Genomic DNA, 57,671 nt, shown 5'->3' on the forward strand with positions numbered 1-57,671 from the left:
TCAGCAGTTACATTTATTGTAGCTGTAACTTCAGTCCTGATAAGACCTTCACAACCATCAATGGTTTGAGAAGCAAAGTAAGGCGTTCCGCTTACAAGCGCTTCAGTAGCCAGTAATGGAGTTCCTCCGGTAGCGGCAGCATACCACTTGATAGAGGCATCATTTGGCATCAGGTCAGCAACTGTAGCTGTATTACAAAATACCTGAGCAGTATTATCAACAACAGGAGCCGGTGTTACAAGTACTGTAGCTGTTACGGTACCTCTCAGTAAACCTTCACATCCGTTTACGGTTTGAGAAGCATAATAAGTAGTTCCGCTTACAAGGGCATCTGTAGAAACTAATGCTGTACCACCGGTAGCAACATTGTACCATTTGATCTCAGCTCCATTTGGCAATAAGTCAGCAATAGTGGCATTGTTACAGAATACCTGAGCAGCATTTGATATAGCCGGAGCGGCAACAACATTTAAAGTAACAGTAACGGCACCTCTTGAAAGGCCTTCGCAACCACCAACGGTTTGAGAAGCATAATAAGTAGTTCCATTTACAAGAACTGTAGTTGAAGTTAGTGCTGTACCACCTGTAGCAGCAGCATACCATTTGATTGAAGCATCATTTGGCATAAGATCAGCCACTGTACCTGCGTTACAGAATGTTTGGTTAGCATTAACGATAGTTGGTGCAGCAACAACAGTTATGTTGGCTGTTCTTGCAGTTCGGTTAATACTCTCACAACTTCCAATAGTTTGTGATGCGTAATAAGTAGTACCGTTAACAAGAGCGGTTGTAGAAGCTAAAGCCGTACCACCTGTTGCGGCAGCATACCATTTAATTGCTGTTCCTGTAGCAACAAGATCGGCCACTGTACCTGCGTTACAGAAATCCTGAGTAGCAGCAGGAACTGTCGGAGCTACAATTACATTTATAGATACGTCAACAGTTGCTATTGTAGAGCAGGCTGTAGTTGAATTCGAAGCCGTTAATGTATAAGTTGTTGTTGTACTTGGGTTAAATGTCCATCCTGTAGTAGCATTACCTGAAACGCCTGTTGATGGTGCCCATGAATAAGCAGTGTAATCAGCTGCACCGGAAGTTATGGTAACAGCAGATGTAGGCTGGCCCGGACATGTTGTTGCAGCATTTGTACTTAGCGTAAAAGCAGCAGGAGTATTTACAGTAGCAACTACCGGGGTCCTTGTTGAGTAACATGGAGCGGTATAATTCCAGTTATAGAAAAAGTAGTATCCGGGATCAGTGCTACCATTTAAGTAAGCAGAATTTATTGTTGCAACATTGGATACTGCGATAGGATATGGTATTCCTGAATTTTCACGTACCATTGCCGGAGCGCCGGCTAAGGCTACTATCCTGTATCCGTTTCCTGCAGGTATATTCCAGCCCAGATTGACAGTAAATTTTGTAGGATTTGTTGAATTACCGGCAGGAACAGCGACAGTAACTGTTTGTATTTGGGTATCAGTACTGTTTCTAAGTTCTACAGTAAGGTTACCCGCATTTGTTCCGGTAAGCAATACGTCTACTGAATTAAGTACAAAAGCATAGCTTACATCAAATATAAGACCATATCCGGTACCGGCAGGAGTAGTGTTGCTTACAGCCGTTGTTGTTCTTACGCCACCTGATTGTGGTGAACCTGTTATTTCTGACTACATCTGTTACAGGTGTTCCATTAAAAAGGAAAGCGGTTGGCAACGTAACGGGATAAGAATTGGTGTCGTAAGTTGTTCCACAATCCAGACAGGAAATTAAAACTGTTCCTCCTGTAATTTCGGTATATGTACCTGTTGACTGTGAAAAAGTGTAGAGCGATGTTTGTGCATTACCAGTCGTGACGACGAGAAGCAGAAGCATCACCAGTAGCGAAGTAAATTTTTTCATACAAATAAAATTATGTGTTTAATAGTTTTATAAAAATATGAATTAAACACTATCTAATTATTAATTATTTGTAGTTTGAAAAAAAATTTAACAAGTTTATTTCTAGTTGGTTTTTTTTGAGTTATTTTAAAAAATAATGAAATAAATAAAACAAAAAAGCCTTCGCGTTAGCGAAGGCTTCTGTAAGCAATCAAAATAATATTATTGGAAATCAGCAGGTGTTACACCTTCATTGATTTTAACTTCGCTAACTGTTAGGTTAAGCTCGATACCAACATTCATAATAATGTTGTGAGGTACCTTAATACCTTTTACATCTTTATAATCACCGTAGTAAGTGAAGATTGTAGTTTTTTGACCCGGAGCGATTTCCTGATCACGAGACTCAGCAACTTTATAACCTGATTTTACATCATAGTAATATGTTGTGTCACCTTTTTTAACTGCATATGCATCTGAACCGTTAATCGCTTCGATTCCTGTTACTGCTGCATCTTTGCTGTTAGCCATGGTAAGTTCTTCAAAAGGAACAGCGCTTGCTTTAAGTTCAGCAAGTTCTTCGCCTTTAACTTCTTCTTTTTGACCCTGGCCCATTCTGTAAGCACCTTTTTCGTTTACTACCTGTTTCATCATAGAGTTGCCCATAACTGTAAGCTCTACAGCTTGTTTGTTATCTGAAGTAACTTTTGAAGTAAGAACTACAGGAGCTCCCTGTACCGTAGCGTTAGATTTAGTGTAGATGCTTTTAACTCCTTTAGCGGCTTTTTCTCCACCGATAGATTTAATATAGTTATCTAAAACTGTTTTAGCAGTTACACCTGCAGGAACAGCTTTTTTAGCAACAGGTTTTTCTGTTGGGTTACCATATTTGTCAAAATAGAATATTGGCATTTTGCGGCTTTCAAGACCCGGAAGTACATCAGCAGCTTTACCTACAATTATGATACGTGCATTGTCTACAGAGAAGAATCTGTTAGCAGCTCTTCTGATGTCTTCAGCAGTTACAGCGTTTATGTTTTTGATGTAGTTTTCGTAGAAATCTGCAGGAAGACCCTGAGTTTGTGTAGTAAGTGCATAACGGGCAACAGTTCCCGGTTTTTCCATGTTCATTACAAAGCTTCCTACATATTTCGCTTTAGCGTTTTTAAGGTCTTCTTCAGAAACAAGGTCAGTTCTTATTTTCTTAAGCTCATTAAAGATCTCTACAACAGCACTGTCAGTAACTGTGTTTCTCACAGATGTTGATGAAGAGAAATCACTTACATATTTGCCTCCGCGAATTGAAGAATAAGCACCATAAGTCCATCCGTGAGCTTCACGCAGGTTAAGGAATAATCTTCCTTCTCCACCACCACCAAGAATTTGGTTAGCAAGTAGCGTAGCAAAATAATCTTTATCAGTCATTTTAAGGTTAGAAACATTCACAACCGAAATTTCAGACTGAACCGCATTTGGTACATCTACAAAGTTAATCTGAGTGTACTGAACGTCTTTAGGGTCGCTGTAAGATACGTTTGGAGCGATAGCAGGTTTCCAAGAACCGAAAAGTTTTTCAACTTGTTTTTTTACATCTTTAACTTTTACATCACCTACAACTACTAGGTATGCGTTGCCGGGAACAAAGTAAGAGTTATAGTTCATCTGAACGTCAGAAAGGGTAACGTTATTTAATGTCTCTTCACTTAGATACTCACCTGCCGGGTGATTTTTACCAAATACAAGAACACCGCCAACTCTGCCTGCGATAGCAGATGCACTTTTTTCGTCAGATTTAAGACCTTCAATAATTTGTGCTTTTTGTTTGTCGAACTCTTCCTGAGTGAATACAGGGTTTAGAGCACCGTCAGCCATAAGTTCTAAAATTCTGTTAGAATATTTAGAAAGTCCGCTTCCGTGAGCCGATTGCGATCCGAAGCCAATGCTGGCACCTAAGAAATCTACTTCTTCGTTAAAAGCATCTTTAGGCATTTTTTTAGTTCCGCTACCCATAAGGGCTGCAGTCATGTCAGAAACACCTTTTTTTGCACCTTCTGCATACGGAGCGTTATCCATAGTAAGGGTGTAAGATACTGTAGGAAGTTTGTGGTTTTCTACAACAAGAACTTTAAGTCCGTTTTTAAGAGAGAAAGTTTCCGGTTTGCCTACGTTAACTTTAGGAGCTGGTCCCGGTTTAGGCTGTGGTATAACTTGTCCATGCATATTGAATGATAACAATACGCCGGCTAGGATATATATAACTTTTTTCATGATTTTTTTCAATGCTTAGTTTTGTGCTTTGTCTTTAGCGCCTACGTAGTCTAACGTTAAACGTTGGTTAGGGTTAAGGTATTTTTTAGCAACTTCTCTGATGTCTTCTCTGGTAATTGAACGATAGATTTCAATTTCAGTATTGATTAGGTTTACATCACCATATAAAAGGTAGAAAGAAGCAAGGTTTTCTGCAATACCTTCAACATTAGAGTTGCTGCTTACATAGTTGCTCTCAATTTCGTTTTGAAGTTTCTGGAACTCTCTTTCTGAGATAAGTTCTGTCTGAAGTTTCACGATTTCTGCATCAGCTTCTTTCATTACATCAGCAGCTGTAAAGCCCTGCATTGGAATTCCGTAAACTATATATAGTCCGTAATCTTCCTGGCTGTAGTTGAAAGCACCTATCTGAAGCGCCATTTTTTTCTCATCAACAATCTTTTTGTACATCCTTGAGCTTTTTCCGCCTGTAAGGATTGAAGAGATCATATCAAGAACTTTAGCGTCTTTTGTTTTCATTGATGGAGTTCTGTAAGCAGTAACCACCATTGGAAGCTGTACGTTAGGATCTTCGTAAGTAGCCTTGAAAGCCTGAGTGATAGGCTGCTCTTCGAATTTCTGGCGAGTAACAGGTGTTCCTTTTGGAACTTTGCTAAAGTATTGGTCTACCCATTTTTTTGCCTGTGCTGGATCAAAATCTCCGGCAATAACAAGCACTGCGTTGTTAGGGATGTAGAATTTTTTGTTGAAAGCCTGGAACTCTTCAAGTGTTGCAGCGTCCAGGTGATCCATTGAACCGATAGTTGCCCAACGGTACGGGTGCACTTTAAACATGTTCCTTTTAACTTCTGCAATAAGATTTCCGTAAGGCTGGTTGTCTATACGAAGCCTTTTTTCTTCTTTAACAACTTCGTTTTGAGTGTCAACTCCTATCTGGTTGATAACAGGGTGAAGCATTCTTTCAGCCTCCATCCATATAGCAAGCTCAAGATTGTTAGAAGGGAAAACCTCATAGTAATATGTTCTGTCGTCAGAAGTGTTGGCGTTATTGTTACCGCCGTTAGCAGTAACTATCTTAAACCAATCACCGCGTTTGATGTTTTCTGTTCCTTCAAACAGTAAGTGTTCAAAAAAGTGTGCAAAACCTGTTCTTTCAGGGTTTTCGTCTTTAGAACCTACGTGATACATTACCGAAGTAACGATAACCGGAGCCGATTTATCCTGGTGAAGGATAACATGAAGGCCGTTGTCTAAATTGTATTCTTCGAATGCCACTTTTTGAGCTGAAGCAACTCCGCCAAGCATAAGAAGTGAACCCAAAGCCATTAAAGATTTTTTCATAAAAATTAATAATTATTTTGATATTGCTAATTGGTGTGCAAGTTCGAGATTTTGTTACAATATTTTTACTTTTTTTTAAGAATTTGGATTCATAAGGCATATTCTCCGATTTTTTCGTATAAAATATCACACGTGTGTTGGCTGATAAATAATAAGTTGTATATTTGCAACCTTAAAAAAATTAATTAAACCATATTGTTATGTACGCAATCGTAGAGATAGCAGGGCAGCAATTCAAAGTTAGCAAAGACCTTAAGGTTTATGTTCACCGTCTTGATGCTAAAGAAGGAGATGCAATATCTTTTGCAAAAGTTCTTCTTTTAGATGATAACGGAAACGTAACTATAGGCGCCCCGGCTATAGAAGGTGCTTCAGTAGAAGCTAAAGTGTTACAACACTTAAAAGGTGAAAAAGTAATCGTTTTCAAAAAGAAAAGAAGAAAAGGTTACAAAAAGAAAAACGGTCACCGTCAATCTTTAACGCAAATCCAAATTTCTGGTATCACAGGAGCTGGTGCAGCACCAAAGAAAAAAGCGGCAGCTAAAAAAGCGGAAGCTACAGAGGAATAATTAACATTTAAAAACAAAACATCATGGCTCACAAGAAAGGTGTCGGTAGTTCCAAGAACGGTAGGGAATCAGAATCGAAACGTCTAGGCGTTAAGATTTATGGTGGACAGGCTGCTATTGCAGGTAACATTATCGTAAGACAAAGAGGTTCTAAGCACAATGCTGGTGAAAACGTTTACATGGGTAAAGATCATACTCTTCATGCAAAAGTTGCCGGTGTAGTGAAATTCCAGAAGAAAGGTGACAACAAATCTTTCGTTTCTGTAGTTCCATTCGAAGCTTAAGAAATAAAACTCTATCATATAAAAACCCATTCTGCAAGGAGTGGGTTTTTTGTTTTATTGATATTTCCGATAAAAACCCATTCTGCAAGGAGTGGGTTTTTTGTTTTATTGATATTTCCGATTCTTTTTTAATTACAGGTAGATATGACAAAGCAATCTCATCGGGTCGCTGCGCTTTGATGCATTACGCCTGAAATGGCGGATTAAAACTGTGACTGTGATTGGAAATTAGTATTTAAGTATCTCTAAAAAATCTTCACGCTCTATTTCCCGTGCGCCAAGACTCTCCAGATGCTCATTGTATACCTGGCAGTCTAAAAGGCGGTAATTAGCTATGTAAAGCTGCTTTGTCAATGCTATAAAAGCGATTTTGCTGGCATTACTCACTTTAGAAAACATACTTTCACCACAAAAAATATGGCCAAGGTCCACACCATATAGGCCACCTACAAGTTCATCTCCCTGCCATACTTCAACCGATTTGGCTACACCCAATTCATTTAAGTTGCAATAGGCTTCAACCATATCGGTAGTTATCCACGTGCCTGGTTGTCCGTCTCTTTTAATGTTGCGGCAGTTAGATATCACTTCCCTGAATGCGGTATTGAAGGTTACCCTGAAAATTCCACGGTTAATTATGTTTCGCATACTCTTCGAAATTTTTAGTTCGTCAGGAAACAAAACCATTCTCTCAGGGGGACTCCACCATAAAATAGGCTCGTCGTCTTCAAACCAGGGAAATATACCGCTACGGTAAGCTAATAGCAGTCGCTGAGGCGAAAGATCGCCACCTATGGCAACAATGCCTTCAGGAGATGCTTGTTCTGCTGATGGGAAGTATAATTCGCTTGTCAGGAAGTACATTTTCTATTTTTCTGCAAATGTAATATTTATAACTGCTATCACTGGTTAAACTCACACAAATAAGCTATTTTGTGATTTAGCATTATCTAAATGTTAAATGTAGGAATAGTTCAATAAAGGGTAGTGTTATTATTATAATTTTGCACCCGAATACAAGCAAAATAGTTTTTAACGACGATTTATTATAGCATAGATGCTTGAGCATCAAAGCATAGTTTGTGTTTAGCTAAATTTATACGGAGATCTGGTGGTTCGGATCTCCGTTTTTAATTTTCGCTTACTTGTAAGTAATTTTTTATAACAAAAATTATCCTTGGAGCATATTTTTCTGTAATCCTTTTCTCATATAGGTTTTGTAGTTTTACCACGAAATATAAACTACTATAATTTATGGCTATTTGCTATAGATACATTACTTCATAAGTAATAAAACATGGTTTGTGTTTTAGCTAATTTTATGCGGAGATCTGGTGGTTCGGATCTCCGTTTTTTGTTTATAAACAATAGAGATGAAATAAAAAACCCGAAGCATTGCTTCGGGTTTTTGTGATTTTATTAAAATGGTAAGTCGTCGTGTTCTTCTTCCTTAAAACCTGTTGCCGGTTCAAAGCGATCGTTTTGTGCGGGAGGTGCCTGCTGATAACCTTGTTGTGGTGCCTGGTTGTATCCCTGAGGAGCTTGTTGGTATCCTTGCGGAGCACCATAACCCTGAGGTTGTCCATAGCCTTGTGGAGCTTCAGCTCCGGCTTTTTCTATTCTCCAGCCCTGTATAGAGTTAAAGTATTTTGTTTCTCCCTGAGGGTTTACCCATTCTCTTCCTCTAAGGTTTATGGAAACTTTTACAGGTTCGCCTACAGTGTAGTTGTTAAGCAGGTCACATTTGTCCTGAGTAAACTCGATCATAATGTGCTGTGGGTACTGCTCATCGGTAGTAACTACTATTTCTCTTTTTCTAAAACCATTAGCACCAAAAGCTTTGGTTTCGTCAATCATCTTAATTCTTCCTGAAACTTCCATAATGTTTGTTGTTATTTTCTGCCTTGCAGCAGCTATCGTTATTAATTAAATTTATTTGGCAAGCAGCACTTTCCATGCTGTGGCTACCTGGTTGTTGTCAAGGTATTCCTTGGCTTTCAGGAACTTTTTGCTTTCATCATCGGCGCTTAAAACGGCCTTAATCTCAAAGCTCTCTTTTACAAAGATATCAATTTCTTCATCAGTAGGCAATGTTTCGGTGTTGCCAAGTTTGCCTAAATCGTTACCATCGAAGAAACCACTTTCTTTTACAAATCCCGGAATAGCATCTACACCTATGCCTAAAGTTGTCAGGGGTTTTTCAACCTCAAAAAGCCCTTCTGAAGAACGTGAATACCAGTTTCCGCCAAGTCTTGAAACAAGGTCTATTTTGTGCTGGTCTATCGCTCCGTTAGCATCAAGAATGCTTTCGTCAATGTGCATTTTCAGTACTTCACAAAGTATCAGGTTTCCTGCTCCGCCTTCAGTACCCAGGGCTATAATCTGGTTTACGCGGCATTCAAACTGTACCGGTGCTTCCTTTACCCTGTAAGGTTTTACAGTTTGCGAAGGAATCATGGTAAATCCTGCTTTTTCAAACTCATTTACCCCCGAAGCATACTCTGTACTCGATAGTGAAGTTTGCTCTACCATAGCATAGTTTACCACGTTTATTACTACTTCGCGATTAAGTTCAGCATTCAGCAATGTGTGCTTAACGCTATTGTCGCGTACCCTTCTCGAAGGAGAAAAGATTAATACCGGTGGGTTTGAACTAAAAATATTAAAGAAGCTGAAAGGCGAAAGGTTAGGGGTGTTGTTGCCGTCTAACGTACTTGCCAGTGCTATTGGTCTGGGTCCCACTGCACTTTGTAAGTAACCGTGCAGTTTAGGAGTAGTAAGTTCTTTAGGGTCTATAGTGAGCATGATCGCTTTTTTTGTTTATACAAAGATACTTTTTCTTAACTACCAGCATAGGGTTTTATGAAAGCTGTTGATAAAATATATAACCCTCAGTGCCGTTATTATAAACCACCTCCCAACTTTTAGTATCTTTAAGCCACAAATACACGTTTATGCAATTTTCAGATAACAGGAATATTAGTAGATGGTTAATTATCGCGGCTTCTTTTTTTATAGTTCTTTCTATACTTTGGAATACCTACAGTTTTTTTAACATCTTTAAAGAAGATGAAAGAAAAAAGGTTGAGGTTTTGGCAGAAGCATATCGCATGGTGAATGCTCCATCCATGCAGGATACCGACTTTACGCTTCCGTTAATGATTATACAAAATAATAGTTCGGTTCCAATTATCCTTACTGATAAAAACGGAGTAGTTCAGGATTCAAAAAATCTACCGGATGAAATTGCAAACGATACTATTCGCAAAAAAGCATATCTGAACGAATTAAAACAAGAACAAACATTTATAGTAATAAATCTGGGTAAGGGGGATCATCAGTATTTGTACTATGGTAATTCCCAGTTGTTGAATAACCTTAAATATTATCCGGTTACCTTAGCTATAATTGTCATTTTGTTTGCAACAATAGTGTTTATCTTTTACAGAGCCAGCAAAATGGCAACCCAAAACAGGCTTTGGGCCGGTATGGCAAAAGAAACAGCGCATCAGATTGGTACGCCATTATCATCGCTTTTAGGCTGGATAGAAATCATGAAAGCGGATAATGTGGACGAAACTACGGTAACCGAAGTAGAAAAAGATGTACAGCGCCTGCAGGTTATTGCCGAGCGTTTTAGTAAGGTAGGGTCGGAGCCGGTGCTCGAAGAAAGGGATATTGTAGCCGAAACTGAAAAGTCGTTCGAATACCTGAGATCGAGAGCTTCAAGGCAGGTGGAATTCTTTTTTATGGCTCCAAATCATCCGGTTAAAGTGATGCTTAATCCTGAATTGCATAGCTGGACGGTTGAAAACCTGGTAAAGAATGCTATCGATGCCATGAAAGGTAAAGGAAGGCTTGATGTGATTCTTTCAGAAAGCGAAAAACACATAAGGATAAAGGTAAGTGATACCGGAAAAGGTATCCCGAAGAGTCAGTTTAAAAAAGTGTTTGAACCGGGTTTTACCACAAAGCAAAGGGGATGGGGGCTTGGACTTTCGTTAACAAAGCGTATTGTTGAAGAATATCACAAAGGCAGGATCAGGGTGTTTTCTTCCGAAGTAGGAAAGGGAACTACTATGCAGGCTACTTATAAAAAGATATAAAAAAAACGGGATAGCTTAACTATCCCGTTTTTTTTATTGATTATAACCCCAGGAATTTAAAGGGTTCCGTTTTTACGAATGATTTTATGGCATTGCCGGAATAGGTTTCTCCTTTAGAGATGTTTAGCTTCTTTACTTCTCCTTTTGGCGAAAAATCGATGTCTTTAAAGTTTATCCAAAAAGTATTTGGGGTAAGTGCTGATTCAAAATAGTAGATGAGATTTTTTTGATCAGCAACGGTTCTCCATCGGGTAGATGAAATGTTAGGTTCATTGGGGGTGGTTATTCCGTAAGGTACCGAGCAATTACGGATTACACTGAAGGTGCTCGCCACGGCAATACGCTGATCATCTGTTTTAGGTATTGCATCTATGTAAAAAGAGGCCCTCGCAAACCTGTCGGCAGCACGATTGGTACCAGGCAGCATTACAGTACCGCCCAAGGCTTTCCAGTATTCGTTAAGAGCAAGCTGCTGTTCGAATATTGGAGAATTTGTCATTACATTGTATTTTGGGTCGTGATGAATTACCAGTTTTCCATTTACATATTCAAAAATCGCATTGTCTCCTGTAGCATCTGACAATGAAAGGTGCAGTGTTGCCAGCCTGTCCATTCCCGGAACTTTATCGGTAATCAATGTAAATTTTTCCTGTTCCAGCTCATCAACGGCTTCTTTTACAGTGGCAAAATTATCTAATGCATACTGGCACCATGCTGCTATTGTTAGTCCCGGTTTTTTTTGATCCCATACAGGGTATTGAGATTCTACAAGCCACAAGACATTGGCTACAAGGCCTTTCTCATTCATGCCGTCAGTTGTTGAGATGTCATATCCTGAAGCGATTGCACTTCCATATTTTGACTTCCATTTTAGTGAATTAGGTCCTACTTCACCATTGCGATCCATTCCTCTTGGGAAAATCCAAAGGTTGGAGAGAATATCCTCACGCCAATCCATGGAACGGGCTGTAAGCACTAGTCCGTTTAAACCTTTATAGACAACCCGGGTACAGGCCATGCTATTGTGTAATGTTGCCGGTATAAATAGAAGTAGCAGCAGGAATGTTTTGGTAGTAATTTTTCTCATAATTGGTTAATTGTCATGGTTGTATGCTAATTTACTCAATTATGTGTAAGGTGATGTAAGATGTATTGCGCCGTTAAGATTTATTTAACAGGTGTTATCATAAAAAAAGCGGGATAATTATCCCGCTTTAATTTTTATGGTACACTTGTGAAAACAAAAGTAACCTTTGCATTTGCTATTGAGGTTTCTGCTTCGAGTTCTTTCGAGTTGAGCTTTTTTATTGTATACGTTACAGTTTCTGTTCCCAGTGTGGTTGTAAGCTGATTAATTTCGGCATTAACAGTGTAGGTTCCGGTTTCTGTTTCCGGGTCTTGTTGACAGTCAGTCCAGTGCAGCTCTTTTACAGTGTTGGGTGCTACAAACTCTAAATAGTCCTTGCCACAAGGCTGGTGTACATAATCTGATGATGAGTTGCCAATTTTGGTGGCTTTGTAATACCATCTTTTTGCAAGCTGGTCCAGGCTTACGGTATCTTTTTTTGCATTATCATCGCTTGAACAGCCGGCAAGACATGCAAGTGTTAGTAGTAATCCGAATATCTTTTTCATGATTCGCGTAATTTATGTTTTGGTTGATGACTTTTAAATTGTTAAATAAATAAACCACGCTAAGCGTGGTTTATTGTATTTTAGGAAATAATTATCAATTACAGATTTGAAGCTATGGCTTTTGCAAGCGCTTCAAATTCTTCTTTTTCGAGTTTTACTTTATTTACAAAACGCATCTCATCCATTTCGTTCAGCGGAATAAGGTGCACGTGAGTATGAGGAACTTCAAGACCTATAACTGCCACACCAACACGTTTGCATGTTACAGTTTTTTCAAGGGCTTTGGCAACTTTTCTGGAGAACTTCATCAATCCAAGATAGTGTTCTTCCTCCATATCAAAAATTTTGTCTATTTCCTGTTTAGGGATACACAAAGTATGGCCTTTAGCGTTCGGATTAACATCCAGAAAAGCCAGATAGTTATCATCCTCGGTTATTTTGTAAGCCGGGATTTCACCATTAACTATTTTTGTAAATATTGAGCTCATGGTAATTAGTCTCTTGTTATTTCAAGAACGTCAAACTTAAGCGTTCCGTTTGGTACATTTATTTCAGCGGTTTCCCCAACTGATTTCCCTAAAAGTCCTTTTCCAATAGGTGATGTAACCGAAATTTTTCCGGTTTTAAGGTCGGCTTCACTTTCAGCAACAAGGGTATATTTCATTTCCATGCCATTAGCCTGGTTTTTAATTTTAACCGTGCTAAGTACAAGTACTTTTGATACGTCAAGTTGTGACTCGTCTATAAGACGAGCGTTAGCAACAAGCTCTTCCATCTTGGCTATTTTAAGCTCAAGCAGTCCCTGCGCCTCTTTAGCTGCATCATATTCTGCATTTTCAGAAAGGTCACCTTTGTCTCTTGCCTCTGCAATTGCAGCAGAAGCCTTAGGTCTTTCAATACTTTTTAGCTGATCAAGCTCATCTCTCAGTTTTTTTAATCCTTCAGCTGTATAATAAGATACTGTACTCATAATTACGTCGTTTATATAAATAGAAAAAATCCCATTGCGATGGGATTTCTTTCTGCAAAGATAATATTTTTTTAGTATTTCAGTTTTTAATCACGCAATAGCATGATGTCAAAGTTAATTAAATTAAATTTGTTTCATAATTATAAAGCTTAAATTTTCATTTAATGAAAAAATATATTTTACTGTTTGGATTACTGATGGTTGCCATAATGGCAAGTTGTGATGATGATAATTTTAACAACAATAACAAATACCTTCCTAATTATAGTTTTCAGGTTCCGGTTGATATGAGTTCGCCCCTCTATAGTCAACTCAAATTTGCAGGGAATGCAGTTTATGTTTCTACGGTAACTTCAGGTATCAATGGAATTTTTGTAACAAATACAGGAACCGGTTTTACCGCTTTTGAGGCAAGTTGCCCCAATCAACCGTTGGATACCTGTTCAAGGCTTACACTTAACGGAATCATGGCAACCTGCCCATGTGATAATGTTGAATATTTTTTATATACAGGACAGCCTACAGGCGGAGTTAAGGTACAGTATGGACTAAAGCCTTACAGAGTTCAACAAATATCTGAAAACGAATTGCTGATTTCTAATTAATGCCAATTATAAAACTTCAGACTACAATTAATGCTCCTGTAAAGGTTGTGTTTGATTTGTCCAGGAGTATCGATCTGCATAAGATATCAACGGCTCAAACCAATGAAGAAGCTATTGCTGGAACAACTTCCGGACTTATAGGTCTTGATGAGACCGTTACATGGAGGGCAAAACACTTTGGACTTATCCAATTGCTCACATCAAAAATTACCGAATTTGAGTCTCCTTACCGCTTTACTGATGAAATGGTTTCGGGGGCTTTTGTCCGTTTTAAACATCAGCATTTTTTTTAGGAAAAAGATGGATATGTTGTAATGATAGATGTCTTCGATTACACAAGTCCCTTCGGTCTTTTGGGGCGAATGGCAGATGTACTTTTCCTAAAACATTATATGGCAAAATTACTTACTGAACGTAACAGGGTCATAAAGGAATATGCCGAAGATGATAGTAAATACCTTCAGGTACTACATTAGATAAAACTATTTCTTAGGTTTTTTGCTCATATAAAATACAAGTTCGCCGCCTTGTGTGATTTCTTTGTGTGTCAGATAGGTTCTGTCTAATAGCTTTCCGTTTAATTCTATTTTGCTTACATACACATTAGCCGGTGACTGATTTTTAGCAATGATTGTGAATGTCTTTTCGTTTTCAAGATTAAGTGTTGCTTCTTTGATGTTCGGAGAGCCTATCGCATATTGGTCGCTTCCCGGTGCTACAGGGTAAAAACCCAGCGAGGAAAAAATATACCAGGCACTCATTTGTCCACAATCGTCATTGCCGCCAAGCCCGTCAGGTTTTGGTTTATACATGCCATTAAGTATCATGCGAACCCTCTGCTGTGTTTTTTCCGGATGTCCGGTCCAGTTATACAGATAGGCTACATGGTGCGACGGTTCATTACCATGAACATAATTGCCAATTATTCCATCTCGGGTAATATCTTCAGTATTGGCAAAATATTTATCAGGGAGTGTCATGGTAAACAAAGAATCCAGATGCTGGGTAAATTTTTCTTTACCACCGTTAAGTTTTACAAGTTCATCGGGATATTGTGGTACGTATAGGCTGTAATTCCATGCATTTCCTTCAATAAAGCCCTGTCCGTGCGTATCCAGTGCGTCGAAGTCCTTTTTAAAAGTACCATCGTTCATTTTTGGGCGCATAAAACCGATAGCCGGATCAAATACATTTTTGTAATTGTTTGATCGTTTGGTATATTCCTCGGCGACAGCTTTGTTGCCAATGTTTTTGGCTATCTGTGCAATACACCAGTCATCATAGGCATATTCAAGTGTTTTTGAAACTGAAGAACCGTTTTTATCTTCAGGAACATAACCTTTAGAAGTATAGTATTCCAGTCCGTCAAAGTATTTAAGGTTTGATGAGCTTATACAGGCTCTAAGTGCCTTTTCTTTATCAAAATCATCATTGCCTTTAGCTATGGCGTCAGCAATTACCGAAACCGAATGATAGCCAATCATGCACCAGTTCTCATTGGCATAATGCGACCATACAGGTAACGCATGGTGTACGCTCTGATCATAATGGGCCAACATACTTTTGATCATGTCGGCATTACGTGTTGGCTGTACAATATTAAAAAGGGGATGTAATGCTCTGTAAGTATCCCATAGGGAGAAAGTGGTGTAATTTGTAAAGCCATCGGCTTTATGGATATTTTGATCCAGCCCTTTGTAACTTCCGTCAGTGTCCATATAAACAGTCGGGTTTATAAATGCATGGTACATGGCGGTATAAAAGTTAACCTTGTCGTTTTCAGTGAGGGTTTCAATTTTTATTTTATTTAGTTCTTTTTCCCATAGCAGCTCGCCATCGTGTTTTGTTTTGTCAAAATCCCAATGCGGAATTTCTGCTTGCATATTGGCTAATGCGCCAGCAGTACTCACGGGAGATAATGCCATTTTTACCAACACCTGTTCGCCTGCCTTTACATCAAAATCAAAATACATTCTGATGTTTCTGCCTGCCTGCTCAGGGAAATTTTTCGATTCGTCAAACTTTCGCCAAAAGCCTTTATATATATTGTTTTCATCATATTTTCGTGCGCCATATTGTTTTATGGATTTAGAAAATGCCATTGCGAAGTAAACAGTGCGGGTTCTTGCCCAGCCGTTGGTCTGTCGATAACCTGTAATAAGGGTGTCATTTTCAACACGAACAAAGGTCCATACATTCTTTTCGTTGTGGTTGTAAATACCGTGCATCAGATCCAGGATAATATGTGCCTGCTCTGTTGAAGGAAAAGTATAACGATGAAACCCTACACGCTGGCTGGCGGTAAGTTCTGCCGTAATATTATTATCATCCAGTTTTACCTTGTAGTAATTGGCAGTAGCTGTCTCATTTGCGTGCGAATAAGCAGAGCGGTAGCCAGAAAGTGGTTTGTCTGCCGTTCCCGGGTTAAGTTGTAATTCTCCTGTTGAAGGCATAATAAGGAAGTCACCCAGATCGCTGTGTCCGGTACCGCTGAAATGCGTATGGCTAAAGCCAACTATGGTTTTGTCTTCATGCTGGTATCCTGCGCAGTATTCGTATACTTTGCCGTTGTATTTTTTGTTGAGCTCATAAGCGATGGTGTCAGTATCGGGACTAAGCTGAACTGATCCAAAAGGAACTGTTGCGCCGGGAAAGGTATGGCCCATTCGTTGCGTCCCTATAAGCGGATTGATATATTGATAGTTCTTCTTTTCTGTTTTTTGGGCAAATGCCAATGAACTCAGGAATAATGCGGTAAAAAGAATGTTTAATTTCATGTCCGGATAGTTGTTGGGTAAAAATAACTGTTTTTGAACAGTAAACAAAAAAGCGGGAACTATCCGTTTCCCGCTTTTGGTTAAAATCTTTTCAGTTAGTTCTTAGAACTTTAATGTTGCTCCGGCAAGAAAGTTAATGCCAGCCTGAGGATAATAGTAAGGGTCGCCATACATCGCCCCGTTAGAAACATATTCTTTGTCAAAAATGTTGTTTACTAATCCGTTAAACACTATCGATTTGAATACTTTATTTATATTCCATTCGTAGCTAATGTTCAGGTCGCTTGTGAAATAGCTTTTTAGTTTGGCGCTTGGTGTTTCATAGTTGTCCATAAACTGTTCACCTACATATTTAGAAAGTAATGCAACCTGTAAATTTTTTACAGGAAGAAAAATCAATTGGTTTCCGGCAATTACGCTTGGCGAAAAAGCAATTTCCGTATTGCCAAGGTTTTGAGTTCCGGTTTCTGTTTCAATGTTGAAATCAACATTTTTGTTATCGCTTACTGCAATGTTAGGTCTTAAAATCCATTTTTCAGTAAGTACAAGAGTAGCATCAGCTTCTATACCCATACGATAGCTGTCGCCGCTGTTAGTGTATATATAACCGCCTACATCATTAAGTTGACCTGTAAGTACTAGCTGATCTTTGTATCTCATGTAGTAACCATTAATGTTTACAGTGCTTCGTCCGGATTTAAACCTCCATCCCAATTCAAAATCATTTAGGCTTTCCGACTTGTTGCTGCCATATTCATAGTCGCTTCGGCGTGGCTCTTTGTTAGCACGAGCGTAAGAGAAGTAAATATTGTTTTTGTCGTTTACTGTATAGGTCAGTCCTGCCTTAGGGTTAAAAAAGTTGAATGTATCATTTACCGGCAGTGGAGTGTCATTGCTTTCCAGAACATTGCTTGCTTCATACTCAACGTGGCGAAGTTGAAGGTCTCCAAAAAGGTTCAGTTTGCTTGTTATCTGGTAGTTTACTTTGGCGTAAATGTTGGCATCCTGCTTATCGGCATCATTATCATAATATCTGTCGCCCGGACGTACATTACCAGAATATTGTGCCCATATCACGTTTCCGTAATGTGCACCTTTGTATTTGTTCCACGCACCACCCATAACAACGTTGAATTTATCTTCTTTATAATTAGCCGATAAGGTGTAACCATAAAAGTCGTTATCAAGCCATTTTTGAGTAATCAGGTCGGCAGCGGTAATTTCTGTACCGCCTATGATTACAGGTAGTAATCCGTATTTGCCAAAAGCGGCATCGTCGCGGTAGTTCTCATAATAACCTTTGCCACGGGTATAGTGCAATGCTGCATTAGTGCTCCAGCGGTCGCTCCACCTTTCATTCCAGTGCAGCTGGTAGTTGTCCTGCTGGTAGTTATCAGTTTCATTATTGTAAAAACGGGTTTCGCCGTTTTCATCTGTATACATTCCAGACGGGTTAAAACGTCTGTTGTCACGCAGGGTAGTGGCGTCTATTCCATTCCATGCCTGGTATGTTTTTTCTTTTCCGCCAAAAACCAATGCCTTGATAAGAGTAGTGTTCCCTACATAAGTTCCCTGAAGGAAATATGATTTAAGGTCTGATGATGCCCTGTCGATATAACCGTCTGAGGCAAGAGATGATAATCTTCCTGCAATCTCGAACTTATCGTTCATAAGCCCGGTGCTGAATTTTACCGTATGCTTTCTCGATCCGTAGCTACCAAAAGAATTAGATATCTCACCGCTTGAGTCGTGTTTGTAGGTGTCGGTTAATACATTAAGGCTCGCGCCAAATGAACCCGCCCCGTTTGTAGAAGTACCTACCCCTCGCTGCAACTGAATACTTTCGGCAGATGATGCGAAATCGGGCATGTTTACCCAAAAAGATCCATGTGATTCGGCATCATTAAATGGGATACCGTTCAGGGTTACGTTAACACGTGTTGCATCGGCTCCCCTTACGCGTATACCTGTATAACCAAAACCATTACCGGCATCGGTAGTCGTTACTACAGATGGTAAGTAGTTAAGCAATACAGGGATGTCCTGACCCAGGTTACGCGGAGCAAGTTCAGCCTTGGTTACATTGGTAAATGTTACCGGGGTGTTGCTGTTAGCGCGAACAGATTGTACCAATACTTCATCAAGCTTGTTTACAGAATCCTGTACTACAGGTTGCTGAGCATAGGCGGTAAAGCCTAAAGTAGTAAGGAGAATTGAAGTAACCGCTTTGCAGCTTTGCAGCTTTGCAACTTTGTTACTTTTAGAAAAAATGAATAAAGATTTCATTCGTAAAAAAAAATTACGAATAAAAGGGGTAATTATTCTTTTGTTAGTTAAAAATGATTTTTTTTGACAAATGAACACGGCATGAACACCGTTGTTTTATTGTCTTTCCCTTGGCAGCATTACCTGCCCAGGTTCTTTGGGTATAATCTCAGCTCGTTATTTAGAGCACCCCTTTGAGACGGCGCAAAAGTACAAAAAGTATTGAGATTTTAGATTTTAGTATTTAGATTTTAGTGTTGAAGACCTTGTTTCCTGTCTAACTTCTCGATACTCAATACTAAAATCTAAAAGTCAGGCCTTCTTCGGGATTGTTTTTTCTCGGCCTGCCTGCGTTTGCTTTCAATACGTTTTTTAATTACCGAACGTGGTATTTTGGTAGGCTTACGGGGCTTATCTTCTTTAAGCGCATTTTCCATTACTGCAAGAAATCGTTTGGTAAGAATGTCTTTGTTGCGCAGCTGGCTCCTGTCTTCGTCACATTGCAGGATAAGAACACCTTCATTGGTCAGTTTAGAGGCAAGGCGTACTGAAGCCAATGTTTTTTCCTCGTCGGTAAGGGCATTACTTGCTGTAAGATTAAAGCTAAGTACTACCTTAGAGGAAACTTTGTTTACGTTTTGTCCTCCGGCACCACTGCTTCGCACGGCTTTATAGTCAAGCTCTTGTAATATACTGTTTATGTTCATTTCAGAATTTAGATTTCAGACTTCAGATTACTTAGTGTTCGTTTTAGCCTTTACGGTTTTTAATGAAGATACAAAGATTGCAGTCAATTCGTTAGCTTCTTTCCATAACGATTGTACTAATAATTCATCGAGCCATTTTTTTTCTAATATTATTTCAAGCCAAAATAATGTTTCGTCGGATTCTTCAAGAACAATCTCCATTTTGGATATGAATTCCCGGTCACTGCGGGCTCTACAAACTGCTCTATAGTTTGCACCTACAGAAGTACCGCTTTTTGCAATCTGATAACTAATGATTTTTGAAGCCGGTGTAGATGGTATCCTTTCTACTAAATCTATAATTGAAAGTGAAAATTGTTTAGTCCGTAATTTTAATTGTTCCGTTGTCATGAAGTTGCAAAAATCTGAAATCTAAAATCCAAGATCTGAAATTTTACCAGGGCTGATGCGCAGGTTTTAAAAGGTCGTTTACTGTTTTTACAGGGTTAAAGGTCTCAAGAGGTACTTCGGCAAAAAGCGTGATCCATCCTGCCATCGCCCCATTCCATAGTCCCGGAAGCTCGTATGATTTTACTTCTTTGCCAAATCTGTTTTTATTTACAATAAAGCCAGATGTCTTATCTATGAACTTATGGAGGTCAAAATATTCGCCCTTGTAGTTTTTTAGTCCACATACCAAATCAACCGGGTTAAAATGAGTGGCAGTTGAGAAAATTTCTTTTTGGATCTTGTTGTCAAGATCTACTTGAGAACTTTCAACTATCTGAAGTGAAAGTGCGCCTTTACTGCATTCTATCCAAAAAGGTCCACCTCCTGGTTCGCCTTCATTTTTTACCATTCCGCAAATGCGGATAGGTTTGTTTAATAAGTTGAATATGAATTCCTTTTTGTTTTGAGGTGTATATTTTGATACGTCAGCTGGTATGTGAAGCAATAGTTTTTCTTTGGCGAAAGCAAAAATAGCATTCATTTCTTCTTCGCTGATACTGTCTTCTTCAATCATTTTTAAGTAGGTGAAAACCTGATCCTGAAGAGTAATCAATATTCCTGCAAGTGCTTTTTTATAGAGGGCAATTGTATGTGTATTGTTATGGCTAACGTTGTCTATGTTTTTAATGAAAACAATATCTGCATCCAGTTGGCCAAGGTTTTCAAGTAGCGCACCGTGTCCGCCCGGCCTGAAAAAAAGATGTCCGCCGGCTTCCCTAAAAGGAGTGTTGTCTGTATTTACAGCAAGTGTGTCTGTATTTTTTTGCTGAAAAGAAAAAGTTATATTAAAAAGGATGCCCGATTCCTTTTCAATGTTTTCCTTAACTGTTTTTATTTCATCAATAAACCCATCCATATGTTCTTCCGATATGGTAAACTGGATGTTTGCTTCACCTTTAGAACTTGCATAGGCAATGGTTTCTTTTAGGTGTTCATAGATAGGCGTGGCTATAAAACCATTATAGTTATGAAAAGGTAATATTCCTTTTGGCTTATTGGCGAAGTCAAAATGCTTACTGCTTAGTATGGTTTTGATAAAGACAAATATTTTTTTGTCTTTCGGCATGGCAGCAAAGTTTTCATCCTCTTTTAATACATCAATGACATCTTTGTAGAAAGGCATTTTTTCAAGTCCTACTAAAAACAGGCGAAGATGATTGTCTTTTTTACGGTTTATGTAAGCATTTATAGTTTCCTTATCATAATTAAATTCGCTTACAAACTCGTTAAGGAATTTGAACATTCTTGTAGCCGCTCCGGAAGCTGGTACAAATTTAGTTAATGTAAAATTGTCCTTTTTTGCATCAAAATGAGAAGCATAATTAAGGGCTGTCTCTTCAGGGAGTTCTATAATGCCATTTTTTAATGACGCCGGTTTGTTCAAACTGGTTTTACTTACACCGTCTTTAAAAATGTTTAATTGATTTATTATAGTTTGTATGTCTATGCCTTTGTTCCTTATGTCGGCAAAGTCTGTTTCAGACAATCCCATTTCTTTAGCCCGGATCAGCTCGTCAAGAACTGTTTTCCCTGCCTCGAAAAAAGGAGTATTGTTTGAATTAATCATTATATGTGGTTGGTTGTTGGTGGTTAATCTTTGTTTTAGTTTTTTTATAGATGCTTTATCTGCATCATTAGTTGCGTCACAGATTATAAAAAGCTGTGTCGTTTTATCATCTTCATTAAGAGCTTTGTCAATGCTTACCGTACGAAATACAAAATTAGGAGCAGTGTTATCTGTCGGATTTGCAAATTGCGCAAACCCTTCAGCAACTTCCCTGCCATTAAGCCCATTGCCGTATATGGTAATGTTTATGGTGTTTGTATTTCGTCCTGCAATGTTCTCTTCCATGACCGATAGCCAAATATGGCGATTGTGGTTAGTATTATATAAAAGAAACCGGTAAAAATCAGTCCTTTGTAAAAAAATAGGGGGATTGCAATTATATCTCCTGCTATAAGATATAGCCAGTTCTCGACTTTCCGTTTGGCTAATAGCCACATTCCTATAAAGAAAAGCCCTGTTATAAATGTGTCTACATAGGCCCACCATTGGTTGAACATATGAAAGAAGTGATATACAACGGATACAAATATAACGGAAACTATAAAAATGCCTAAACATTTATAATTATCTTTAGCTGAAACGGCTGTTATTTTTAACAAATCGTGGTGCTGTTGGTCTTTACGGCTCCATAAATACCAACCATAAATACTCATGTAAAAATAATAAGCATTGATTATAAGATCTCCATAAAGATCAGCAGTGTACAGAATGTATACGAATATAAAAGTACTTATAAGTCCTGTTGGGTATACCAGTATGCTATTTTTAGCGGAGTAAATTACACTTAACAGTCCAAAAAAAATTGCAGTCAGTTCAAGGATCAGGAATTCAGTAGTGTAGTCTTTAAACTGTCCAAAGAAAAAATCAAAGAAGTCGATCATTATAGTTTGGTTTTGCTGCCCAGACAGTATACTAAAGTAAAATCTTCCACTTCTTCAAAGTAAAACGGGTAGCTTTCATTAATGTCTTCATAATTTACCGATGTCATTCCGTGTTTATCTGTCAGCTCAAAAGGGAAAACATAAATGTTTTGCTTAAAACTTAGTCCGGCACGTGATATCATTTTATAAACGGCCTCTTTAACACCCCATATAACAATTAACTGTTTCATGTAATCGGTAAGATGTGAGGGGTCAAGGTAGTTGAATTCCGGTTCAATAAATTTGTCGGCTATGGTAATTACCTTTTCTCTTTGCAGTTCCATATCAATCCCAATATCGTTTTTGCTGACAATAATAGCTGAAAATGCATAGGAGTGTGTAATCGATATGTTCATGCCGTCGGTAAGATGGGGTTTGCCGTCGGAGTCGTAAAAAAGATCGAAATCAGTATAGCCAATTTCCTGAAGGAGCATCCTTACACCAAGAAAACCTTTTTTGTGGAGTTCACTTTTCATACCATCAACCCTGAGCGAACAACTGTCTTTAAGCTTTATATGATTAAAAAACTCTTCCAGGCTTTCGGTGTTTTTCCAAATGAGCAGGCGGGTATCCTTATCTATGTTGACAGATTTATATAAAGGCATGGGGTAAAGTTGGTGCCAATGATTCCATAATGTTGTATCACAAATGGTTATGGATGCGGCATATTTTTATATTTTGTTCTTAAAACGGGCTAATTACAAATGCATTCACTAAATTTGCAAAAATTTTTTGCTAATACAAATATACAATATTCATGAGTACTACAACGCTGCCATACGTGGCATACAAAGTAAAGGATATTTCGCTTGCGGAATGGGGAAGAAAAGAGATTCAGCTTGCTGAGGCTGAAATGCCGGGTCTAATGGCGCTTCGTGCTGAATATGGCGCATCTCAGCCGCTTAAAGGGGCTCGTATTGCAGGTTGTCTTCACATGACAATTCAAACGGCTGTTCTTATCGAAACTTTAGTTGCTCTTGGTGCTGAAGTTACCTGGAGCTCATGCAACATTTTCTCTACTCAGGACCACGCTGCTGCTGCCATTGCTGCTGCAGGTATCCAGGTATATGCATGGAAAGGTCTCAACGAAGAAGAATTTGACTGGTGTATCGAGCAAACGCTTTTCTTTGGAGAAGACCGCAAACCGCTTAACATGATTCTTGATGATGGAGGAGATCTTACCAATATGGTATTCGATCGTTTCCCTGAGCTTACAGCTGCTATCAAAGGTCTTTCTGAAGAAACTACAACAGGTGTTCACCGTCTGTATGAAAGAATGAAGAACGGTACGCTTGTTATGCCGGCTATCAACGTAAATGATTCGGTTACTAAATCGAAATTTGATAATAAATACGGTTGTAAAGAAAGTGCTGTTGATGCTGTTCGTCGTGCTACCGACCTTATGCTTGCAGGTAAAAGAGTTATTGTTTGTGGTTATGGTGACGTAGGTAAAGGTACTGCTGCTTCTTTCCGTGGTGCAGGATCTATCGTTACAGTTACTGAAATCGATCCAATTTGTGCGCTTCAGGCAGCTATGGATGGTTACGAAGTTAAAAAACTTGATACTGTAATTGGTAATGCTGATATCATCATCACTACTACAGGTAACAAAGATATCGTTGTGGGTCGCCACTTCGAGCAAATGAAAGACAAAACTGTTGTTTGTAACATCGGTCACTTTGATAACGAGATCGACATGGCATGGTTAAACAAAAACCACGGTGCGTCTAAGATCGAGATCAAACCTCAGGTTGATAAATATACTGTAAACGGTAAAGATATTATCATTCTTGCAGAAGGCCGTCTTGTAAACCTTGGATGTGCTACAGGTCACCCAAGCTTTGTAATGAGTAACTCTTTCACTAATCAGACACTTGCTCAGCTTGAGCTTTGGAACAACAGTGCTGCTTATGAAAACAAAGTTTATATGCTTCCTAAGCACCTTGATGAGAAAGTAGCTTCACTTCACCTTGCTAAACTTGGTGTTGAGCTTGAAACGCTTAACGAAGAGCAGGCTGCTTATATCGGTGTTGAGGTACAAGGGCCATTCAAACCGGAGTACTATCGTTACTAATCTATAAGTATTGAGAAGTGAGTATTGAGATTTTAGATTTTTAGTTTGAAATTTTAATGTCACTTAGAAATAAAGAAACCCCGCATTTGCGGGGTTTGTCTTTGTATGGGGATAAGTGAAGTTTTCTCAATACTCACATCTCAATACTATTATCTAAAATTGCATTCCATAATATGGTCATTTACCATGCCGGTTGCCTGCATGTTGGCATAAATTACCGTTGAGCCTACAAATTTAAAACCGCGTTTTTTCATATCCTTGCTAATAGTGTCAGATAATGGGGTAGTGGCAGGTACCTGTGATAATGCTTCAAATTTATTATCTACAGGTTTATTGTTGCTAAATGCCCAATAGTAGTTGGAAAAGCTTCCAAACTCTTCCTGAATCTTTATAAATGCCTGTGCGTTGCTCACTGCGGCCAGTACTTTTAATCTGTTCCTGATGATACCGGTGTCCTGAAGTAATTCTTCAATTTTCGAATGATCATATCCGGCAATTGTCTTATAATCGAAATTGTCAAAAGCCTTTCGGAAGTTTTCACGCTTGCGTAATATAGTTATCCAGCTCAGACCTGCCTGAAAGGTTTCTAATAGTAGGAATTCAAATAGTTTATGATCGTCATAAACGGGTTTGCCCCATTCGTTATCGTGATAGTCTTCGTAAAGTGAGTCGCCTACACACCATTTACAACGCTTTTTGTCTGTCATGACTGGTATTGTTTGATTTTTCGTTATGGATATATTTTTCTATCAGATAGTGTCCAAGATAAATTAGTGGGGTAAGCAATATTGCAATGGTTAGTTTTACAAAGTATCCGGTTAAACCCGATGCGATGTATGTTTGAGTGTCCATTTGTCCTGTTGCCCAAAACGCTATGCCCAAAACAATGAAACTGTCAAAAAACTGTGATATCACTGTAGACCCTGTACTTCGCAGCCAAATATATTTATTGCCGGTTTTTCTTTTTACCCAATGGAAGAGTGTGGCGTCAATTAGCTGTGAAACTAAAAATGCGGTTATACTTCCTACTATTATCCACATTCCCTGACCAAAAACTGCATTAAACTGAGAATCCTGAACTCCCATTCCTTTAACTGCGGGAATACTCAATGCCAGCCAAAGCATGAAAAAACAATAGGCGATTAAACCAGCGGTAATATACGATAAACGACGTACACCTTTTTCGCCAAAATATTCGTTGATGAGGTCGGTAGTGATAAAAACTATTGGCCATGGCAAAATGCCTACACTCATTGGTACAGAAGCCACATTTATAAGTTTGCCGCCTATAAGCTCGGCAACTACGGCATTGGTTATAAAAATTCCTGCGAGGATAACGTATACAGTGTCTTTACGGGTCTGAAACATAGTTTAAGGGTAAAGAGTAAAGGTATTAATAATTTATATTTCATTGCATTTATAAGTTTGAAGGGGGTTATCTTTTAAAAATCATACTTTTTTGCGGTTGAGATTTGTTTTTAGAGGGGTGTGTATTAAAAATTTGTAAAATTTCACATTTAGTATAATATTTTTTAGGGGTGTATGTTTATATTTGTATAAAGTTGTAAATTATACGCTATGAAAATAGGGGTACCAAAGGAAATTAAGAATAATGAAAGCCGGGTAGCCCTTACTCCGGCGGGGGTGTTCGAATTGGTTAACTACGGACATCAGGTTTATATTCAGGAATCGGCTGGTGAGAGTAGTGGTTTTTCGGATGAAGATTACCGTGATGCCGGTGCTGTAATGTTGCCTACTGCTGAAGGTGTTTTTGCAATAGCTGATATGATTGTCAAGGTAAAGGAGCCAATAGCTTCAGAATATCCTCTGGTCAAAAAGAATCAGGTGATATTTACCTATTTTCATTTTGCTTCAAGTGAAGTGCTTACGAAGGCCATGATTGCAAGTAAGGCTATTTGTATTGCCTATGAAACTGTAAGTGATGATGATGGGTTTTTGCCATTGCTTACGCCTATGAGCGAAGTGGCAGGGCGTATGGCTATTCAACAGGGTGCTAAGTATCTTGAGAAGCCTATAAAAGGAAGAGGTGTATTGCTTGGCGGTGTGCCGGGTGTTCCTCCGGGAAGAGTGCTGGTGCTTGGTGCCGGTGTTGTAGGGGTTCAGGCAGCAAAAATGGCAGCCGGTTTAGGAGCGCATGTTACGATATTGGATATCAATATGAAACGCCTTCGTTATGTAAATGATATTATGCCAAGCCACGTTGTGACTGAATTTTCGAGTGTTTATAATATAAAGAAACATATAAAAGATCACGATCTTATCATTGGGGCAGTATTGATTCCCGGGGCTAAAGCTCCAAATCTTATTACCCGTGCCATGCTTAAAGATATGCGTCCGGGTACTGTGCTTGTTGATGTAGCGGTTGATCAGGGTGGTTGTTTTGAGACTACGCGTCCTACTACGCATGAGGAGCCTACTTTTGTTGTAGATGATATTGTGCATTACTGTGTGGCTAATATGCCGGGAGCAGTGCCGTATACGTCTACACTGGCGCTTACTAATGTTACATTGCCCTATATATTAAAGCTTGCCAACCTTGGTTGGGAGGAGGCTTGCAGTAAATATCCTGATTTAGGTCGTGGATTGAATGTTGTAAAAGGCGAAGTGGTAATAGAAGAAATTAAAAAAGCATTTGAAGAGGTTGATTTGTTGATTCGGTAGTTTGGTTATAGGTTGCCGCATTTTAACACCTTCGACTCTTAATATTTTTGACTAGAAGAATAGTTTTCGTTATTGTTTGTTTGTTGTTTCCGGTCGGAGGAGTCTGACCACAAAAAAACCCCAAATTGTAAAATTTGGGGTTCTTTGTTTGTAGTAATTTGCTTTTAATGTGCTTTAAAGAGTTATTTTAAAGTTATGTTTTGGTGTTAAAATTATTTTTATATTGCTTTTTAATTTGAAAATCAATGTTATATAGTTTTATGAATTAATTTTTAATCAACCAACCAATGAGATTTACTTTTACTTATTTATCTAAGATTCTTCTTTGTTGTTTTTTGTTAATGTATGGGTTTGCTTATGCGCAAACAGGGTGGCTATCATTGGGAGCCGATGATAACAACCAACCGTATGTGGGGGCTGGTGTTCAGGGAGAAATTGCAGTTCATCCTTCTACTGGCGATGCTTATTTGTCTTTTCGTGCTGCTGTAGGTGTTTCTGAAAGTGAAGGATATGTGAGGAAGTTTAACAATTTAACAGGTTTGTGGGAAAATGTAGGGAACTCTTTTTCCGAGGGATCCGTAGGTTCTGCTACTCTTGCGTTCAATTCGTCCGGGGTTTTATATGTTTTGTATCTGGATACTTCAAATGGTAGTAAGGTCAGATTGAAAAAGCTTAATAGTGCTACAAATTTGTGGGAAACTGTTGGGAATGGACCTTTGTTTACAGGACAGGTGTCAAATCTTACATTGGCTATGGGGCCTGATGATGTTGTTTATGTGTGTTATAGCGATATTCTTTTAAACAGTAAAGCCACCGTGAAAAAATTTGACGGTACAAACTGGATCACTGTTGGGATAGAAGGTTTCACGGCTAGCAGTGCAAATTATAATAGTCTTGCTGTTGCTGCCGATAATACTTTGTATGTTGGTTTTGTCTCTGTATACAGTACTCAGTATAAATGTACTGTAATGAAATTTGCCGGTACTTCATGGGAGATTTTGGGGACTGCCGGTTTTTCTGATGGTGGAGCTTCCAGTACTAATGTAAAAGTGAATCCTGTTACTAATGTGCCTTACATCGCTTATTCAGATTTTTTGAATGGCTATAAGGCTAAAGTCAAAAAATTTAATGGAACTACATGGGAAAATGTTGGCTTGCCAGGCTTTTCACAAGGTCTTGCAGATAATATAAGCTTTGCATTTACTTCGGAAGGGACGCCTTATGTTGGATATAGTGATAGTATATTAGGGGGTAAAGCTGCAATGATGAAGTTCAATGGAACTGCATGGGAAAATGTTGGCTTGCCTGGCTTTTCCATAGGTGATATTTTTTTTACTGATATTGCGTTATCGGGAAATACACCTTATATGTCTTTTTCGGATTATCCAAACGCTAATAAAGCCACTTTAATGAAATATGATGGCTCAAACTGGATAAGTTTGGGTGGTACGATGGGCTTCTCTAAACAGGCTACTTTTACGCAGGGGATTTCGCCGTCAAAAGCATGTGATTTTATAATAACAGAGGATGGTAGTCCTTATATGGGTTATATAGAGAATTCTAAAAGTGATTTTGTAACTGTAAAAAAGTATAATTTCACTACCAGTGAATGGGATTCTGTTGGGGCATCAGGTTTTTCTATTACTAATGCGACTCATCTAAATATGGATTTTTATCAAAATTTACCTTACGTTGCTTATACTCAAAAGACCTCCCCTTATAAGGCTACGGTTATGAGGTATAATGGTTCTGCGTGGACACTCGTAGGGCAGCAGTCATTCACTTCAGGAGGTGCTCACCAGGTTGATATTTCTATTAGTCCTAATGGTACGCCTTATGTTGTTTATAAAGATGTAGCTAATGCTAATAAGGCTACTGTTATGATGTTTAACGGGGTTTCGTGGGTAACTGTGGGGAATCCAGGTTTTTCTGTCGGACAGGTTTATGAACCCAATATTATAATAACAGCTGGAGGTGTTCCATATGTTGCTTTTGTTGATACAGTTGGGCCTATGGTTACTTCAAGTGTTGTAATGAAGTTTAACGGTTTTAGTTGGGAAGCTGTTGGAGATGCTTTTGATTCTCTACAGGCGTATTTTATTAATCTGGAAGAGGGACCTGATGGAATTGTTTATGTTGCATATAGTAATTCTGTGAATTCTAAAGCTACAGTAAAGAAATTTAATGGTGCTGTATGGGAAAATATAGGAGATTATGGTTTTTCAATGGGATTGGTTGAAGATGTTACTATGTCAATAAAGCCTGATGGCCAGCTTTTTGTTGGTTTTTCTGATTCTACAAATTATTTTAAGGCTACTATAATGCGATACAATGGTGTCGAGTGGGTTATTGTTGGAGATCCGGGTATATCAGCTAGTCATTCGCGATATTTAGATATGGCTATTACCCCTGATGGTCAATATTCAATTATTGCTTATTCATCACCTTGTACATATGCTAAAATGTATGATGTTACCTGCTATACGACTGCTCCTGTTGCCGCTGATCAGGCTTTTTGTAATAGTGCGCTGGTTTCCGATCTTATTGCTGAAGGTGATAATTTAAGGTGGTATACGACTGAAGAATTTGGTGTTGCTTTAGGAAGTGATGTTCCTCTTGTCTCAGGAACTTATTATGTATCGCAAATGCAAAATGACTGTGAAGGTCCACGAACAGCTATTGAAGTTGTAGTTAATGTCGTTTCTCAGCCTTTAATTGAAAATCAATCTTTCTGTAATGTTGCTACAGTAGCAGATTTATATGCTTTAGGTGAAAATTTAAAGTGGTATACTGATGAAGAAGGAGGAGAAATGCTTTTGGTGGATTTGGAACTTGAAAGTGGTGCTTATTATGTGAGTCAAACGCAGGATGAATGTGAAAGTGAAAAAAGTGCTGTTCAGGTTGTTATAACTACAGTTTCTATTCCTGAAGTGAGTGCTCAGTTATTATGTAATGGTGCTGTTGTTTCCGATTTTATCGGGGAAGGTGAAAACCTTAAATGGTATGTTTCTGAAACCGGTGGTGAATCACTTGCTAATGATGTACTGGTTACAGAGGGCACATATTATGTTAGTCAGACAGTAAATGAATGTGAAAGTTCCAGGGTTGCGGTTGATGTTATTGTAAATATTACATTGCCTCCTGTTGTGGATGATCAGGAGTTTTGTGATGGAACTACTATTTCTGATTTGACTGCACAAGGTGTAAATCTAAAATGGTATGAAAGTATAAATGCTACAATACCTCTTGCGGAGGATGTATTATTGGCTTCAGGGGTTTATTTTGTAAGCCAGGAGCAAAATGGTTGTGAAAGTGTAAAAGAGGCTGTAGATGTATTTATAAATGTAACTCCATTGCCCGAAGGAGAGTCGTCGCAGGTTTTGACTGTTGCTGATCAAAATGATGCTACTGTCGAAGATCTTAATGTGACAGGAGAGATGGTACAGTGGTATGATGCAGAGAATAATCCGATCGCTTTAAATGCAGTTTTAGAGAATGGCTTTACATATTTTGCTACTCAAACAATTGATGGGTGTGAATCTGAGAAACTGGCTGTTACGGTAGAGGTTTTACTTGGTCGCGCCGGATTTGATAAAATGAATTTAGCATACTATCCAAATCCGGTAATTGATAAATTGTCTATAGTGTCAGATGATATTATTACCCAGGTTGATGTTTATACTTTGTATGGGCAGAAGGTCATTAGCGAAGTATGGAATTCTAATGAAGGTAAGATTGAGGTGAGTGGTCTTGCTGATGGTGCTTATTTCTTAAAAGTACATGGGGAAAATGGAATGAAAAGCTTTAAAGTTATAAAAGGAAATTTTTAAGATAAACTAGTCTTATTAAATAGAAAAACCGCTCATTGAGCGGTTTTTTATTTTTATAAAGAGGTTTACTTATGCAAGTGCAACTCTTTTGAATCCTGTAACAACTAGGTTAGCATCAACAGACTTGATGTACTCGCTCACGCTAAGTTTGCTGTCTTTGATGAAATCCTGGTTAACAAGAGTATTGTCTTTGAAGAAACGGCCAAGTTTACCTTTAGCGATGTTTTCAAGCATAGCTTCCGGTTTACCTTCCTGACGAAGAAGGTCTTTAGCGATTTCAATTTCTTTCTCGATAGTTGCAGCATCAACACCTTCCTCGTTAAGAGCGATAGGAGCCATAGCAGCAGCCTGCATAGCAACGTTACGTGCAGCTTCTTCACCACCAGCTACGTTAGCAGAAAGGCTAACAAGAGTAGCGATTCTGTTACCAGCGTGGATGTAAGAACCAACGAATGCACCTTCAAGTCTTTCGAAAGAACCGATCTCGATTTTTTCACCGATTACACCTGTCTGCTCAGTTAGTTTGTCAGCAACAGTAAGACCGTTGAAGTCAGCAGCAAGGAAGTCTTCTTTAGTAGTAAAGTTAAGTGCAAGAGCAGCAAGGTCGTTAGCAAGCTTAACGAAAGCTTCGTTTTTAGCAACGAAGTCAGTCTCACAATTAAGAGAGATAACTACACCAGCAGTTTTGTCAGCGTTAACAACAGCGATAACAGCACCTTCAGTAGACTCACGGTCAGCTCTGTTAGCAGCTACTTTCTGACCTTTTTTACGAAGGTTCTCGATAGCTTTGTCAAAATCTCCATCAGCTTCTACAAGTGCTTTTTTGCAGTCCATCATACCAGCACCTGTAATTGTTCTTAGTTTATTTACGTCAGCAGCAGTAATATTTGCCATTTTGAATATTGTTTTTGAGTTAAAAAAATAAAAGCCGTTATGATGATAATATGCTACAAAAGTAAACATCTACCAGCACAACGGCTTTATTGTAATGTTATCTTTACTCTTCAGTAGCAGCAGGAGCTTCTGTTTGAGCAGCAGCAGGAGCAGCAGCTTCTACAGTCTCATCGTTGAAGTCTTCTTTGTCTGATTTTCTGTCAGAAAGACCTTCAACAACAGCACCAGTTACAAGAGCTAAGATTTTTTCTATTGATTTAGAAGCATCATCATTTGCAGGGATAACATAGTCAACCTGACGTGGGTCAGAGTTGGTATCTACCATTGCGAAAACTGGAATGTTTAATTTTTGAGCTTCTTTTACTGCGATGTGTTCAGCTTTGATATCTACAACGAATAACGCAGCCGGAAGCCTTGTCATGTCAGCTATAGAACCTAAGTTTTTCTCAAGTTTTGCACGTAGACGATCAACTTGCAGACGCTCTTTCTTAGAAAGCGTGTTGAATGTACCGTCTTTCTTCATTTTATCGATAGAAGCCATTTTTTTAACAGCTTTACGGATAGTAACGAAGTTTGTTAGCATACCACCAGGCCATCTTTCAGTGATGTATGGCATGTTTGCAGCTGCTGCTTTTTCAGCAACGATATCCTTAGCTTGTTTTTTAGTAGCAACGAAAAGGATTTTTCTGCCTGATGCAGCGATCTTTTTAAGAGCCTCGTTAGCCTCTTCGATCTTAGCTGCAGTTTTATACAGGTTGATAATGTGAATACCATTACGCTCCATGTATATGTAAGGGGCCATGTTCGGGTCCCATTTTCTGGTCATGTGTCCAAAGTGTACACCTGCTTCCAGTAAGTCTTTAACTTCTACTTTATTTGCCATTTTTGTAATAGTTTACGTTCTGTTGAGTAAGCAATGAGTAAGTGGCGAAAATTCGGCCTTGCCCATTTAGATGCTAAACTAACCCCTCACCTCGGTGGGGCAACAACAACATTGTTTTTAAATTCAATAATAAAAATGAATAGTATTGGATAATAAAATCCAATAATGACATATTAACGTTTAGAGAACTGGAATCTTTTACGAGCTTTCTTCTGACCGAATTTCTTACGCTCTACCATTCTTGGATCTCTTGTTAATAGGCCTTCTGGTTTAAGGATGCTTCTGTTTTCAGCATCAACTTCGCACATAGCACGAGCGATAGCCATTCTTACAGCTTCAGCTTGTCCTGTAGTACCACCACCGTAAACATTAACTTTAACGTCAAAGTTTTCAGCAGAACCTGTCATTGCAAGTGGCTGTAATACTTTGTACTGTAATGTTGCAGTTGGGAAATAAGTTGCAAATTCTCTTTTGTTAACCGTGATTTTACCAGTTCCTTCAGAAAGGTAAATACGGGCAACAGCAGTTTTTCTCCTGCCAATTTTGTGAATTGTTGCCATGTTTTACTTTAAGTCGTTTAGATTAACGGTTTTAGGAGACTGTGCAGCATGTTTGTGCTCAGGTCCTACATATACATTCAGGTTGCGGAAAAGTTCAGCTCCTAGTTTGTTTTTAGGAAGCATGCCTTTTACAGCTTTCTCTACTAAGATTGCAGGGTTTTTTGCCTGTACAACTTTAGCAGTTAAAATTCTCTGACCTCCTGGGTAACCTGTGTGGCGGATGTAAGTTTTGTCCTCCAGTTTGTTTCCAGTTAGGTTGATTTTGTCTGCATTGATAACGATTACGTTATCTCCACAGTCCACGTGCGGTGTATAATTTGTTTTGTATTTACCTCTTAAAAGCATCGCAACTTTAGAAGCAAAACGGCCCAAATTATGACCTTCAGCGTCAACAACGATCCACTCTTTCTGAGCAGTAGCTTTGTTAGCCGAAACTGTCTTGTAGCTTAATGTGTTCACAATAAATTATTTTAATTAAACATTCCATCCCCAATAAAGGGAGCGCAAAAGTACAACTATTTCTTAGAAATTCAAACAGATAGGAAAAATTATTCTAAATAGATAATTTTTTGAGTGTGAAGATAATATACATATGTATTATTATTGACTTATTCTTTTGGAACCCTTCCCGAAATCATATTAGGCTTGTTTTCAGCAAAGTTCATTTCATCCCAGTAATAATATTCATCATTCCTGTAGTCGCCAAGATTTATCGTGTCAAAACAATCCATGCCTTCAGTTGGGGAGACACCGAGTGCAAAAAGAACTTCATTGATACTGGTGTCTTTTATAATAGCAATTCTGTCCTCATAAAGAGAAGCGCATTGTGTGCCTATGCCTCCAAAATAATCTGTCTGTATAATTGCGTATTGCTTAAATCCTATTTCTTCTGCGAGAAAGAATGAAAGAGGTGATGCCCAGTCGATGTCTTCACTTTCAGAATCCATATCAACCCCGGTTTTGTTATGCCAATAATACATGGACTCATCGAAAAGGATAATTATAGCAAATCCGTTCTCGAATGCTGCAGCTAACTGATATTTCTTAATAGAGTCAGGATTAGCTTGGTCTGCATGCCCGATAATTGCACAAATGTTATGGCCCATTAGTTTATTTTTCGCTAATATATAAAACTTACTCCAATGGCCTTAATGTATTACTATATGTAATCAGAAACGGATTTTCTGCACCGGGCTGTTTCATCAGGTAAATGTATTTGTGTTTCTTAGCTTCTTTCGACGAGATGGTAGCTTCCTTTTTGGTTAGGTTGTCGTATACTTTTGTGTCGATAGTGTTATCTATGCGGGTTTGGTCTGCTATTCCTGTTTTTTTGTTCGAAATAGGATACTCCTTATATAGTGTTTTCTTTTCGTTAGATATAATTACCTGTTCTCCCTTATAATTTTGGGTAAGTATAAGTACTGAGTAGTTGCTTCCTGTAGCTTTTAGTTTTTTTAATAATGCTGTTCGTTCTTTTTCGGATGCTGATTTAAAGTCATCTTTATATTGTACTTGTGGTTTAGCATTAGCGGTAGCTTTTTTTGAAGTATCGCACGATATAACGGATAGGATGGTAAGCAGAATGAAGAGTGTCTTTTTCATGGTATTCGTTTTCATATTGTGTATTTATAAAAGTAACGTATAGAAAAAGTGTTTCATATGGCTTTAAGATATATATAACATAAAAGGACTTCCGTTAAACACGGAAGCCCTTTACAAAATTTGAATATTTAAAATAACTAACTCAACCTATTTTCGTATTAGCTTAAGGGTACTTTGCCTGTTTTCAGTATCAATAACTTTTACAAGATACATGCCTGATGTAAGACTGTTTACGTCGTATATAGTATACGCAGAAGTATTGCTAAAAGATTTTACCAGTTGTCCTGTAAGGGAATAGATTTCCAGTTTTTTTACAGCTATATTAAGTGCAAATACATCAGACGTTGGATTAGGGTAAAGAGCAGCTTTTTCGATAGTGTTGTCTCCCGTGCCTAATACAACTGTCTGGTTGCCAAATATCCTGAATTCACCCGGTTCAAGTGTAATAGTAGCGGCGGTATCTGTTACCTCATAAGATGCATTATTCATAAGGTTGTACCAGGTTCCGGTAGTTGGGAAGTCTGGTGTTATTGTTTTCGATACTATGTCAAAGTTAGATAGTACCACAACGCTGTTAAGTTCTGTAGAAGGAATTGTAGCATCTGAAATATATACTTTTGGAGTAAGAGTATTTGTTGATGCCAGCGTATAGTTGCCTTCAAATACAGCTTCATCTTTTTTAAGCTGTATCATTCTTCTCCAGTTATAGTATATTTTGCTACGGTTTGTATCGCCCATCCAATTCTGTGCCCACTGAGGTTGTGGTTTAGTGTCAAGCTTACAATCGCCATCGGTGCCACCTGTTGGGTTTACTGTGCCGTTGTTACAGGTAAAAATAGAAAGATCCCATCCCAGTTCGCCAAAATGCCATACCATTTTAGGTCCCGGTACCATAAAGAATACTGCTGCCTGAGCGCTCATTCTGTTAAGGGCAGTTGCAGCATCTTTTACATTATAATTTGCATTGCTGTTGCCGTACTGAAGGTTTTTATACATCAGTCGTTCTTCGTCATGACTTTCAGCATAGCCAACAACTCTTTTGCCTAAAAAGCCGTTGTGTGCCATGTGGCCTACTCGTGCAATATTATTGTTTGTGCTGTAGCCCATAGTAAGCTGATTGTAAGGGTCAGTCATTTTACCCCAAAGCATAACACCTTTACCTTCGTCATATTTGTAGTTTGCCCATTCCTTTTCTTCAGCATCAGTACCTAAGTGTTCAAATATGGTATAGTGGGTAGGGTCAAGGCTCCATGAGTAATCGGCATATTCCTTAAGCACATCAACTCTGTCCTGTTGGTAAGCGTTTGTACAGGTTTCGTCAGATTCGGTACAGTTTTGTGTAAAACCTTTAGTCAAATCCCAACGGAAACCGTCAATGTGGTATTCTTCAATCCAGTGTTTAACCACGCGTTTTACATAGTTTTTTGTTCTTGGCTGCTGATGATTAAAATCATTAGCTACATTATAGCTATGTTTTGCTACAGTATTAAAGTAAGGATTCTCGGTTGTTGGATTTCCAAAACCGTCACCATCCGGATCATCCATCCACATGCGAACCATTGGGTTTCTTCCAAAAGCATGGTTAAGGGCAACGTCAAGTATTACCGCAATGCCATTTTGGTGGCAAAGGTCAATCAGTTCTTTTAGTTTGTCCGAAGGACCATAGAATTTATCAAGAGCCATGTGAAAAGAAGTGTTGTAACCCCAGCTTTCGTTGCCTTCAAATTCCATTACCGGCATAAGCTCAATAGCGTTGATGCCAAGAGATGTGAAGTAATCAATTTTATCGATAAGATCCTGATAGTTTCTGTCAGCATCAAAATCCCTTACAAGTGCCTCGTAAATAACAAGATCTTCTTTTTTAGGTTTTGTAAAGTTGGTTACCTGCCAGTCGTAAGCTGCCTGGCCTGTTTGTAATACCGTTACTTCTCTTTCCTGACCTTGTGGATAAGCAGGAAGATTAGGGTAGCTGCTTACCGGAATTCCCGGATCATCATAAGGAGATAATACAAGTGTGGAGTATGGATCGGCAGTTTTTACAACCTTTGGTGAATTAGCCAGAGGCGTTTCGTCAACCACCCAATACTGGTAGCTGTAAATTTCTCCCGATGTTAAACCTGAAAGCTGTAACCAGAATTTTCCGGTTTCAGGATCTTTCTTCATGGCATAGGCAGCTGTAGGCGTCCAGTTATTAAAGTTTCCGGCTACATATACGTAGTCCTTGCCCGGTGCATCAAGTACAAGTGTAGCTACTGTATTGTCTACATCGCTGTAAGTAATACCGTCTTCAACTCCTGCAGGCATCGCTTCAGATACTGTTGCCGGATTTACGATTACAGAGAATGTTTTTACCACCGAACTTGAGCCCTGAGTAACCGTAAGCTCATAGTTTTGGTTTGATGTTATGTTGGTGTGATTGTATGCATAGTTAGTAGTGGCAGTGTTAGTGTTAATAACAGCACCATTAGCTTTTAAACTATAAGAGGCATTGCCGCCGGTATTTGATGCGGTAATATTAAAGTTACCGCCTGAATTTAATAACGTTACACTGTTTTGTACAGGTGTGTTAAGACTCACCTGAAATGCGCCCACGTTTAAGAAAATGTCTGAAGATTGAGGACTGCCTGTTGCAGCTCTGAAAACTACACAAATTTTTGTAATAGTACTTGTTGTTGGTACTCCAAAATAAGAATACAGATCAGGGGTAATGTCTAATTTATAAGTTGTTCCGGTTACTAAAGTAAGAGACGGCTGTACTGTATTGTCTCCCCATGATCCTTTTACATATTGCCAGTCCTGACCATCAACGGTAAGGCCAATGTGGGCATAAATTGTTCCGGTATAGGTTGCCAATGGCGTACCGGCTTTGTCAAAGTTTACCGTAACGGGAGCCGTGGCGATAGCCGGAGATGGGGTAGTGGTAGCCTGCCCGAATCCAAGGACTCCTGTCAGTAAAAATAAGAATATAGTGATATTTTTCATAGATGTTATAAGTAAAAAAGGGCTGCATTTGCAGCCCCTTTTTGGTATACTGTTATTGTTTAACAATAGTGTAAGAATAAGCTCTTGGGTTACTCAGGTCAAGAGTTATAGTGTAAGTTCCTGCTTCAGCAACACCAATGTTTTGGCCACTGTAAACAAGATCGTTTGCTCCTGAGCCTGCACCAAGGTTAATGTCCCATGCATTGTTAGCTCTGAATTTCCATCCATTGTCCGGCGCTGTTTGCGGAACAAGGTCAAGATTAACAGTCCATTTTTTAGTTGCAGGGTCATACGTCATTGGAGTACTGTTGTCCCATCCTCCAGGAGTAGCATTTCCAACAACACCCCACTGAGTAGCAGTTAAACTGTATGTTAATGCATCAGTATTTGCTTTTACCAGGTAGTAACCTGCATCAGCGATAATGTTAGCTGCTCCACCATCAGCAGATAGTGTACCTGCAGTTGCTCCTGCTCCATAGTTAGTACCACTCCAGTCTCCCTGAGAGCTGAATTTGAATCCGTTGTCCGGGCTAGTGATGGTGTTAGCTATGTATACATAACCTTCAAAGTTTGTGTCACCAAAAGCAGTTGCGCTAAGTTGTGGTGCAGTAGCATGTGAGAAATTATCACCGTAGCCGCTATCTGCCTGAAAACCTCCCGGCATCCATAATTTTGGTATAGCAGTACTAAACGGAGTGATGATCATTTCAACAGCATTACTGTAAAGTACTTCACTACCAACATAAGCTTTAATCCTTACTTCAAAGTTAGCAGGCTCAAACGGAGTAGTTCCTAATGCCTGAACTGCTGTATTTAAAACATTTACCGAAGCAGCAAATTGTGTTACGCCACTTGTTGTTCCTATGACTGAAGGAGTATCGAAATCATCACCTTTCACATCAATTTCAACATCATAACTACAGATAATACCTTCGCCAAAGTTTGCTGCAGACCATACAAATCTTTCAGCAAGAACATCTAATTTATTAGGATCCAGTTCATAAAAGTTTCCTTCTTCAGGAGCCATTAGTACCGGTTCATCAATTCCCTTTACAACTGGTCTGTCCTGAACGTCGTCAGTACTACATGCTGCTGCAAAGATTGCCAGCATAGCTATTAATGAGTTTCTTAAAGTTTTCATATTTCTTAATGAAGTTATATTGTTATATATTAATATCCTTGATTTTGTGTAAGTAATGGATTTGCAGCAAGTGCATTAGCCGGGATTGGGAATATATTACGGAAACTTGCTGTTGGGCTTCCATTAGGAGTGTTTCCTTTCCAAGGCCAGATGTAAGAACCACCTGTGAATTTCCCGAAACGGATAAGATCTGTTCTTCTGTGTCCTTCCCAGTGTAGCTCACGGGCTCTTTCATCAAGAACGAAGTTCAGGTCATATGAACCTACATTTCCGTTTGTATTACCATAAGCTCTCTGACGTAGTGCATTAATATAGTCTAGTCCTAAGCCTGTATCACCGCCACCTCTTAATGCACATTCTGCATACATAAGGTAAGCATCAGCAAGTCTGAACATAGGGAAATCCGTATCAACAAAATCTCCGGCAGCATCAGAACCCTGATTACCATTAACATCTACATTTTTGAACTTTTTAACAGCATATCCATCACCAAAATTACCTACATCGGCAATTTGTAATGATTGTCCGGCAGTATGGAAGTTAGATCTGTTATCAGCAGTAGTGCTAAACTTTCCAACGAAAGCCGAAGTAGTACGGATACCACCCCATCCTCCGTTGATACCAAATTCTGTAGCAGACATTGATCCTCCAACAGGAGCATGTACTAAGAAAGTTGTACCGCCATAAGTCGTAGTGTTAAGACCATCGAAAGCTACGCCAAAGATAGTTTCGTTTTGAGCACCATTACGATCATTATCAGCAATGAAAAGCTGTCTGTAATCGCTGTGAAGGGTATAGCCACTATTGATAACATTAGTAAGTAGTGGTAATGCCTCAGCATATTTAGCAGTGCCGATATATACCTGTGCATTCATGTACAGTTTTGCATGAAGCATCCATGCAGCACCTTTATCAGCGCGAGGATATTCGTTTGTTCTTGCATCTTTAAGAAGAGGCTCAATTGCAGACAATTCTGTGTCTATAAAGTCAAACATTTGCTGCGCTGTAGCCTGTTCCGGTAAAAAGAAAGTGGTAGGGTCGTTTTCCGTAACCAATCCAACTCTTCCGCCAAAAAGGTCAAGGAAATGCCAGTAGCTTAAAGCTCTTAAAAAGCGTGCTTCTGCTCTGTAGTAAGCAATTTCAGCTCTAAGTTCTTCGGAAACTCCTCTTGAGTTAAGTTTCTCATCAGTAGTCTGACGTAAAAACTCATTACAGTTTTTGATCTGGAAGTCAAGTCTGCTGAAAGTTGCATTTATAAAAGTATCTCCTGAAGACCATGTCTGGAAATGGAAATCTTTTATAGTCTGGTCATTCCATCCTATGATTGCCTCATCGGTAGTAAGCTCATTCATAAGCCATAAACCTCTTATGTATTGGCTTGCACCTTCATCGATACCTGAAATATCCGGAGAGCCTGCAGGACCGTTTTGCCCCGTAGTTGCCAAACCTGCATATAGTTTTGCAAGGGTTTGTTTGTAAGCAGCCGGGTTTGAATATAATTGGTCTACAGAAGGATTTGAAGCATTGCCCGGATCTGTCTGGTCTAGGTCGTTGGTACACGACAAAACCAGCATGGCACACATGGAAAGGCCTATATTTTTAAAACTTCTAGTATTCATAAGTCTATTTTTTAGAAATTAACGTTAAGGCCTAATGTGTATGTTCTTGGCCTAGGATAAATATTGTTGTCAATACCGTCTTGTACCTCTGGGTCAATACCATCGTAATCAGTAATTACGAATACGTTCTGAACCGCTCCTGTAATTCTAAGCGTGCTGTTTTCAGAGAATACATTTTTAAATGTATATCCAAGAGTAACGTTGTCCATTCTCAAGAAGGCAGCATTTTGTACATAGTAGTCAGAAAGGTATCTTGGTGAGGTAAACCCTGTTTCCGTTACATTAGTATGTACGTTGTTCAGGTATGGACCATTTGAAGGTAGTCCTACAGATTGGTTTCCGTAATTAGAGAATACGTTGTTGTAGTTGTAGTTACCCCAGCTTCCGTGGAAACTTGTAGATAACCACCAGTTGCCATAACTAACATCTGTATTAAATCCGTAGAATACGTCTGCCTGTGGTTTTTTGTAACGGTACATGTCATCAGGGTTGATGATGCCATCGCCATTACGGTCTACAAATACGCCATCAAGTGGTTTTCCTGCAGCGTCATAAGCCTGCTCATACACATAAAATGCACGAGGCGAATAACCTGTCTGGAAGTTTTGAATATTTGTTCCTGTACCACCTGTAATACCACCAGTATAATAACCCTGGAAGTTTCCTGAAGCTCCGTTAGCAACTTGAGTAACTTCTGAGTTTTGGAATGTGATATTTCCACCCACTCTCCAGGTAACGTTATCATTTTTCACAGGATATACATCGGCACTAATCTCAAGACCTTTGTTATCCATGGCGCCAATATTATAGTTAGCGTAGTTAGAGAAGTTAACACCCTGAGGGTTTTGAGCGTAAAGTAATAAGTCAGTTGTTTTACGTTTGTACACCTCTACCGAACCTGTAACTCTGTTGTTGAAGAAACCAAAATCAAGACCTAAGTTGATTGTTTCTGTTTCTTCCCATTTAAGGTTGCTGTTATAAGAAAGAGGTCTGTAAGTAGGTACGAAAATTGGATTTCCGGCAGCATCATATCCCATTTGATATCCTGCTGTAGAGGTTGATTGTAGGTATAAAGGAACTGAAGGGTATCTTGCAAGTTCTCCAAGATCCTGCTGTCCTGTCATACCCCAGCTGGCACGAAGTTTAAGCTCGCTAACAGCGCTAACATTCTTAAGGAATGATTCTTCGTTAATTTTCCATGCAGCCGCAACAGATGGGAAATATCCCCAACGGTTATCTTCGGTAAAACGAGAAGATCCATCTGCTCTTATTGATCCGTTAAGGATGTATTTATCAGCAATGGTAGCAGTTGCACGACCAAAGTAAGACTGTAGGTTAACACGTGAAATTGATGGGTTTTGATATCTCACGATACCATTAGCCGCTTCATAGTTAAAAGAGTTATACTCATATCTGAAATCCTGATAGTTATAACCGGCAGTAACATCAAAAACAGTATTTAAAGCCTCTACATCTTTGTTGTAGTTAAAATAAAGGTCCATTAGTATGTTTTTGTTGGTTCTGGTGTTTCCTCCGTAAGCACCTCTTTCACCAACAACTACATAATCAAGGTTAGTAGATTCTTCATATCTTCCTGATGCATAATCGTATCCGAAGTTTGCAACAAGTTTAAGATCCTCAAATCCGTGGATTTTATAGTCAAACTGAGCATTTCCAATACTTCTGAATGCACTACCTTCTTTCGTTTTTTGATTTAATAAAGAAAGTGGGTTACGGCTCGCATTTACAGACTGATCAGGTCTTCCGTCTCCGTTTGTGTCATCACCTAACCATTGGAAGTAAGTATATCCGCTATTTGGGTCATAAACGTTTTGAGTTGGATCAAAGGCTATGGCAGCTCCAACAGCATCGCGGTTACCATAGTTGTTGTTCATTATTGACGATTTGTTGTTAACCTCTATTTTTAAGTGGTCATCAAAAAATTTACCAACAAGGTTAACACCAAGAGTTGTTCTTTCAAAATTATCATTTTGAAGCAAACCATTCATATTAGTATATCCTAAAGATGTTCTGTAGGTAATATTATCAGTACCTCCTGATAGAGCTATATTATGGTCAGTACTTTGAGCAGTACGGTAAATAAGGTCCTGCCAGTTAGTGTTTGCAGTTCCTAATAATGCTTTTTGAGCATCAGTTCCGTATTGATTAACAAAAGCACGGTATTGATCGGCATTCATTACATCAACAGTTTTAACTACCTCATTTACCTGGTAGTTTCCGTTGTACGATATTTTCATTTCGCCGCTCTGACCTCTTTTAGTTGTAATAATGATTACACCATTTGATGCTCTCGAGCCATAGATTGCTGTTGCAGCAGCATCTTTAAGTACGGTCATGCTGGCAATGTCATTAGGGTTGATGTCAGCAAGAGGGTTACGTCCTCCTGTCGAACCACCACCACCAGTGTCAAGAACAACGCCATCCACTACATAAAGCGGATCGTTGGTTGCAGTAATTGAAGCACCGGCTCTGATCCTAACCTGAGCACCTCCGCCCGGCTCACCACCTGCGTTAGTAATTTGTAAACCTGATACACGTCCCTGTAGTAACTGATCAGCAGATACCAGTGGTCCTTTGTTAAATTGTTCAGCTTTAATGTTTACAAGTGCTCCTGTAGCATCCTTTTTAGTAGTAGTACCGTAACCGATAACTACCACCTCCTGAAGCTGCGTTGCATCTTCCTGAAGCGCAACGTTTAAAGTGGCTTGTCCGGTGTATTCAACTACCTGGTTTGAGTAGCCTATAAAGCTAACTACAATACGGTCTCCCTTCTTAACATTTGCTAAGGTGAAGTTACCGTCCATGTCGGTAGAAGTGCCATTTGAAGTTCCTTCTACTAACACGTTTGCACCGGGTATGGGCTGACCCGATGTAGCGTCGCTAATATTTCCCTTTAAAGTGCTCTGGGCGAGAGCGGTAAAGGGCAACAAAAGCAGTAAAAGCAATAACTTTGTGTAGATTGTTTTCATACAAGTTGTTTAGGGTTAATTTTGGGTTTTGTACTTGCTTATAATTCACTTTCAATGTTAAAATTATGTAAATTCCTGTAGCAAAAAAACGTTTTCGTGATATTGGGTTAGCGACAACGTTTTCGTGTTGAAAACTTTCTATATTTTACAGGTTTTCAGTAAGATAATTGTTACTAATAAAATTAAAACCTATCTTTATTTCGAATACTATACTTTAACACGATTTTATGAAAAGAAAAGTAACTTTAAAACAGATAGCAAAAGAGCTCGATGTTTCTATTTCAACGGTGTCTAAAGCGTTGAGGAACAGTATAGAAATTAGTGAGGATACCCGTCAGAAAGTTCAGGCTTTTGCAAAGCTGTATAACTATAAGCCTAACAATATTGCCTTAAGCCTAAAAAATAAAAAAACAAAGACCATAGGGATTATAATTCCCGAGATAGTACACCACTTTTTTGCTACCGTAATCAGTGGAATTGAGCAGGTAGCAAATGAAAATGGATATAATGTAATTGTTTGTCTTTCTGATGAATCGTTTGATAAAGAAGTAATCAATATGGAGATGCTTGCCAACGGTAGTACCGACGGGTTTATCATGTCGCTTTCTAAAGAAACGCAACAGAAAAAAGACTTTCACCATATACAGGAAGTCATTAATCAGGGAATGCCTGTTGTAATGTTTGACAGGGTTACTAATGACGTGCTTTGTGACAAGGTGATCATAGATGATCAATTAGCGGCTTATGATGCTGTTGATTTTTTGGTGAGACAGGGCTTTAAGAATATTGGCCTTGTTACTACTGTTGATTACGTGAGCGTGGGTAAACTGCGTACAGAAGGGTACGTAAATGCACTTAACGACCATGATTTGCCTATTAACGATAACATAATTGTCAAAATTGAGGATATAGACAATTGCGCTGCTAAAATTGAAGCTATGCTGCAAAATAATAAGCCGGATGCGATTTTTGCAGTAAATGAGCTTTTTGCAGTAACCACTATAAAACTGGCTAACAAAATGGGGCTTAAAGTGCCTGAGGATATTTCAGTTATTGGTTTTACCGACGGAATCATTTCGCAATTCTCAACACCGACCATCACTACCGTGAGCCAGAATGGTATTAAAATGGGAGGCCGTGCTGCCAAAATGCTTATAGAACGCCTTGAAATGGAGGAAGAAGAGGATGGTAATGAACAATATCGTACTGAATTGATAGATACGCACCTTGTACACAGGGAATCTACGTCAACGTTGTAGTTGTCGTCAATATTCTTGTTTTCAGTGTTTTAAAAATTATAAATCCGGCTATGTGGCCGGATTTTTTTTGAGGCAAAATGTTTTTCGGATTAAAAAACAATTATCTTTGTTCTGATTATCAAAGCTTATACTTCACTTTCACCATAAGTTTTTGATAAGCACATAGCGCGCTTATCGTAGTTAATAACCATTAAAATACGATAATGGAAAAGCGTAAATTAGGTTTCTGGGAAATCTGGAACATGAGTTTCGGTTACCTGGGAATTCAAATGGGATTTGCCCTGCAAAATGCAAATGCCAGCAGGATACTTCAGATTTTTGGTGCCGATGTGCACAGCCTTTCCTGGTTTTGGATTATTCCGCCTCTTATGGGGCTTATTGTGCAGCCTATCATTGGTCATTACAGTGATACTACCTGGACACGTTTCGGACGCAGAAAGCCATACTTTTTAGTCGGGTCGCTTCTTGCGGCATTAGGATTGATATTTATGCCTCAGGCAGGAGCTCTGGCAGCAATGATGCCGGCTTTGTGGGTTGGTGCAGGTTTCCTTATGATTATGGATGCTTCCTTTAATGTAGCCATGGAGCCTTTTCGTGCTTTGGTTGCCGACATACTTCCGTCAGATCAAAGGACATTAGGTTTTAGCGTTCAGACTGCCCTTATTGGTTTTGGAGCTGTAATAGGTTCATGGCTTCCATATGCCCTGAGTAACTGGTTTGGTGTTTCAAGCGAGCCTGTTGCCGGAGGAGTACCATATCATCTTATTCTTTCTTTTATTATTGGCGCTATATGCCTTGTGGGTGCTGTATTGCTTACAATCACTACCACTAAGGAATATACCCCGGAAGAAATGGCTGCCTTTGAAAGTGAGGGGGAAGAAGGGATAGTTCCTGTAAATCCTAAGCTTACGGATATTTTTTCTGATTTTGCCAAAATGCCTAAAACGATGCGTCAGTTAAGCTGGGTGCAGTTTTTTTCATGGTTTGCGCTATTTGGTATGTGGGTATATGCTACCCCGGCCATTTCACATCATCTTTACGGAACACCTTTAAAAGAACTTAAAGATTTTACCGATCAGGAAAACGCATTGTATCAACAGGCAGGAGACTGGGTAGGTATCATCTTTGGGGTTTATAATGCTGTTTCGGCAGTAATCGCATTTTTCATTCCTGCTATTGCTAAAAAGATAGGACGTAAAAAGACACACTTCTTTGCCTTAATTATAGGCGGGCTGGGTCTTATCTCGGTATATTTTGTTCCGAACCCTAAATGGCTTATAGGTTCTATGATGGCTGTAGGTGTTGCCTGGGCAAGTATACTTGCTACTCCTTATGCAATACTTTCGGGTGCTATACCGGTAAAAAAGATGGGTGTCTACATGGGGATATTTAATTTCTTCATCGTAATACCGCAGATAGTCAACGCTCTGATAGGTGGGCTCATAGTAAAATACCTTTATCATGGTAATCCGATTTTTGCAATTGTAACAAGTGGTGTTGCCTTTATTATTGCAGCATTGTTTGTGATGAGAGTTAAAGATGTTGATGATGAAACCGTAATTCTATAATGGTTAAATACTAAATCAATCAAAAACATAATGAATCCAAAAGCATTTATATTCGACCTTGACGGGGTTATTGTTGATACTGCCAAGTACCATTACCTGGCGTGGCAAAAGATAGCCAACCGTTTAGGTATAGATTTTACACATGAGCATAACGAACTGCTCAAAGGCGTAAGCCGTATCCGTTCGCTGGATATTATCCTGGGGCTTGGCAATGTAGAAGCCTCCCAGGAAGATAAAGACAAATGGCTTGTTGAAAAAAATGAAGACTACCTGAACTACATTGTAAACATGAAGGAAGATGAGATTCTTCCGGGTGTGGTTAGAGTACTTCAGTATCTTAAAGATAACGGCCAGAAGATAGCACTTGGCTCTGCAAGTAAAAATGCAAGGCCAATATTGGAAAAAGTAGGTGTGCTTCACTTTTTTGATGCCATTGTAGATGGTAATGATGTTACCAACGCCAAGCCCGATCCCGAAGTTTTTTTGAGAGCGGCGCAACTGCTGGGTATCCCGGCAGACAAATCGATTGTATTTGAAGATGCCGTTGCGGGTATTCAGGCAGCCAATGCTGCTAAAATGGTAAGCATAGGGATAGGCGACGCTACAACGCTTAATGAAGCACAATACAACTTCAACGATTTTACAGAAATAAATACTGATTTTTTACAAACATTAGTCAATAAATAAGATGAACCAGGATTATATAGTGCCGGATAATTGGTCGGTAATAGAAGAGGGATTTGATGTAGAAAGAGTAAAGTCCTCAGAGAGTTTGTTCAGTATTGGTAACGGTGCTATGGGGCAGCGTGCTAATTTTGAAGAAAGCTACTCAGGGCATACTTTTCAGGGGAGCTATATAGCAGGTATTTATTACCCGGACAAAACAAAAGTGGGATGGTGGAAAAACGGCTATCCGGAATATTTTGCTAAAGTGCTTAATGCACCTAACTGGATAGGAATCAATATCACCATAAACGATGAAGTGCTTGACCTTAATGCATGTGCATCGGTTAAGAACTTTAAGCGTGAACTAAATATGAAAGAGGGTTGGTATAACCGTTCTTTCGAAGCTGTGCTACAAAACGGTACAGAAGTGAAAGTAAACGTTACACGATTCCTTTCGCTTGTAGCCGATGAGTTGGGAGTTATCAACTATCAGGTTACTCCGCTAAACAGAGCTGCACAGATTACATTCAGCCCTTATATTGATGCAGGTGTGCATAATGAAGATGCTAACTGGGAAGAGAAATTTTGGGAACCACTGGATGCTCAGTATAACGGTAACGAAGCTTTTGTAACAGCAAGGACTTTTAAGACACATTTTAATGCCACTACCTTTATGCACAACAGCATACTGCTTAATGGTGTGGCTACTGAGATACTTCCGGCTGATGTTGAAAAAACTATAGATAAAGTTACTTTTAGTTATACTATTGAGGCTAATCCTAAAGATACGGCTTCGGTTATCAAGTTTGGCGGTTATACCGTTTCACTTAACCATGCTAATGATAAACTGGTTGATGCCGCTAAAAATGTGATTGCCTCGGCAAAAGCCAAAGGTTATGATGCACTTTTGGATGAGCAGAAACAGGCATGGGCTTCTATTTGGGAAATGGCCGATATTACCATTGATGGCGACGTAAAAGCACAACAGGGTATCCGTTTCAATATTTTTCAGCTGAACCAGACGTATCTTGGTAAAGACCCGAGGCTGAACATAGGTCCTAAAGGATTTACCGGAGAGAAATATGGAGGTTCTACTTATTGGGATACCGAGGCGTATTGTATACCATTCTATATGGCGACCAAAGACCAACAGGTAGCACGTAACCTGCTTACGTATCGCTATAACCAACTGGATAAGGCAATTGAAAATGCTGCTAAGCTTGGTTTTACCAATGGTGCTGCTTTATACCCAATGGTTACCATGAATGGTGAAGAGTGCCATAATGAATGGGAAATTACTTTTGAGGAAATCCACCGTAATGGGGCTATAGCATTTGCTATTTATAATTACTACCGCTATACGGGAGATTATAGCTATATCCCTGAAAAAGGACTTGAGGTACTTATAGGTATTGCCCGTTTCTGGCATCAGAGGGCAACCTATTCGGCAAACAAGGATAAATATGTTATCCTTGGTGTAACCGGTCCTAATGAATATGAGAACAACGTAAACAATAACTTCTATACCAACTATATCGCTAAGTGGTGTATAGACTACACAGTTGAGCAGATAACAAGGGTTAAAGATGAATTTGCTGCCGATCACGATCGTATCATGGCTAAGGTAAACCTGAATGCTGAAGAAGTTAGGCAGTGGAAAAAAGTATCTGATAACATGTATTTCCCATACTCTGAAGAGTTTGGAGTATACCTGCAACAGGACGGTTTCCTTGATAAGGAGCTTGTAAAAGTAGCCGATCTTGATCGTAGTCAGCGTCCGATAAATCAGAAATGGTCGTGGGACAGGATATTGCGTTCGCCATACATCAAACAGGCCGATGTACTTCAGGGCTTCTATTTCTTTGAAGATCATTTTACTAAAGACCAGTTGGAGAAGCATTTTGATTTCTATGAGCCATTAACCGTACATGAATCGTCGCTATCGCCATGTGTACACTCTATACAGGCAGCAGTACTTGGCAGGATGGAACAGGCATATACATTCTACCTTAGAACATCGCGCCTTGACCTTGATGATTACAATAAAGAAGTTGAAGAGGGCTGTCATATTACCAGTATGGCCGGAACATGGATGAGTATTGTAGAAGGTTTTGGCGGAATGAGGGTAAAAGATGATACGCTGCATTTTGAGCCAAGGATACCGGAACAATGGAGTGGTTACTCTTTTAAAGTTAATTTCAGGAACCAGGTAGTGAAGATTGCTATACAGGCCGCAGAGACAAAACTTTCGTTGGAAGGAACACAGCCTGTTACCATTTATGTAAACGGAAAAGCTGTAACTGTAGAGCCAAATGCACTGGTGACAGTATAGGCCTCACCCCAACCCCTCTCCAAAGGAGAGGGGCTACCACTCAGATATTGTAATAATGGTGTTTCGAGTGAAGCTTTTCCCTCTCCTTTGGAGAGGGCTGGGGTGAGGAAAAAATAATAACCGTCATCTGCTCCCCTCTCCTTTGGAGAGTCCCGATAGCTATCGGGAGTGAGTGAGGACAAACAAACAACAAATGAAAAAACTACTTAGTCTTTTATTACTATTTGTGTCGGGTGTGAACTTCGCGCAGATACAAAAAACCGAGCCGCCATTCTGGTGGGCCGGGATGCACAATCCTGAACTGCAGATTATGTTCTACGGTAAGGATATTGCTAAATATGCACCATCGGTATCTAACAATGTTGTGATTACCAATGTGGTTAAAACTGAAAATCCGAACTATGTGTTTGTAACCATAGATACTAAAAATATACCGGCACAGGAGCTGACCTTTTCATTTAAGGATAAGAACAAAACCGCTTTTACCGAAAAGTATTCACTAAAGCAGCGTAAAGCAGGATCGGCTGAAAGGGAAAGTTATGATTCATCGGATATGATTTACCTTATTATGCCTGACCGTTTTGCTAACGGTAATCCTAATAACGATTCGGACAAATCTGTTACTGAAAAAGCCGATCGTAATAATCCCGGAGGCCGCCACGGTGGTGATATTGAAGGGATAATAAAAAATCTTGATTATCTTCAGGAACTTGGTGCTACGGCTTTATGGAGCACGCCACTTTGTGAGGACAATGACAAACAGCATTCGTATCACGGATATGGTCAGAGCGATGTGTACAAAATAGATCCTCGCTACGGGACTAACGAAGACTACGTTCGCCTTTCGGCAGAACTGAAAAAAAGAGGAATGAAGCTGGTGTTGGATTATGTAACGAACCACTGGGGTGCAGAACACTGGATGTATAAAGACCTGCCAACGTATGAGTGGGTTCACCAGTTCCCGGGTTACTCGCAGTCAAACTATCGTATGACGACACAATTTGATCCGAATGCTTCTAAAACAGATGCAAGACAGTGTATGGACGGATGGTTTGTACCATCGATGCCCGACCTGAATCAAAGCAATCCTTTAGTATTAAAATATCTTACGCAAAATGCTATCTGGTGGATTGAATATGCTGATTTGGGTGGTTTCCGTGTAGATACTTATTCGTATAATGATAAGGCTGGTATTGCCAAATGGACAAAAGCAATTACCGATGAGTATCCGTATTTCAATATTGTTGGAGAAGTATGGATGCACGATCAGGCGCAAATGGCTTATTGGCAAAAAGACAGCAAGATCGCTGCGATACAAAGCTACAATTCTTACCTGCCAAGTGTAATGGACTTTACCCTTCATGATGCTTTTGGCAATGTTTTCAACGAAGACAAATCAGGTTGGGACAGTGGTATGCAAAAAGTGTATGACAATTTCACAAATGACTTTTTATACCCTAACATCAATAACATACTGACGTTTGCTGAGAATCATGATACAGGACGTTTTAACGAAATCTATAAAGGAGATTTCAACAAATACAAAATGGCAATGACAATACTGGCTACGGTTAGGGGTATTCCGCAATTGTATTATGGTAGTGAGATTGGTATGGCTGGAGACAAAGGCAAAGGTGATGCCGATATCCGCAGGGATTTCCCTGGTGGATGGGCAGGCGACAGTAATAATGCCTTTACCAAAGCCGGGCGTACTGCCGAACAACAAAAATTCTTTGAGGTTACCTCTAAGCTTTTCACATGGAGAAAAGGCAAAGATGTTATCCACAATGGAAAGATGATGCATTACTTACCACATGATAATGTGTATGTATACTTTAGATATAATGATAAGGAAACAGTTATGGTAATCATCAACAACAGTAACGAATCAAAGACTTTTGGTACGGCACGTTTTGGCGAAAGCCTGAAAAACTACACATCGGGTACAGATGTGGTGACGGGTAAAGACATAAATGTGAAAAGCGATATTACCGTAGAGCCGAAATCGGCACTGGTGTTAGAATTGAAATAAAAACAATGTTTAACTACGAGGTGCACTAAGGTGGCACAATGTTCACAAAGCGTTGTGTTCTTAGTGAAAACCTTTGAGTCCTTTGTGGTTAAAGAAATAAAGAATATATATGAAAAAAACGCTTCTTTTAGCTATAGTGCTTACGGCTTTCATAAGCTGTAAAGACGATAAAAAAGCTGCTGAACAACCTGAAATGGCTCAGGTCGAAACCCTTGCTCCGGTAAGCGATGCGATGATGGAGAATGCTGTAATTTATGAAGCTAACATCCGTAACTATTCGCCGGAAGGAACTTTCAATGCTTTTACAAAAGACATTCCGCACTTAAAAGAATTAGGTGTAAAAGTGCTTTGGGTTATGCCGGTTTATCCTATTTCACTGAAAAGGAGAAAAGCGACAGGCGACCTTTCGATAGAAGATATTAAAGATCCGAAAGAGCGGGAAAAATATTTGGGCAGCTATTATGCCATTAGTGACTATACCGCTGTGAATCCGGATTTAGGTACCAAAGAAGATTTTGACAAGCTGGTAAAAACGGCTCACGAAAATGGGATGTATGTTATTCTTGACTGGGTGGCAAATCATACCGGATGGGATCATAAATGGATTACAGAGCATCCTGAATATTACCATAAAAATGCCAAAGGTGAAGTAACTGATCCTCTTGATCCTAAAACGGGAAAACCTTGGGGATGGACTGATGTTGCTCACCTTGACTATACAAGCAAAGTGCTGTATGAGCCAATGAAGAACGAAATGGAATATTGGGTAAAAAATCATAATATTGATGGGTTCCGTTGTGATGTAGCCGATAATGTTCCTACCGAATTCTGGCAATATGCGATTCCGAAACTAAAAGAGGTTAAGCCTGTTTTTATGTTGATGGAATCGGAAAAACCATACTTGTTTAAAGGAATATTCGATATGGGGTACAACTGGCCGGTTCACCATATGATGAATGATATTGCTAAAGGTAAAAAGACCGTAAAAGATCTTGATGGACTTTTAGCTAAAAGGGCAACGGAGTTTAAAAAAGAGGATATTTGGATGAATTTTACATCCAATCATGACGAGAATGCATGGAACGGTACCGAATATGAAAGAATGGGTGAGGGGGCTGAGGCTTTTGCAGCACTAACCTACATCATGCCGGGTATGCCACTTATCTATACCGGTCAGGAATATGACTTTAACCGTCGCCTTAAATTCTTTGAGAAGGATGAGATTACACATCAAAAGGGCAAAATGTATCCCGTTTATGAAAAACTTGGTAAGCTGAAAAATACGAATGCTGCACTTAACGGGGGGAAGAAACCGGCAGCTTATAACAGGATTGCGACATCTGCCGATACTCATATTCTTGCTTTTGACAGGGAGAACGGAAAAGATAAGGTGGTTTATATTGCGAATCTTTCGGCGAAACCGCAAGCATTTACCGCTCCGGTAGAAGGTGAATATACCAACTATATGAGCGGACAAAAAGTAACCCTGGCCAAAGGACAGCAATTTAGATTCAAGCCTTGGGAATACTGGGTGCTTGTAAAATAAGATTATAATACACAGGCCTGTCGGCATTTTTGACGGGCCTGCCATTTGAATACCTATTGTTAACTTAAAAAATTTTTTAATGATGAAAAAATTACTTTTGTTTTGGGCAGTATTCTTGGCGGGTACTGCAATGATGTTTGCCCAGTTTCCTAATATTGGGATATTAGGAAGTTCTACTCCTGTAGGTTGGGAGACAGATCTGGATATGACCACAACAGATGGGGTCATATACACTTATAATAATCTTGTTATTGTTGTTCCTTCATCCGATCCGGGGGTAAAATTCAGGCAGGATGATGCCTGGACTATAAACTGGGGAGGATCGGGTTTTCCGAACGGGACTGCAACTACAGGGGGTAATCCTCCAAATATTCCCGCAACAAACGGCACGTACAATGTAACTTTTAATCTTACTACACTGGCTTATAGTTTTGTACCTGTAGGTGTTGAAATTCCGGAAGTGATGTTGAATGGTGAAGGGGTGTCAGTAAGTCTTTCCAGCACTGATGGAGTTCACTATAGTGCCAAAAATGTTTCAATTCCTGAAACTACCGTGTCTTTTTCTATAGATGATACAGGTATGGGGTGGGGTAGTTCAGCATTTCCTTCGGGTACTGCCGTACAGGGAAGCAATATCCCTGTGCCAGCAAATATGTATAATGTTACCTTTAATTTAGAAACAAAAGCATATGATTTTGATTTCGTAATTATCAGCATGATAGGCCTTGGAATAGTTACTGAAGATCCGGGGTGGGTAACAGATGTTGATATGAGCACTACAGATGGCGTTAATTATACGCTTTCTAATTTTAATTTTCCGGGAGGTGAAGGCAAGTTCAGATTTGACCATGACTGGGGCCTGGCTTGGGGGAGTGCTGATTTTCCATCAGGAACAGCTACATCGGAACAGGGTGGGCCTAACCTGAATATTACTGCCGGCGCGTGGGATGTTGCCTTTAACAGAGAAACGGGTGCATACTCGTTTACAACACCTGTAGCAGGAGTTAATGAGTTTGCTTTTAATGGTATTTCGGTTTATCCTAACCCAACACAAAATAATTGGAACTTTGTTGTAGAAGGAATGGTGATAGACCAGTTGGCTATTGTAGATGTTACCGGTAAAACAGTATTTGCTTCACAACTTAATGCTTCGGCAGCGACTATAAATGCCGAAGGCTTTGCACTGGGTATGTACTTTGCAAAACTAACATCGGGCAGCGCGGTTAAGACCGTAAAGATTATTAGAAAATAGTTTTTTCTTTTTCATAATGAGGAAGCATCCGCCGTGGCGGATGCTTTTTTTTATTATTTGCTAGGATTATTTACTTATGATAAGTTTTTCATAGAAAGATTTTCCGGTGTTATTGATTGCTTCAATAACATAAATCCCATTTTCCAGAGTACTTACTTCAAGAAGGTAAATATTGTTATTTGCCAATTTTGAGTCAATAGCCTTGCCGTCAATACTGCTGAGGTTTATTTTATTTATAATTCCTTCATTTATTTTTATAGTAACAGTATTGTTTGCGGGGTTAGGATATAGCAATAATCCTTTGTCACTATAATTTTTGGTATTATCGGTTTCTTCTTGTTCCATTGCCATACGACCGCTGCTGGCTGGAGGTAATGAGATAATGCCACAATCGCCTATTTCGGCTAATAAAAATGAACCTTCTGTTGCTAAAAATCCTTCAGAGAACTGGATGAAGTTTCCTGCACGGTAATATGCTGTAGCACCATTATTAATACTATTGTTTGCCGTAATGGTTTCAATACTATGCTTTACGTCATTTTCACCGGTCAGCACCTGTTCGGTGACAGTAATGTCAGTTGTTGATGCCGTACAGGCAATTATACCGGTAACTATTAATGAATAATTCTGAGAGCCTCCCGTGAGTGTTCCGGCATGTGATATTGTTACTGTATATACACCTGATGGATTGGTGATATCTACTCTCTCGTAAGGGTCTACAATATTGTTTCCAGTTGTAGAAGTAGATGGTGATGTTAACATATATGGCAAAAACACATTACCATTTTGCGTTACTTTTACGTTCAGGTCATTTATAAGTAAAGGAGTACTGTTATTTGCTACAGGGTTGTCTATTGTAGGTATTAGTTCTGAGAGGCCGGGCCTGTCTGTCCATGAAATAGATACCATAAGAGGACTAGAGCCATCAGAGAGGACATTGAAAGAAAAGGATTCTGAATTTTGAAGCACATTTTCTGAAATTGAAGAATATGCCCCTTTGTCTGTTATGGCCTGAGCTGCTCGGAGTGAGTTTAAAAGGCCCCAGCCGGATCTTGAATCGGGCCCCGGGACATCAATATCATCTGCGGTATGCATAGCCAGGCCTTTTAAGGTTGCAGCTTTCATGAAATTACCTCCATTAAGGTTTTTATAATGCTGCTGTAATAATAATAGAGATCCTGTAACATTTGGTGCTGAAAATGAAGTCCCGGTAGAATTAAGCGGTGGTGAATAGCTTGAGTCAGTTATAGAGCTGGCATTGGTAACCAGATAGCCATTTCCTGTAATATCAGGTTTAATCCTAAGGTCATCTGTAGGCCCCGGAGTACTTGTCTCCCAAATTACAGGAATACTTATCAGTTCTCCATCAGCATTTACAGTTGCATCAACGGCATTAGCAACAACCAGTGAGTTTTTAGAGGTTGCACCAAAGCCAGTAAGTTTATCATAGGTTGAACCTGCACCAGGCATAGGTACACTGTTGTAATCTACCGAGCCGGCATTACCGGCAGAAAATACTGCAAGATAATGAGGAGCGTTAAACATTATATCATCCCAATCTTGAGATAAGAAATCGTATGCTCCAAATTTCCAATCGTACAGATAAGTCGGGCTTTGTCCATAGGAATGATTGGATAACAACAAACCATTGGCTGCCTCAGTTGTTGCTTCAACAAAATCTTCAACGTAGTCATAACTAATTGCAGTTGCAGCCGGAGCCATACCTTTAGCAATAGGATTTTCTCCTTCTGATATCATAATGCCAGTAACCTGAGTAGCATGGAATGAAACGGAATTGACATTAATGTAAGGATCTCCATAGATAATTCTCGAACTTTGACCAGGAGCATTAAATTCCTGGTGTGTTGCACTTGCCATTTTAATATCCCACACTCCCACGCGCATGTCTTCTCCATTTAGGTCTAAATTTAAGCCTCCTCCCGTATTTAAAAAATTAGTACGGGTAGATATTGCGGCAGCTACAGTGCTATCAATGGTATAATATACCGGAGAATTACCTTCAACATCAATAAGCACACTTGTAACCTGTCCGTCACTGTCTACTGTTGTTACCGGCCAGCCATATATTGCTGCCTGCTGTAATGCGTACTGTCTTTTTGTTTCATATTTGTTCTTAAGATTGTCAGCTAACTTACTCAGATATACGAGGTCATAATCTTTAATAATGCGTTCTCTTTCTTTTGGTGTTTGCGCAAAAGATAATGAGGCAATAAGGAGAAAAGCAGTAGTATGTAAAATTTTCATATAGTTGGATGTATTAGATTATTGTTTAGCCAGTATCTGTTTCATCTGGGCTTTAAGTTCGTCTATTTCCTTTTGTTGCTGTATAAGATATAAGGTTAGCTCTTCAATTTTTTCCTGTTGTATTTTTGCCATCTCACCTATAGAGATTCCATCTGTTTCAACCTGTTTTGCTGAAGGGACATTCGGAAGATGTCCATTTTTGTCTATAAAACATTCTACTTCCTTAAGTGATAGAAGAGGATAGGTGTCTTCAAAAACATAATCGGCCCAGGATGTGGCAACCCTTACTTCAGTAGCCAATACACCACCATTTACAAATAATTTGTAATTATTCACATTTATGCTTCCGGCTGTTGCAGGAAAAGTCGTTACGCCACCAATACCTACTTTTCCGTTTAGTTTCAGTTGGTCCGCCGCAAAATTACCCCATATCAATGGAGTTGAGGTGCTGGTGTTGTCAATGAAAAGTAAGTCACTTCCAACAGAGTTTGTTCCTGCGCCCTTTCCTATAAAAACATTATTTGATCCTGTATTATTATTGCCGGCTGCATATCCTATAGATAAATTAAAAGAGCCATTAACTCCCGTTCCGCTGGCACAATATTTTCCTATATAAATGTTTCCGGATCCGCTAGTGTTACTGGTAGCTACTATGTTACCGATAAAAACGTTATCATTTCCAGAGGTGTTTGAAGTAGAAGTGTTTCCTAAAAAAGTGTTATATGACCCGGTGGTGTTATTTCCGCTTCCAACAATAACATTGGTGGTTCCAGTTGAATTTGCAGTGCCTACATTATATCCGACAAATGTATTTGCACTACCCGAAGTAGTATTAAATCCTGCTCTGTATCCTATAAAAGTATTAGCAGTAGAGGTAGCGCTTATACCAGCACTCGAACCATAAAAAGTGCTCCCCGTTCCTCCCATAACTCCTGCGCCTGAACCACCGCTGGTAACGGTTGAACTTGAAATTACATTTTGTGCATTTGCAGCAATAATGCCTCCTGCAAGCACTAGGCCTGCAAATAGTTTTTTTGTTTTCACTGTTTTGATAATTAATTGGTTGAGTTTAAAGATAATGATTTATTTGTAAGAATAATGGATGATTTT

General features: G+C 39.2%; 48 protein-coding genes. 16 read left to right on the plus strand and 32 right to left on the minus strand.

Annotation, left to right across the window (positions count from 1 at the left end; all coding sequences use genetic code 11):
* The 4 genes from ACFSR3_RS10540 to ACFSR3_RS10555 all read right to left on the minus strand — a co-directional run.
* A partial coding sequence (locus tag ACFSR3_RS10540) for an Ig-like domain-containing protein (protein WP_449267418.1) occupies nt 1-1,535 on the minus strand: 1,535 nt, incomplete at its 3' end.
* 37 nt (nt 1,536-1,572) lie between these two features.
* Complete coding sequence (locus tag ACFSR3_RS10545; protein WP_379820932.1) at nt 1,573-1,902, minus strand: hypothetical protein; 330 nt, start codon at nt 1,900-1,902, stop codon at nt 1,573-1,575.
* 201 nt (nt 1,903-2,103) lie between these two features.
* Entirely contained in the window at nt 2,104-4,149 is a 2,046-nt protein-coding gene (locus tag ACFSR3_RS10550) for a M16 family metallopeptidase (RefSeq protein ID WP_379820933.1), read from the minus strand.
* A gap of 15 nt (nt 4,150-4,164) precedes the next feature.
* Nucleotides 4,165-5,490, minus strand: a complete 1,326-nt coding sequence (locus ACFSR3_RS10555) for a M16 family metallopeptidase (protein ID WP_114759398.1) — start codon at nt 5,488-5,490, stop codon at nt 4,165-4,167.
* A gap of 200 nt (nt 5,491-5,690) precedes the next feature.
* On the opposite strand from ACFSR3_RS10555, the gene rplU reads away from it, so the two are divergent.
* Nucleotides 5,691-6,059 (plus strand): 50S ribosomal protein L21, encoded by a 369-nt coding sequence (gene rplU, locus ACFSR3_RS10560; protein ID WP_114759399.1) that lies wholly within the window; start codon nt 5,691-5,693, stop codon nt 6,057-6,059.
* 23 nt (nt 6,060-6,082) lie between these two features.
* The gene (gene rpmA / locus ACFSR3_RS10565) at nt 6,083-6,343 is read left to right on the plus strand and encodes a 50S ribosomal protein L27 (RefSeq protein WP_114759400.1); all 261 of its coding nucleotides are present in this window, start codon (nt 6,083-6,085) and stop codon (nt 6,341-6,343) included.
* 228 nt (nt 6,344-6,571) lie between these two features.
* Here the strand turns inward: rpmA and aat are convergent, their stop codons facing one another.
* The 3 genes from aat to ACFSR3_RS10580 all read right to left on the minus strand — a co-directional run bounded on the left by aat (nt 6,572) and on the right by ACFSR3_RS10580 (nt 9,148).
* The gene (gene aat, locus ACFSR3_RS10570) at nt 6,572-7,207 is read right to left on the minus strand and encodes a leucyl/phenylalanyl-tRNA--protein transferase (protein ID WP_114759401.1); all 636 of its coding nucleotides are present in this window, start codon (nt 7,205-7,207) and stop codon (nt 6,572-6,574) included.
* Nucleotides 7,208-7,762: 555 nt separating this feature from the next.
* A complete protein-coding gene (locus ACFSR3_RS10575; protein WP_114759402.1) occupies nt 7,763-8,224 on the minus strand; it encodes a DUF3127 domain-containing protein in 462 nt (153 codons plus the stop codon).
* 51 nt (nt 8,225-8,275) lie between these two features.
* Entirely contained in the window at nt 8,276-9,148 is an 873-nt protein-coding gene (locus ACFSR3_RS10580; protein WP_114759403.1) for a flavin reductase family protein, read from the minus strand.
* A 149-nt stretch (nt 9,149-9,297) separates the two neighbouring features.
* Here ACFSR3_RS10580 and ACFSR3_RS10585 point away from each other — a divergent pair, with 149 nt between their 5' ends.
* Complete coding sequence (locus ACFSR3_RS10585) at nt 9,298-10,449, plus strand: sensor histidine kinase (protein WP_379820934.1); 1,152 nt, start codon at nt 9,298-9,300, stop codon at nt 10,447-10,449.
* A 40-nt stretch (nt 10,450-10,489) separates the two neighbouring features.
* Here the strand turns inward: ACFSR3_RS10585 and ACFSR3_RS10590 are convergent, their stop codons facing one another.
* From ACFSR3_RS10590 to greA, 4 genes are all read right to left on the minus strand, one after another.
* Nucleotides 10,490-11,536 (minus strand): linear amide C-N hydrolase, encoded by a 1,047-nt coding sequence (locus tag ACFSR3_RS10590; RefSeq protein WP_379820935.1) that lies wholly within the window; start codon nt 11,534-11,536, stop codon nt 10,490-10,492.
* A gap of 134 nt (nt 11,537-11,670) precedes the next feature.
* Nucleotides 11,671-12,084, minus strand: a complete 414-nt coding sequence (locus tag ACFSR3_RS10595; RefSeq protein ID WP_379820936.1) for a lipocalin family protein — start codon at nt 12,082-12,084, stop codon at nt 11,671-11,673.
* Between the two features lie 98 nt (nt 12,085-12,182).
* Complete coding sequence (locus ACFSR3_RS10600; protein WP_379820937.1) at nt 12,183-12,572, minus strand: HIT family protein; 390 nt, start codon at nt 12,570-12,572, stop codon at nt 12,183-12,185.
* 5 nt (nt 12,573-12,577) lie between these two features.
* Complete coding sequence (greA, locus tag ACFSR3_RS10605) at nt 12,578-13,054, minus strand: transcription elongation factor GreA (RefSeq protein WP_379820938.1); 477 nt, start codon at nt 13,052-13,054, stop codon at nt 12,578-12,580.
* Nucleotides 13,055-13,218: 164 nt separating this feature from the next.
* On the opposite strand from greA, the gene ACFSR3_RS10610 reads away from it, so the two are divergent.
* The 3 genes from ACFSR3_RS10610 to ACFSR3_RS10620 are packed head-to-tail and all read left to right on the plus strand — an operon-like array spanning nt 13,219 to nt 14,135.
* Nucleotides 13,219-13,659 (plus strand): Rieske (2Fe-2S) protein, encoded by a 441-nt coding sequence (locus ACFSR3_RS10610; RefSeq protein WP_114759408.1) that lies wholly within the window; start codon nt 13,219-13,221, stop codon nt 13,657-13,659.
* Nucleotides 13,659-13,952, plus strand: coding sequence for an SRPBCC family protein (locus ACFSR3_RS10615; protein ID WP_379820939.1), 294 nt, complete (start codon nt 13,659-13,661; stop codon nt 13,950-13,952). The genes ACFSR3_RS10610 and ACFSR3_RS10615 overlap by 1 nt, the downstream gene beginning before the upstream one ends.
* Nucleotides 13,953-13,973: 21 nt before the next feature.
* Nucleotides 13,974-14,135, plus strand: a complete 162-nt coding sequence (locus ACFSR3_RS10620) for a hypothetical protein (RefSeq protein WP_379820940.1) — start codon at nt 13,974-13,976, stop codon at nt 14,133-14,135.
* A gap of 6 nt (nt 14,136-14,141) precedes the next feature.
* Here ACFSR3_RS10620 and ACFSR3_RS10625 read toward each other — a convergent pair whose 3' ends face one another.
* From ACFSR3_RS10625 to ACFSR3_RS10655, 7 genes are all read right to left on the minus strand, one after another.
* A complete protein-coding gene (locus tag ACFSR3_RS10625) occupies nt 14,142-16,436 on the minus strand; it encodes a GH92 family glycosyl hydrolase (RefSeq protein ID WP_379820941.1) in 2,295 nt (764 codons plus the stop codon).
* A 102-nt stretch (nt 16,437-16,538) separates the two neighbouring features.
* Nucleotides 16,539-18,722: a TonB-dependent receptor gene (locus tag ACFSR3_RS10630; protein WP_379820942.1), complete on the minus strand. Its 2,184-nt coding sequence runs from the start codon at nt 18,720-18,722 to the stop codon at nt 16,539-16,541.
* Nucleotides 18,723-19,006: 284 nt separating this feature from the next.
* Nucleotides 19,007-19,408, minus strand: coding sequence for an alternative ribosome rescue aminoacyl-tRNA hydrolase ArfB (arfB, locus tag ACFSR3_RS10635; RefSeq protein WP_379820943.1), 402 nt, complete (start codon nt 19,406-19,408; stop codon nt 19,007-19,009).
* A gap of 27 nt (nt 19,409-19,435) precedes the next feature.
* A complete protein-coding gene (locus ACFSR3_RS10640) occupies nt 19,436-19,798 on the minus strand; it encodes a four helix bundle protein (RefSeq protein ID WP_379820944.1) in 363 nt (120 codons plus the stop codon).
* A 43-nt stretch (nt 19,799-19,841) separates the two neighbouring features.
* Nucleotides 19,842-21,749 (minus strand): DUF4301 family protein, encoded by a 1,908-nt coding sequence (locus tag ACFSR3_RS10645; protein WP_379820945.1) that lies wholly within the window; start codon nt 21,747-21,749, stop codon nt 19,842-19,844.
* On the minus strand, nt 21,710-22,345 hold the full coding sequence (gene pnuC, locus ACFSR3_RS10650; RefSeq protein ID WP_379820946.1) for a nicotinamide riboside transporter PnuC: 636 nt from the start codon (nt 22,343-22,345) through the stop codon (nt 21,710-21,712). Before pnuC ends, ACFSR3_RS10645 begins: the two co-directional genes overlap by 40 nt.
* The gene (locus tag ACFSR3_RS10655; RefSeq protein ID WP_114759414.1) at nt 22,345-22,989 is read right to left on the minus strand and encodes a 4'-phosphopantetheinyl transferase family protein; all 645 of its coding nucleotides are present in this window, start codon (nt 22,987-22,989) and stop codon (nt 22,345-22,347) included. The genes pnuC and ACFSR3_RS10655 overlap by 1 nt, the downstream gene beginning before the upstream one ends.
* Before the next feature lie 152 nt (nt 22,990-23,141).
* Here ACFSR3_RS10655 and ahcY point away from each other — a divergent pair, with 152 nt between their 5' ends.
* A complete protein-coding gene (ahcY, locus tag ACFSR3_RS10660) occupies nt 23,142-24,458 on the plus strand; it encodes an adenosylhomocysteinase (protein WP_379820947.1) in 1,317 nt (438 codons plus the stop codon).
* Between the two features lie 149 nt (nt 24,459-24,607).
* On the opposite strand, the gene ACFSR3_RS10665 is transcribed toward ahcY, so the two are convergent.
* Nucleotides 24,608-25,165, minus strand: a complete 558-nt coding sequence (locus tag ACFSR3_RS10665; RefSeq protein WP_379820948.1) for a DNA-3-methyladenine glycosylase I — start codon at nt 25,163-25,165, stop codon at nt 24,608-24,610.
* Nucleotides 25,143-25,826, minus strand: a complete 684-nt coding sequence (locus ACFSR3_RS10670) for a queuosine precursor transporter (protein WP_379820949.1) — start codon at nt 25,824-25,826, stop codon at nt 25,143-25,145. The genes ACFSR3_RS10665 and ACFSR3_RS10670 overlap by 23 nt, the downstream gene beginning before the upstream one ends.
* A gap of 210 nt (nt 25,827-26,036) precedes the next feature.
* On the opposite strand from ACFSR3_RS10670, the gene ald reads away from it, so the two are divergent.
* Together ald and ACFSR3_RS10680 are read left to right on the plus strand one after the other, a co-directional pair.
* On the plus strand, nt 26,037-27,140 hold the full coding sequence (gene ald, locus ACFSR3_RS10675) for an alanine dehydrogenase (protein ID WP_379820950.1): 1,104 nt from the start codon (nt 26,037-26,039) through the stop codon (nt 27,138-27,140).
* Nucleotides 27,141-27,427: 287 nt separating this feature from the next.
* The gene (locus tag ACFSR3_RS10680) at nt 27,428-30,970 is read left to right on the plus strand and encodes a T9SS type A sorting domain-containing protein (protein ID WP_379820951.1); all 3,543 of its coding nucleotides are present in this window, start codon (nt 27,428-27,430) and stop codon (nt 30,968-30,970) included.
* Nucleotides 30,971-31,039: 69 nt separating this feature from the next.
* Here ACFSR3_RS10680 and tsf read toward each other — a convergent pair whose 3' ends face one another.
* The 10 genes from tsf to ACFSR3_RS10730 form a co-directional block, all read right to left on the minus strand.
* A complete protein-coding gene (gene tsf / locus ACFSR3_RS10685; protein WP_379820952.1) occupies nt 31,040-31,864 on the minus strand; it encodes a translation elongation factor Ts in 825 nt (274 codons plus the stop codon).
* 103 nt (nt 31,865-31,967) lie between these two features.
* Nucleotides 31,968-32,747, minus strand: a complete 780-nt coding sequence (rpsB, locus tag ACFSR3_RS10690; RefSeq protein WP_169521880.1) for a 30S ribosomal protein S2 — start codon at nt 32,745-32,747, stop codon at nt 31,968-31,970.
* 173 nt (nt 32,748-32,920) lie between these two features.
* A complete protein-coding gene (gene rpsI, locus ACFSR3_RS10695) occupies nt 32,921-33,307 on the minus strand; it encodes a 30S ribosomal protein S9 (protein WP_114759420.1) in 387 nt (128 codons plus the stop codon).
* A gap of 3 nt (nt 33,308-33,310) precedes the next feature.
* Nucleotides 33,311-33,766 carry a 50S ribosomal protein L13 gene (gene rplM / locus ACFSR3_RS10700; RefSeq protein WP_114759421.1) on the minus strand — a complete coding sequence of 152 codons (456 nt, stop codon included), beginning with the start codon at nt 33,764-33,766 and terminating at the stop codon, nt 33,311-33,313.
* Nucleotides 33,767-33,915: 149 nt separating this feature from the next.
* Nucleotides 33,916-34,413 (minus strand): hypothetical protein, encoded by a 498-nt coding sequence (locus tag ACFSR3_RS10705; RefSeq protein ID WP_379820953.1) that lies wholly within the window; start codon nt 34,411-34,413, stop codon nt 33,916-33,918.
* Nucleotides 34,414-34,441: 28 nt separating this feature from the next.
* The gene (locus ACFSR3_RS10710; protein ID WP_379820954.1) at nt 34,442-34,909 is read right to left on the minus strand and encodes a hypothetical protein; all 468 of its coding nucleotides are present in this window, start codon (nt 34,907-34,909) and stop codon (nt 34,442-34,444) included.
* A 147-nt stretch (nt 34,910-35,056) separates the two neighbouring features.
* Nucleotides 35,057-37,891 carry an alpha-amylase family glycosyl hydrolase gene (locus tag ACFSR3_RS10715; protein WP_379820955.1) on the minus strand — a complete coding sequence of 945 codons (2,835 nt, stop codon included), beginning with the start codon at nt 37,889-37,891 and terminating at the stop codon, nt 35,057-35,059.
* Between the two features lie 52 nt (nt 37,892-37,943).
* Nucleotides 37,944-39,032: a SusE domain-containing protein gene (locus ACFSR3_RS10720; RefSeq protein WP_379820956.1), complete on the minus strand. Its 1,089-nt coding sequence runs from the start codon at nt 39,030-39,032 to the stop codon at nt 37,944-37,946.
* 29 nt (nt 39,033-39,061) lie between these two features.
* Nucleotides 39,062-40,651 (minus strand): RagB/SusD family nutrient uptake outer membrane protein, encoded by a 1,590-nt coding sequence (locus ACFSR3_RS10725; RefSeq protein WP_379820957.1) that lies wholly within the window; start codon nt 40,649-40,651, stop codon nt 39,062-39,064.
* 11 nt (nt 40,652-40,662) lie between these two features.
* Nucleotides 40,663-43,641: a SusC/RagA family TonB-linked outer membrane protein gene (locus ACFSR3_RS10730; protein WP_379820958.1), complete on the minus strand. Its 2,979-nt coding sequence runs from the start codon at nt 43,639-43,641 to the stop codon at nt 40,663-40,665.
* A gap of 227 nt (nt 43,642-43,868) precedes the next feature.
* Here ACFSR3_RS10730 and ACFSR3_RS10735 point away from each other — a divergent pair, with 227 nt between their 5' ends.
* From ACFSR3_RS10735 to ACFSR3_RS10765, 7 genes are all read left to right on the plus strand, one after another.
* Complete coding sequence (locus tag ACFSR3_RS10735) at nt 43,869-44,900, plus strand: LacI family DNA-binding transcriptional regulator (protein ID WP_114759427.1); 1,032 nt, start codon at nt 43,869-43,871, stop codon at nt 44,898-44,900.
* A gap of 203 nt (nt 44,901-45,103) precedes the next feature.
* Nucleotides 45,104-46,468 carry an MFS transporter gene (locus ACFSR3_RS10740; protein WP_379820959.1) on the plus strand — a complete coding sequence of 455 codons (1,365 nt, stop codon included), beginning with the start codon at nt 45,104-45,106 and terminating at the stop codon, nt 46,466-46,468.
* A 30-nt stretch (nt 46,469-46,498) separates the two neighbouring features.
* Nucleotides 46,499-47,155, plus strand: coding sequence for a beta-phosphoglucomutase (pgmB, locus tag ACFSR3_RS10745; protein ID WP_379820960.1), 657 nt, complete (start codon nt 46,499-46,501; stop codon nt 47,153-47,155).
* A gap of 1 nt (nt 47,156) precedes the next feature.
* Entirely contained in the window at nt 47,157-49,466 is a 2,310-nt protein-coding gene (locus tag ACFSR3_RS10750) for a glycoside hydrolase family 65 protein (protein ID WP_379820961.1), read from the plus strand.
* A gap of 193 nt (nt 49,467-49,659) precedes the next feature.
* Nucleotides 49,660-51,498 carry a glycoside hydrolase family 13 protein gene (locus ACFSR3_RS10755; RefSeq protein ID WP_379820962.1) on the plus strand — a complete coding sequence of 613 codons (1,839 nt, stop codon included), beginning with the start codon at nt 49,660-49,662 and terminating at the stop codon, nt 51,496-51,498.
* 109 nt (nt 51,499-51,607) lie between these two features.
* A complete protein-coding gene (locus ACFSR3_RS10760) occupies nt 51,608-53,044 on the plus strand; it encodes an alpha-amylase family glycosyl hydrolase (protein WP_379820963.1) in 1,437 nt (478 codons plus the stop codon).
* Between the two features lie 79 nt (nt 53,045-53,123).
* A complete protein-coding gene (locus ACFSR3_RS10765; protein ID WP_379820964.1) occupies nt 53,124-54,296 on the plus strand; it encodes a T9SS type A sorting domain-containing protein in 1,173 nt (390 codons plus the stop codon).
* Nucleotides 54,297-54,362: 66 nt separating this feature from the next.
* Here the strand turns inward: ACFSR3_RS10765 and ACFSR3_RS10770 are convergent, their stop codons facing one another.
* The gene (locus ACFSR3_RS10770) at nt 54,363-56,561 is read right to left on the minus strand and encodes a S8/S53 family peptidase (protein WP_379820965.1); all 2,199 of its coding nucleotides are present in this window, start codon (nt 56,559-56,561) and stop codon (nt 54,363-54,365) included.
* Nucleotides 56,562-56,579: 18 nt separating this feature from the next.
* Nucleotides 56,580-57,605 carry a hypothetical protein gene (locus tag ACFSR3_RS10775; RefSeq protein WP_379820966.1) on the minus strand — a complete coding sequence of 342 codons (1,026 nt, stop codon included), beginning with the start codon at nt 57,603-57,605 and terminating at the stop codon, nt 56,580-56,582.
* Nucleotides 57,606-57,671: the final 66 nt, after the last annotated feature.

It is taken from the genome of Flavobacterium suzhouense (genome assembly GCF_042684765.1).
GTDB classification, from domain to species: domain Bacteria; phylum Bacteroidota; class Bacteroidia; order Flavobacteriales; family Flavobacteriaceae; genus Flavobacterium; species Flavobacterium suzhouense.

Excerpts from the sequence above, each read along its gene's own strand:
- ACFSR3_RS10545 (WP_379820932.1), bottom strand. The coding sequence starts at position 1,902 with ATGAAAAAATTTACTTCGCTACTGGTGATGCTTCTGCTTCTCGTCGTC.
- ACFSR3_RS10550 (WP_379820933.1), bottom strand. The coding sequence starts at position 4,149 with ATGAAAAAAGTTATATATATCCTAGCCGGCGTATTGTTATCATTCAAT.
- ACFSR3_RS10555 (WP_114759398.1), bottom strand. The coding sequence starts at position 5,490 with ATGAAAAAATCTTTAATGGCTTTGGGTTCACTTCTTATGCTTGGCGGA.
- rplU (WP_114759399.1), top strand. The coding sequence starts at position 5,691 with ATGTACGCAATCGTAGAGATAGCAGGGCAGCAATTCAAAGTTAGCAAA.
- rpmA (WP_114759400.1), top strand. The coding sequence starts at position 6,083 with ATGGCTCACAAGAAAGGTGTCGGTAGTTCCAAGAACGGTAGGGAATCA.
- aat (WP_114759401.1), bottom strand. The coding sequence starts at position 7,207 with ATGTACTTCCTGACAAGCGAATTATACTTCCCATCAGCAGAACAAGCA.
- ACFSR3_RS10575 (WP_114759402.1), bottom strand. The coding sequence starts at position 8,224 with ATGGAAGTTTCAGGAAGAATTAAGATGATTGACGAAACCAAAGCTTTT.
- ACFSR3_RS10580 (WP_114759403.1), bottom strand. The coding sequence starts at position 9,148 with ATGCTCACTATAGACCCTAAAGAACTTACTACTCCTAAACTGCACGGT.
- ACFSR3_RS10585 (WP_379820934.1), top strand. The coding sequence starts at position 9,298 with ATGCAATTTTCAGATAACAGGAATATTAGTAGATGGTTAATTATCGCG.
- ACFSR3_RS10590 (WP_379820935.1), bottom strand. The coding sequence starts at position 11,536 with ATGAGAAAAATTACTACCAAAACATTCCTGCTGCTACTTCTATTTATA.
- ACFSR3_RS10595 (WP_379820936.1), bottom strand. The coding sequence starts at position 12,084 with ATGAAAAAGATATTCGGATTACTACTAACACTTGCATGTCTTGCCGGC.
- ACFSR3_RS10600 (WP_379820937.1), bottom strand. The coding sequence starts at position 12,572 with ATGAGCTCAATATTTACAAAAATAGTTAATGGTGAAATCCCGGCTTAC.
- greA (WP_379820938.1), bottom strand. The coding sequence starts at position 13,054 with ATGAGTACAGTATCTTATTATACAGCTGAAGGATTAAAAAAACTGAGA.
- ACFSR3_RS10610 (WP_114759408.1), top strand. The coding sequence starts at position 13,219 with ATGAAAAAATATATTTTACTGTTTGGATTACTGATGGTTGCCATAATG.
- ACFSR3_RS10615 (WP_379820939.1), top strand. The coding sequence starts at position 13,659 with ATGCCAATTATAAAACTTCAGACTACAATTAATGCTCCTGTAAAGGTT.
- ACFSR3_RS10620 (WP_379820940.1), top strand. The coding sequence starts at position 13,974 with ATGATAGATGTCTTCGATTACACAAGTCCCTTCGGTCTTTTGGGGCGA.
- ACFSR3_RS10625 (WP_379820941.1), bottom strand. The coding sequence starts at position 16,436 with ATGAAATTAAACATTCTTTTTACCGCATTATTCCTGAGTTCATTGGCA.
- ACFSR3_RS10630 (WP_379820942.1), bottom strand. The coding sequence starts at position 18,722 with ATGAAATCTTTATTCATTTTTTCTAAAAGTAACAAAGTTGCAAAGCTG.
- arfB (WP_379820943.1), bottom strand. The coding sequence starts at position 19,408 with ATGAACATAAACAGTATATTACAAGAGCTTGACTATAAAGCCGTGCGA.
- ACFSR3_RS10640 (WP_379820944.1), bottom strand. The coding sequence starts at position 19,798 with ATGACAACGGAACAATTAAAATTACGGACTAAACAATTTTCACTTTCA.
- ACFSR3_RS10645 (WP_379820945.1), bottom strand. The coding sequence starts at position 21,749 with ATGGAAGAGAACATTGCAGGACGAAATACAAACACCATAAACATTACC.
- pnuC (WP_379820946.1), bottom strand. The coding sequence starts at position 22,345 with ATGATCGACTTCTTTGATTTTTTCTTTGGACAGTTTAAAGACTACACT.
- ACFSR3_RS10655 (WP_114759414.1), bottom strand. The coding sequence starts at position 22,989 with ATGCCTTTATATAAATCTGTCAACATAGATAAGGATACCCGCCTGCTC.
- ahcY (WP_379820947.1), top strand. The coding sequence starts at position 23,142 with ATGAGTACTACAACGCTGCCATACGTGGCATACAAAGTAAAGGATATT.
- ACFSR3_RS10665 (WP_379820948.1), bottom strand. The coding sequence starts at position 25,165 with ATGACAGACAAAAAGCGTTGTAAATGGTGTGTAGGCGACTCACTTTAC.
- ACFSR3_RS10670 (WP_379820949.1), bottom strand. The coding sequence starts at position 25,826 with ATGTTTCAGACCCGTAAAGACACTGTATACGTTATCCTCGCAGGAATT.
- ald (WP_379820950.1), top strand. The coding sequence starts at position 26,037 with ATGAAAATAGGGGTACCAAAGGAAATTAAGAATAATGAAAGCCGGGTA.
- ACFSR3_RS10680 (WP_379820951.1), top strand. The coding sequence starts at position 27,428 with ATGAGATTTACTTTTACTTATTTATCTAAGATTCTTCTTTGTTGTTTT.
- tsf (WP_379820952.1), bottom strand. The coding sequence starts at position 31,864 with ATGGCAAATATTACTGCTGCTGACGTAAATAAACTAAGAACAATTACA.
- rpsB (WP_169521880.1), bottom strand. The coding sequence starts at position 32,747 with ATGGCAAATAAAGTAGAAGTTAAAGACTTACTGGAAGCAGGTGTACAC.
- rpsI (WP_114759420.1), bottom strand. The coding sequence starts at position 33,307 with ATGGCAACAATTCACAAAATTGGCAGGAGAAAAACTGCTGTTGCCCGT.
- ACFSR3_RS10705 (WP_379820953.1), bottom strand. The coding sequence starts at position 34,413 with ATGGGCCATAACATTTGTGCAATTATCGGGCATGCAGACCAAGCTAAT.
- ACFSR3_RS10710 (WP_379820954.1), bottom strand. The coding sequence starts at position 34,909 with ATGAAAAAGACACTCTTCATTCTGCTTACCATCCTATCCGTTATATCG.
- ACFSR3_RS10715 (WP_379820955.1), bottom strand. The coding sequence starts at position 37,891 with ATGAAAAATATCACTATATTCTTATTTTTACTGACAGGAGTCCTTGGA.
- ACFSR3_RS10720 (WP_379820956.1), bottom strand. The coding sequence starts at position 39,032 with ATGAAAACTTTAAGAAACTCATTAATAGCTATGCTGGCAATCTTTGCA.
- ACFSR3_RS10725 (WP_379820957.1), bottom strand. The coding sequence starts at position 40,651 with ATGAATACTAGAAGTTTTAAAAATATAGGCCTTTCCATGTGTGCCATG.
- ACFSR3_RS10730 (WP_379820958.1), bottom strand. The coding sequence starts at position 43,641 with ATGAAAACAATCTACACAAAGTTATTGCTTTTACTGCTTTTGTTGCCC.
- ACFSR3_RS10735 (WP_114759427.1), top strand. The coding sequence starts at position 43,869 with ATGAAAAGAAAAGTAACTTTAAAACAGATAGCAAAAGAGCTCGATGTT.
- ACFSR3_RS10740 (WP_379820959.1), top strand. The coding sequence starts at position 45,104 with ATGGAAAAGCGTAAATTAGGTTTCTGGGAAATCTGGAACATGAGTTTC.
- pgmB (WP_379820960.1), top strand. The coding sequence starts at position 46,499 with ATGAATCCAAAAGCATTTATATTCGACCTTGACGGGGTTATTGTTGAT.
- ACFSR3_RS10750 (WP_379820961.1), top strand. The coding sequence starts at position 47,157 with ATGAACCAGGATTATATAGTGCCGGATAATTGGTCGGTAATAGAAGAG.
- ACFSR3_RS10755 (WP_379820962.1), top strand. The coding sequence starts at position 49,660 with ATGAAAAAACTACTTAGTCTTTTATTACTATTTGTGTCGGGTGTGAAC.
- ACFSR3_RS10760 (WP_379820963.1), top strand. The coding sequence starts at position 51,608 with ATGAAAAAAACGCTTCTTTTAGCTATAGTGCTTACGGCTTTCATAAGC.
- ACFSR3_RS10765 (WP_379820964.1), top strand. The coding sequence starts at position 53,124 with ATGATGAAAAAATTACTTTTGTTTTGGGCAGTATTCTTGGCGGGTACT.
- ACFSR3_RS10770 (WP_379820965.1), bottom strand. The coding sequence starts at position 56,561 with ATGAAAATTTTACATACTACTGCTTTTCTCCTTATTGCCTCATTATCT.